At 44.3% G+C, this 51015-nt stretch carries 38 protein-coding genes and 1 pseudogene (1 of these 39 cut by a window edge); 18 read left to right on the top strand and 21 right to left on the bottom strand.

Annotated elements, in window-relative coordinates; genetic code table 11:
* Nucleotides 1-24: 24 nt before the first annotated feature.
* Genes GCHA_RS03735 through GCHA_RS03725 form a run of 3 tightly spaced genes read right to left on the bottom strand, consistent with a single transcriptional unit; the run spans nt 25 to nt 3760 of the window.
* Nucleotides 25-1029, bottom strand: a complete 1005-nt coding sequence (locus tag GCHA_RS03735) for a LacI family DNA-binding transcriptional regulator (protein WP_007985184.1) — start codon at nt 1027-1029, stop codon at nt 25-27.
* Nucleotides 1030-1071: 42 nt separating this feature from the next.
* Nucleotides 1072-2397 (bottom strand): glycoside-pentoside-hexuronide (GPH):cation symporter, encoded by a 1326-nt coding sequence (locus GCHA_RS03730; protein ID WP_007985182.1) that lies wholly within the window; start codon nt 2395-2397, stop codon nt 1072-1074.
* A 16-nt stretch (nt 2398-2413) separates the two neighbouring features.
* On the bottom strand, nt 2414-3760 hold the full coding sequence (locus GCHA_RS03725) for a GH1 family beta-glucosidase (RefSeq protein ID WP_007985180.1): 1347 nt from the start codon (nt 3758-3760) through the stop codon (nt 2414-2416).
* A 206-nt stretch (nt 3761-3966) separates the two neighbouring features.
* On the opposite strand from GCHA_RS03725, the gene GCHA_RS03720 reads away from it, so the two are divergent.
* The 7 genes from GCHA_RS03720 (at nt 3967) to GCHA_RS03690 (ending at nt 15340) form a co-directional block, all read left to right on the top strand.
* Entirely contained in the window at nt 3967-5220 is a 1254-nt protein-coding gene (locus tag GCHA_RS03720) for a sugar MFS transporter (protein ID WP_007985178.1), read from the top strand.
* A 21-nt stretch (nt 5221-5241) separates the two neighbouring features.
* Nucleotides 5242-7812, top strand: a complete 2571-nt coding sequence (locus tag GCHA_RS03715; RefSeq protein WP_007985176.1) for a glycoside hydrolase family 3 protein — start codon at nt 5242-5244, stop codon at nt 7810-7812.
* A gap of 380 nt (nt 7813-8192) precedes the next feature.
* Nucleotides 8193-11177 carry a TonB-dependent receptor gene (locus tag GCHA_RS03710; protein ID WP_007985174.1) on the top strand — a complete coding sequence of 995 codons (2985 nt, stop codon included), beginning with the start codon at nt 8193-8195 and terminating at the stop codon, nt 11175-11177.
* Nucleotides 11178-11287: 110 nt separating this feature from the next.
* Nucleotides 11288-12019 carry a SapC family protein gene (locus tag GCHA_RS03705; protein WP_007985172.1) on the top strand — a complete coding sequence of 244 codons (732 nt, stop codon included), beginning with the start codon at nt 11288-11290 and terminating at the stop codon, nt 12017-12019.
* 67 nt (nt 12020-12086) lie between these two features.
* The gene (locus tag GCHA_RS03700; protein ID WP_007985170.1) at nt 12087-13100 is read left to right on the top strand and encodes a cupin-like domain-containing protein; all 1014 of its coding nucleotides are present in this window, start codon (nt 12087-12089) and stop codon (nt 13098-13100) included.
* Between the two features lie 36 nt (nt 13101-13136).
* On the top strand, nt 13137-14630 hold the full coding sequence (locus GCHA_RS03695) for a tryptophan halogenase family protein (RefSeq protein ID WP_007985168.1): 1494 nt from the start codon (nt 13137-13139) through the stop codon (nt 14628-14630).
* Nucleotides 14630-15340, top strand: a complete 711-nt coding sequence (locus tag GCHA_RS03690; RefSeq protein ID WP_007985166.1) for a DUF6445 family protein — start codon at nt 14630-14632, stop codon at nt 15338-15340. The genes GCHA_RS03695 and GCHA_RS03690 overlap by 1 nt, the downstream gene beginning before the upstream one ends.
* Here GCHA_RS03690 and GCHA_RS03685 read toward each other — a convergent pair.
* Nucleotides 15333-16046, bottom strand: coding sequence for an endonuclease/exonuclease/phosphatase family protein (locus GCHA_RS03685; RefSeq protein WP_007985164.1), 714 nt, complete (start codon nt 16044-16046; stop codon nt 15333-15335). The two genes, GCHA_RS03690 and GCHA_RS03685, sit on opposite strands and share 8 nt — an antisense overlap.
* Before the next feature lie 6 nt (nt 16047-16052).
* Nucleotides 16053-18215 carry a VTT domain-containing protein gene (locus GCHA_RS03680; RefSeq protein WP_193362814.1) on the bottom strand — a complete coding sequence of 721 codons (2163 nt, stop codon included), beginning with the start codon at nt 18213-18215 and terminating at the stop codon, nt 16053-16055.
* 381 nt (nt 18216-18596) lie between these two features.
* Between GCHA_RS03680 and GCHA_RS03675 the strand changes: the two genes are divergently transcribed.
* Complete coding sequence (locus GCHA_RS03675) at nt 18597-18803, top strand: cold-shock protein (protein ID WP_007106870.1); 207 nt, start codon at nt 18597-18599, stop codon at nt 18801-18803.
* Between the two features lie 91 nt (nt 18804-18894).
* On the opposite strand, the gene tpx is transcribed toward GCHA_RS03675, so the two are convergent.
* A complete protein-coding gene (tpx, locus tag GCHA_RS03670; RefSeq protein WP_007985162.1) occupies nt 18895-19389 on the bottom strand; it encodes a thiol peroxidase in 495 nt (164 codons plus the stop codon).
* A 120-nt stretch (nt 19390-19509) separates the two neighbouring features.
* On the opposite strand from tpx, the gene GCHA_RS03665 reads away from it, so the two are divergent.
* Nucleotides 19510-20031 carry a hypothetical protein gene (locus tag GCHA_RS03665; protein ID WP_318248922.1) on the top strand — a complete coding sequence of 174 codons (522 nt, stop codon included), beginning with the start codon at nt 19510-19512 and terminating at the stop codon, nt 20029-20031.
* 7 nt (nt 20032-20038) lie between these two features.
* Here GCHA_RS03665 and folA read toward each other — a convergent pair whose 3' ends face one another.
* The 4 genes from folA to rplU all read right to left on the bottom strand — a co-directional run bounded on the left by folA (nt 20039) and on the right by rplU (nt 22573).
* On the bottom strand, nt 20039-20554 hold the full coding sequence (folA, locus tag GCHA_RS03660) for a type 3 dihydrofolate reductase (RefSeq protein ID WP_007985158.1): 516 nt from the start codon (nt 20552-20554) through the stop codon (nt 20039-20041).
* 90 nt (nt 20555-20644) lie between these two features.
* A complete protein-coding gene (gene cgtA, locus GCHA_RS03655) occupies nt 20645-21814 on the bottom strand; it encodes an Obg family GTPase CgtA (RefSeq protein WP_007985157.1) in 1170 nt (389 codons plus the stop codon).
* A 171-nt stretch (nt 21815-21985) separates the two neighbouring features.
* Entirely contained in the window at nt 21986-22243 is a 258-nt protein-coding gene (rpmA, locus tag GCHA_RS03650; RefSeq protein ID WP_007985155.1) for a 50S ribosomal protein L27, read from the bottom strand.
* A gap of 18 nt (nt 22244-22261) precedes the next feature.
* Nucleotides 22262-22573, bottom strand: coding sequence for a 50S ribosomal protein L21 (gene rplU, locus GCHA_RS03645; protein ID WP_007985153.1), 312 nt, complete (start codon nt 22571-22573; stop codon nt 22262-22264).
* A gap of 239 nt (nt 22574-22812) precedes the next feature.
* Between rplU and ispB the strand changes: the two genes are divergently transcribed.
* Both ispB and GCHA_RS03635 read left to right on the top strand, forming a co-directional pair.
* Nucleotides 22813-23784, top strand: a complete 972-nt coding sequence (gene ispB / locus GCHA_RS03640; protein WP_007985151.1) for an octaprenyl diphosphate synthase — start codon at nt 22813-22815, stop codon at nt 23782-23784.
* A gap of 273 nt (nt 23785-24057) precedes the next feature.
* The gene (locus tag GCHA_RS03635; RefSeq protein WP_007985149.1) at nt 24058-26976 is read left to right on the top strand and encodes a TonB-dependent receptor domain-containing protein; all 2919 of its coding nucleotides are present in this window, start codon (nt 24058-24060) and stop codon (nt 26974-26976) included.
* A gap of 61 nt (nt 26977-27037) precedes the next feature.
* Here the strand turns inward: GCHA_RS03635 and GCHA_RS03630 are convergent, their stop codons facing one another.
* The 3 genes from GCHA_RS03630 to GCHA_RS03620 are packed head-to-tail and all read right to left on the bottom strand — an operon-like array spanning nt 27038 to nt 29117.
* Complete coding sequence (locus GCHA_RS03630; RefSeq protein WP_007985146.1) at nt 27038-28003, bottom strand: DUF4097 family beta strand repeat-containing protein; 966 nt, start codon at nt 28001-28003, stop codon at nt 27038-27040.
* Nucleotides 28004-28024: 21 nt separating this feature from the next.
* The gene (locus tag GCHA_RS03625) at nt 28025-28558 is read right to left on the bottom strand and encodes a hypothetical protein (RefSeq protein ID WP_007985144.1); all 534 of its coding nucleotides are present in this window, start codon (nt 28556-28558) and stop codon (nt 28025-28027) included.
* The gene (locus GCHA_RS03620) at nt 28551-29117 is read right to left on the bottom strand and encodes an RNA polymerase sigma factor (protein WP_008302094.1); all 567 of its coding nucleotides are present in this window, start codon (nt 29115-29117) and stop codon (nt 28551-28553) included. Before GCHA_RS03620 ends, GCHA_RS03625 begins: the two co-directional genes overlap by 8 nt.
* 108 nt (nt 29118-29225) lie before the next feature.
* On the opposite strand from GCHA_RS03620, the gene GCHA_RS03615 reads away from it, so the two are divergent.
* A complete protein-coding gene (locus GCHA_RS03615; RefSeq protein WP_007985139.1) occupies nt 29226-29867 on the top strand; it encodes an MOSC domain-containing protein in 642 nt (213 codons plus the stop codon).
* A gap of 391 nt (nt 29868-30258) precedes the next feature.
* Here the strand turns inward: GCHA_RS03615 and rplI are convergent, their stop codons facing one another.
* The 4 genes from rplI to arcB form a co-directional block, all read right to left on the bottom strand.
* Entirely contained in the window at nt 30259-30711 is a 453-nt protein-coding gene (rplI, locus tag GCHA_RS03610; RefSeq protein ID WP_007985138.1) for a 50S ribosomal protein L9, read from the bottom strand.
* Nucleotides 30712-30737: 26 nt separating this feature from the next.
* Nucleotides 30738-30965 carry a 30S ribosomal protein S18 gene (gene rpsR, locus GCHA_RS03605; protein WP_006991716.1) on the bottom strand — a complete coding sequence of 76 codons (228 nt, stop codon included), beginning with the start codon at nt 30963-30965 and terminating at the stop codon, nt 30738-30740.
* Between the two features lie 11 nt (nt 30966-30976).
* A complete protein-coding gene (gene rpsF / locus GCHA_RS03600) occupies nt 30977-31381 on the bottom strand; it encodes a 30S ribosomal protein S6 (protein ID WP_013754721.1) in 405 nt (134 codons plus the stop codon).
* A 226-nt stretch (nt 31382-31607) separates the two neighbouring features.
* Entirely contained in the window at nt 31608-33953 is a 2346-nt protein-coding gene (gene arcB, locus GCHA_RS03595) for an aerobic respiration two-component sensor histidine kinase ArcB (RefSeq protein ID WP_007985133.1), read from the bottom strand.
* Between the two features lie 628 nt (nt 33954-34581).
* On the opposite strand from arcB, the gene gltB reads away from it, so the two are divergent.
* From gltB to GCHA_RS03580, 3 genes are all read left to right on the top strand, one after another.
* Entirely contained in the window at nt 34582-39048 is a 4467-nt protein-coding gene (gene gltB / locus GCHA_RS03590) for a glutamate synthase large subunit (RefSeq protein WP_007985131.1), read from the top strand.
* Nucleotides 39049-39067: 19 nt separating this feature from the next.
* A complete protein-coding gene (locus tag GCHA_RS03585) occupies nt 39068-40483 on the top strand; it encodes an FAD-dependent oxidoreductase (protein ID WP_007985130.1) in 1416 nt (471 codons plus the stop codon).
* Between the two features lie 225 nt (nt 40484-40708).
* Nucleotides 40709-41872 (top strand): iron-containing alcohol dehydrogenase, encoded by a 1164-nt coding sequence (locus tag GCHA_RS03580; RefSeq protein WP_007985129.1) that lies wholly within the window; start codon nt 40709-40711, stop codon nt 41870-41872.
* 103 nt (nt 41873-41975) lie between these two features.
* On the opposite strand, the gene GCHA_RS03575 is transcribed toward GCHA_RS03580, so the two are convergent.
* Nucleotides 41976-42659, bottom strand: a complete 684-nt coding sequence (locus tag GCHA_RS03575; protein WP_007985128.1) for a DsbA family oxidoreductase — start codon at nt 42657-42659, stop codon at nt 41976-41978.
* Nucleotides 42660-43043: 384 nt separating this feature from the next.
* Here GCHA_RS03575 and GCHA_RS03570 point away from each other — a divergent pair, with 384 nt between their 5' ends.
* The gene (locus GCHA_RS03570; RefSeq protein ID WP_006991724.1) at nt 43044-43334 is read left to right on the top strand and encodes a co-chaperone GroES; all 291 of its coding nucleotides are present in this window, start codon (nt 43044-43046) and stop codon (nt 43332-43334) included.
* A gap of 34 nt (nt 43335-43368) precedes the next feature.
* Nucleotides 43369-45015, top strand: a complete 1647-nt coding sequence (gene groL / locus GCHA_RS03565) for a chaperonin GroEL (RefSeq protein ID WP_007985123.1) — start codon at nt 43369-43371, stop codon at nt 45013-45015.
* A 263-nt stretch (nt 45016-45278) separates the two neighbouring features.
* Here groL and GCHA_RS03560 read toward each other — a convergent pair whose 3' ends face one another.
* Complete coding sequence (locus GCHA_RS03560) at nt 45279-46193, bottom strand: PEP-CTERM sorting domain-containing protein (protein ID WP_007985120.1); 915 nt, start codon at nt 46191-46193, stop codon at nt 45279-45281.
* Nucleotides 46194-46715: 522 nt separating this feature from the next.
* Here GCHA_RS03560 and GCHA_RS03555 point away from each other — a divergent pair.
* Entirely contained in the window at nt 46716-47840 is a 1125-nt protein-coding gene (locus GCHA_RS03555) for a helix-turn-helix transcriptional regulator (RefSeq protein WP_007985118.1), read from the top strand.
* 975 nt (nt 47841-48815) lie between these two features.
* Here GCHA_RS03555 and GCHA_RS03545 read toward each other — a convergent pair.
* Both GCHA_RS03545 and GCHA_RS03540 read right to left on the bottom strand, forming a co-directional pair.
* Nucleotides 48816-50483, bottom strand: coding sequence for a sensor domain-containing diguanylate cyclase (locus GCHA_RS03545; RefSeq protein WP_039992018.1), 1668 nt, complete (start codon nt 50481-50483; stop codon nt 48816-48818).
* Between the two features lie 522 nt (nt 50484-51005).
* Nucleotides 51006-51015: pseudogene (locus GCHA_RS03540) on the bottom strand (transposase); it runs 1205 nt beyond the window's last position.

The raw sequence follows: 51015 nt of genomic DNA, 5'->3' as shown, positions 1-51015 counted from the left end.
AGGCCGTTTTTTAGTTTAGATTAATTAGCGCTTAAGTGAAATAACAGAATCACGCCAAACCAGTTCAGGCTCGAACACATGGCTAACGTCAGGTTGGTTCGCTTGATAAATGTTCTTTAAAATCCAGCTCGCTGCCATTTTCCCCATGTCTTGTACGGGGTAATTTACGGTAGACAATTTGGGGTACATGTACTGCGCCAACAACACGTTATCGAAACCCATCACTGAGATATCATTCGGCACCGCCATGCCTTTATCACGAGCGGCCTGCATCGCGCCCGCGGCCATTTCATCGTTCGCACATACCACGGCACTAAAAGGTATTTTGGTCTCTAGCAGGGCCAACATACACTCATTGCCTCCCTCTTCCTGAAAGTTACCTTCTGACAACAGCGCATCATTACAAATGATCCCGTGCTCAGCCAATGCTTCTTGATGGCCAAGATAACGATCGCTAGCATCCATTTTCCATAATGGACCCGAGATGTAAGCAATGTCGCGATGACCGTTTTCTAGCAAGGCTTTGGTTGCCAAATACCCGCCTCGGCGATTATTCAAACTGATGCAGTTATCTGCGATTTGCGGAATATAACGGTTGATAAGAATAAATTTGTGCTGGGTTGTTGCAAGTTCGATAAGGTATTCATCACTCACGGCTTCAACGTGCAGAATAAGTGCATCACAGTTTCGAGCAATCAAAAACTCGATACCGTCTTTTTCACTTGCGGCGTCACTGTGCCCAGCAGCAATAATAACGTGTTTACCTGCGGTACGAAGTTGCTTTTCGATACCGCTCATCATGGCTCCGTATATTGGGCCATGCAGTTCAGACACTAAAATTCCAACGCTATTAGAGCAATTAGATGCTAACGAGCGAGCAATAGAACTGGGGCGATAGTTTAGCGTTTCCATTGCTTTATTCACTTTTTCCCGCGTTTTTTCACTGACGCGGGTGCCGCCGTTCATCACTCTAGAGACTGTGGCTAAAGACACCCCCGCTAGCTCTGACACTTGATAAATTGTCGCCATAACGTATTGATTTCACCTTAAATATATCTTGCACGGTAAAGCTCAAGCTGCCTCATTAACGATAGCACGTTGAATTTCCGTCACCTTATTGTCGTTAAGTTTATAACGACTCATGACCCAAGATACAATAATAAACGCCACGGCAGGGAAAATCGTAAACGACAACAATATACCTTGTACCGCTTCAGGGCTCTGAGGGGTATCGGCTTGATAGCCGTAATACGCTAACAACCACCCCACAATCGCGCCCCCTAAAGCGAGTCCGAGTTTAATGAAAAACACCACAGAGGAATAGGTCATGCCGGTAATACGGATACCGGTCTTGAACTGGCCATAATCCACTGTGTCAGCGATTTTCGCCCACAATAATGGGGTCCCCATTTGTAGAAATATATTACCGATGAAATAAACCACAAACGCTAGGATCCACTGGTCAGCCTGTATCCAGTAACTAGCGATACAAATGAGGGCTGCGATAAAAAGAACACTCGTGTACACCTTTATTTTACACACTCGTTTGACCACGATCGGTGCCACTGCGCAGCCAATAATATTACCAATCATGCCTAATGTGATAAAAGCAGTGATCAAATCTTCTCGCAGTAAAAAGTATTTCACGTAATAGATAGCCAACGTATTACGCATTACCATGCCAACGAGTACAAAGAAGGCCACAGTAGATAAAATTCGCCACTGGTCATTTTTCCAAAGTGATGCCATGTCTTGCTTAAAGGTAGAATCTTGTTTTGGCGCAGCAACACGTTCTTTCGTACCTGCGAAACAAACTAAAAACATGATGACGCCAACTACACTCATTGCAGCAATTGTTAACTGATAGCCTTTTGCTTTGTCACCTGCTCCAAACCATTCGACCAAAGGTAGGGTAAACGCAGTCACGATTAAGCCACCTAACATGCCAAACACAAAGCGGTAAGATTGTACTGATACACGCTCTTTAGGATCGCCGGTTATCACTCCGCCTAACGCAGAGTACGGAATATTGATCGCCGTATAAGCAATCATCAACAAGGCATAAGTGGCAAAGGCATAAATGACTTTGCCCTGCTCACTAAAGTCTGGAGTGGTGAAGGCTAAGACGCTTATCACACCGAAGGGAAAGGCTAGCCACAACAAGTAAGGGCGAAATTTACCATATTTCGTTTTTGTTCGGTCAGTCATAGCCCCCATGAGCGGGTCTGTCACAGCGTCAAAAATTCGCACCACTAAAAACAGTGTCCCTACCACAGCAGGTGAAATGCCAAAAATATCGGTATAGAAAAAAGACAAAAACAGCATCACCGATTGAAAAACAATATTGCTCGCAGTATCACCTAACCCGTAAGCTATTTTCTCTTTAACGCTGACCATACTGACTCCTTTGCGACTATGCGCTCTTAGCTAATTGGCGACTACTGATAAAATCACGATATGCCAACCCACTGGCCTTTATGGTGCGTTGTTGTGTCGCGTAATCGACATAAACAATCCCGAAACGCTTTTCATACCCTTCTGCCCACTCAAAATTGTCCATCAAGCTCCAAGCAAAATAACCCCGAATATCTACGCCTTGTTCGGCGGCATCGCTTACTGCCTGCAAGTGCCCTTGAAAGTATTCAATCCTATCCAAATCTTGTACTTCACCGTCTTGGTAGCTGTCGGCCATGGCTGCGCCGTTTTCAGTAATGTAAATAGGTGGAAGTGTGTATTGTTTGTTTAGCTGCAACAAAATATCAGTCAAACCTTGGGGATAAACCTCCCAGCCCATCTCGGTAAAGGGCAATGACTCATCGACCCATTTTTCACGTTGATTATTCCCGGCATCTTGGTACACCTCACGGGTATAGTAATTCAGTCCAAGGTAGTCCAGGGGTTGGCAGATAATCGCCATATCACCTTCTTGGATCGGCGGTAGCTCTTCTTCTGGTAATGAATTTATCGATTCGGGGTATCGCCCTTCAAGCACAGGCATGGCATACCAATGATTCAGGTTTTGATCTGCGGCCCATGCGGCCTTTTTATCTTGTTCACTATCCGTTTTCGGGTAGCAAGGGCTTACATTCAACACTATGCCATTTAATGTATTAGGGCTGTTTTTGGCTAAAACTTGCATGCCCAAACCGTGAGCAAGTAATAAGTGATGAGCCGCTTGCTTACCAAACGCCTTACTTTTCAAACCAGGTGCGTGAATACCCAATTCATATCCTAAGTAAGCGCTGCAGAAGGGTTCATTCAAAGTCGAGTATGAGTGCACTCTATCCCCAAACGCTTGGGTAATTAAATCCACATAATCACGAAAATGATAAGCGGTCTCGCGATTCAACCACCCCCCTTTATCTTCTAGGTATTGTGGCAAGTCCCAGTGATATAGGGTCACGTATGATTTGATATTTTTCTGTTTTAGGGTATCAAGCAACTGAACATAAAATGCCACACCTTGGTGATCTAACTCACCGCTTTGGGTGATCACGCGCGGCCAAGATACAGAGAAGCGATAGGCGTCCACACCAAGGGATTCAATCAGCTCTATGTCCTGCTCCCAGCGGTTAAAATGATCACATGCCTGTAGACCATCAGAACCATCCTTTATTTTTTCAGGTGTGGCACAAAATGTATCCCAAATGCATGGTCTACGAGAATCGGCTGCCCCTTCAATTTGAAAGGCAGCGGTGGCAACACCATAGGTAAAATTTGTCTGGCTAAGTGGAGAAGATTTTGCGAGGGATATTTTCATAATTAACTTATTCGTGGCCTAGGGTAAATACAAACTTAAAAGAATACAGACTACACAACTGTCGATGCCAAAAATTTCTACTTGGTTTTACTGAAAGATAAAAAACCAAATGAAAGCGCTTACATTAATGTTATTACTTTGTTACGCTTAGGTCAACAAAACAAGCTCGACTTGCTAAATTGACCTTAACCTGACAGGTAAAAACCATGATAAATCCTTCCACCGCAGTGCCTACTGAGCCGACAAATGGCACCACAGCGCCAAATTATCGTTTTGCGTTAACGTCCTTAACCTCGTTGTTTTTTATGTGGGGTTTTATCACTGCAATGAACGACGTGCTTATCCCGCACTTAAAAGGCGTGTTTGCGCTTAGCTATACCCAAGCCATGTTGATTCAATTTTGCTTCTTTGGTGCATACTTTTTAGTGTCTGTACCTGCGGGCTGGTTAGTAAAACGCATTGGTTTTCAACGCGGTATTAGTGCAGGTTTACTGGTCGCTTGTATTGGCTGTTTATTATTTGTACCCGCCGCCACCAGCCACGCCTATTGGATATTCCTCAGCGCTTTATTTGTGCTGGCATCTGGTATCACCATATTGCAAGTCGCGGCAAATCCCATTGTTACACTGCTGGGTAAACCTCAAACTGCATCGAGTCGCTTAACTTTGACGCAAGCCTTTAATTCGTTAGGCACCACTTTGGCTCCTATCATAGGCGGCATACTGATTTTTTCGGTTATTGATGAACACGACATGAGCGCTAACAGCGTGATTTTACCCTATGTCATACTTGCCGCAGTTTTGTTTTTACTGGCCATGACCTTTCTCAAAATAACCTTGCCAGATACCAGCCCTTCTGAGGTTGTCGGTTCTGTTGTGAGTAAAAAGGGCAGCCCTTTACAGCATCGCCACCTTACATTGGGGGCCATTTGTATTTTTATTTATGTCGGTGCCGAGGTTTCAATTGGTAGCTTCATTGTTAACTTTTTAGGTGAGCCGTACATTGCAGGTTTAGCCGAATCCACTGCCGCCACTTACTTGAGTTATTACTGGGGCGGTGCAATGGTTGGTCGCTTCGTTGGAGCAGCCGTGATGCAGAAAATCCCTGCAGGCAAACTGCTCGCCTTTAACAGTGTATGCGCCATGGGACTTATTGCTTTGGTTATCTCATCCAGTGGCGCGTTAGCTATGTGGGCAATACTGATGGTGGGTTTATTTAACTCCATCATGTTCCCAACGATTTTCAGCTTGGCGCTTGCAGGTCTTGGAGATTTAACAAGCCGTGGCTCCGGTGTTTTATGTTTAGCCATTGTTGGCGGCGCAATAGTCCCCGTATTGCAAGGGGCGCTAGCAGATAGCATTGGCCTGCAACTGTCTTTCGTGTTGCCTATGATTTGCTATTTATACATCGCTTTTTACGGTGTTCAAGGCTCAAAACCTACTTCATCAACATCAGTCTAACTTCTAAACGAGATTTGTATTATGAACTTTAAATTTAACCAAGCGCTGATGTTCACAGCCACGTCCTTAAGCTTACTAATAGCAGGGTGTAGCCAGTCCAATGTAACCAACACGGCTTCGTCACCATCAAAGGAAACTAAAAGCAAAACCAGCAAAAATTCGATTGAGATTTGGCCCACGTTAGACATCGCGGTAAAGCCCGACGAAAAAATTGAACAACGTATCGCTGACCTTCTGGGCAAGATGACACTGGCGCAAAAAGTTGCTCAGACAATTCAACCAGAAATCCGTGACATTACGCTAGAAGACATGCGCACCTATGGGTTTGGCTCCTATCTCAATGGCGGCGGTGCATTTCCTAATGGGGATAAACACGCATTGCCCAGTGACTGGGTTGCTCTGGCAGAAAAAATGTATCAGGCATCCATTGATGACAGCATTGATGGCTCAACGATACCGACCATGTGGGGCACAGACGCCGTACACGGTCACAATAATGTGATTGGCGCGACCTTGTTCCCTCACAACATAGGGTTAGGCGCAACCCATAACCCAGCACTTATTGAAGACATTGCCAAAGCCACCGCTGAAGAAGTACTCGCCACAGGTATTGATTGGATTTTCGCGCCCACAGTGGCCACGGTGCGCGACGATCGTTGGGGCAGAACATACGAAGGTTATTCTGAAGATCCTGAAATTGTAAGACTATATTCAGCCTCAATTGTGAAAGGCTTGCAAGGCCGGGCTAACAGCAACTTTCTTGGTGAGCGTCAGGTCATTTCAACCGTGAAACATTTTATCGGTGATGGCGGTACTATCGGCGGTGACGATCAAGGTAACAACATTGCTGATGAACAAACCCTGTTTGATATTCATGCCCAAGGCTACGTTGGCGGCTTAACCGCTGGTGCACAAACGGTAATGGCCTCTTTTAATAGCTGGAAAGGCGACAAAGTCCACGGTAATCGATACCTGCTAACCTCGGTTTTAAAAGAGCGTATGGGCTTTGACGGTTTTGTGGTCGGCGACTGGAACGGCCATGGGCAAATACCCGGCTGCAGTAACGAAAGTTGTCCACAAGCGATGAATGCAGGCCTTGATGTTTTTATGGTGCCAACTGGCGCATGGAAACCGTTACTTGAAAATACCATAGCTCAAGTAAAGTCAGGTGAAATCAGTGAAGCGCGCCTCGATGACGCAGTTACCCGCATATTACGGGTGAAATTGCGTGCAGGTTTATTTGATAAACCCGCCCCCGCGAAGCGCGTTTTATCGGGTGATAAAGACATAATAGGATCACCTGAGCACAGAGCAGTAGCTCGCCAAGCGGTGCGTGAGTCACTGGTATTATTGAAGAACCACCAGCAACTTTTACCCCTTTCTCCAAATGCGAATGTACTCGTTGCCGGTGGCGGCGCCGACAACATAGGTCAGCAATCAGGTGGTTGGAGCATCACTTGGCAAGGCACGGGTAACACCAATCAAGACTTTCCGGGTGGCACGTCAATTTATCAAGGGATTAAACAAGCCGTTACCCACGCAAAGGGGCACGTTGAGCTAGCAGCAGATGGCAAATTCACCCAACGACCTGATGTGGCCATAGTGGTATTTGGTGAGCAACCTTATGCTGAGGGCAACGGTGACTTGGATAACCTAGAGTATCAGCGCGGTAATAAAACGGACTTAGCCTTGTTAAAATCGCTTAAAGACCAAGGCATACCCGTTGTTTCAATATTTTTAACCGGGCGCCCGCTTTGGGTTAACCCCGAATTAAATGCCTCTGATGCGTTTGTTGTAGCTTGGTTACCTGGTACTGAGGGCGGTGGCGTGGCTGATGTGTTATTCAGCACAGAAAACGCTGAACTACAGCACGATTTCAAAGGAAAACTCTCTTTTTCATGGCCTAAAAACCCTACCCAGACAAACATTAATCGGTTTGATAAAAACGACACCGCGCTATTACCTTACGGTTTTGGTTTAAAGTACGGCGAAAAAAGCACTTTGGGCAATGCATTATCTGAAGAAACAAACAGCGATAGTGCTCAGGCAATATCTTCTTTAGCCATATACGATCGCAGTGTTCAAGCTCCTTGGAAAATGGCGCTTGTGACAACTCAGAAAAGCAAAACGGTAGCCAGTAGCATGCTGGAAAATGCCGAGCTTAAATTCAGAACCATCGATCGTCGAGTTCAGGAAGATGCGTTTAAAATTGACTGGTTATCAGAAAATGCCGGACAAATGCGTATTTACCATGATTTCCTGCAAGATTTGCGCAGCTACACCGAAGCAAATAGTGTGATCCAGTTTGATTACTTTGTTAATTCACCGATCAATGCGCCTTTGTGGTTACAAGTTAATTGCGCTGAAACATGTACTAGCGACATAGATTTGCGTGCACACATGCAACAGCAGCAGACCTGGCAAACACTGAGTGTTGATTTAGCATGTTTCACACAAAACGCCACCGACTTTTCTAAAGTTGGTATCCCCTTTGCGCTGCGATCACAAGGCCTGTTGAGCCTTTCACTGTCTGACATTCGTATTGTACCCCATGCTGCTAACAAGGCCGATATAGGTTGCCCGACTGAGTAAATAAACAAACGACTAAAGCGATAACTCAAAAGAGAAAAAAGCCATGGTTATCGCATCTTGGGCCTTGCAGCGCATCCTACTAAGGATGCGCTGCAAGTCGTAAAGAACGTCGCTAATATGTTAGGTGAATTCAACTCACGATAACGAACATATTAACTATTAATCAGACACTTAAAGCCAATTACTAACCAGTGATACGAACAAAAACCAGTAGTGATTTAACCTATGTTCAAATCGTTACCACCTTTATTGTTAATTATTTGTTGATCTGGTTTAACAAATAATTTAACCTAAATGAAAGCGCTTACATAAGTGCATTTTTTAACACTAACAATGAAAGCGCTTACAACCAACTCGTTCATCGACAACCGGGAACACACATGAAAGCTAAAACATTTTATAAAACACGACTCGCAACCAGTATATCAGTGCTATTGGGTGCATCTGTCCTCGCTCCTGCTGTGGCGCAAGAAGTGAGTGACAGCGACGTTGAAGTCATTAACGTCACAGGTATACGCGGCAGCATGCTTAAATCTTTAGACGTAAAACGCTCTTCAACAGGTATTGTTGACGCGATAAACGCTGAAGATATTGGTAAGTTCCCGGACACTAACCTGGCTGAATCTCTTCAGCGTATATCAGGTGTAGCAATCGATCGTAACAATGGTGAAGGTAGCCAAGTAACAGTGCGTGGCTTTGGCCCTACTCGTAACTTAGTAACCTTAAATGGCCGTCAATTGCCGACGACCACAGGTGAACGCTCATTTGATTTTGCAAATTTAGCTGCAGAAAGTGTTAGCGGCGTTGAAGTTTACAAAACCTCACAAGCACATGTGCCCACCGGTGGTATCGGTGCCACTATCAACATTACTACGTTGCGCCCTCTTAGTAACCCAGGAATGCACGCCACCATCAGTGCTCAGGCACTTGACGACACATCGACTCAAAGCGGCTCGGTGACCCCTGAACTATCGGGCTTATACTCAAATACCTCAGATGATGGAAAATTTGGTGTGGCTATTTCAGCCAGTTATTCAGAACGTGAAAGTGGTAGCCAGAAAGCCAGCGTTGGAACAGGTTGGCGTAGTTTCCCTGGTATTGCAGATAACGACTGGTCAGGCAGTAACGCGGCGTGGGGCGGTGTTGCAAAAGACGACACTCAAACTAACCGTCCTGGCGATGATGATATCTATTCAGTACCACAAACAACGATTTATCAGTTTGAAGAACAGCAACGTACAAGAACTAACGCTCAGTTAGTTTTACAATACAGCCCTGTTGAAGAATTTACTGCTACCGTTGATTACACGTACGTAAACCGTGACGTTGATACCCAGTGGAACAACGTATCTGCTTGGTATGGTTTCGGCGCATCTGAAAACGTATGGTCTGACGGCCCTATCGCGTCGCCTCTGTTATATTCAGAAACCTATGCAACCCCAACAGACTTATCCATGGGGGCATCTGATGCAGGTACCCGTGACAGAACAGATTCAATCGGTGTGAATTTAGATTGGCAAGTTAACGATAGCCTAAACCTTGAGTTGGATTATCACAATTCAGAAGCGAAAAATACGCCCAATAACCCGCTTGGCTCTAGCAACCAATTGGCGATGGCAGGCTTTGTACGCACTTCTGCAGCAACAGATTTTACCGGTGATTATCCAGTATTGGCAGTAGGTGGCGGAAACGCAATTCAACCGTCTGATATGATCGTGACCGGCAGCGTATTTACCAATGTACGTAACCAAGCTGAAATCGAACAAACTCAACTTCGCGGCGAGTACGTGTTTGATAATGGCGGTAGTATCGATTTCGGTGTGTCATTAACTGACGCCAGTAATCATAGTCAAGAAGTCAACGTGCAACGTAATAACTGGGGCGGTGAAGGCACTGCTGGACAATTTGACGACGCACTGTTTCCGCGTGAAACCATTCATGACAAGTTTGATGACGTAGACGGCGGCAACTTTAATGACTTCGGCCCTGAGAACTATGACATTTTAAATACCTACTTTGCCTTTGACTTTGAAGGGATTCGTTCAGCCGCTGAAGCACTGTTCACACCTGCATCATTCGCGGATGGCACCTTGGTCGGTGATTGTGGCTCACTATTTTGTCCGTCGAGTGATTACGCCGCAGCAACAGATCAGTTAACTGAAGAAGAAATGACTGCTGTTTATCTTCAATACAATTACCAAGGTGAAATCGGTGATATGCCATACGATGTTCACGTTGGCCTGCGTTATGAAGAAACAGATATTACCGCCACTTCTGCGGTGCCAGAATACAACGGCGCACGCTGGGAAGGTACGACAGAAGTCACGCTTCTGGCCAGTGGAATTCAAGAGTTTCAAACTCGTACAGGCAGTTACACCCACACTCTACCTAGTATCAATTTCAACATTGAAGTAGTTGAAGATGTGATGCTGCGCGCGGCATACAGCGAAACAATCGGTCGCCCAAGCTACGGTGACATGATAGGTGGCCAAACTTTAAACCAAGGCGCACGTATTACAGGCGGTACAGGTAATACTGGTGACCCAGGCTTGAAACCGCTTGAGTCTACCAACATCGATTTATCGGCTGAGTGGTATTACGCTGAGGGCAGCTATGCTTCAGTGGGTTACTTCACGAAAGACGTGACTAACTTTATTTCAACCGCCCCTATCAGCACGACCTTTGATATCGTCAACCCAGCGGATGGCCCATATCAAAGTGAAGCCTTAGCGGCGGTAGGTAACGATGGCTTAGCTCAGCGCGAATACATCTTTGAAACATACGGCGCTACCGACCCGAACGTGTTTAAAGACGACAGTGGCAACATTATCATTATCGGTAATCCAGCGACTGATGCAGCGATGACCTTTGATATCTTTACCCCGGTAAATGATTCAGAAGAGCGCACGTTCGACGGCTGGGAATTTACGCTTCAACACCTGTTTGGTGACACCGGATTTGGTTTGTTCACTAACTACACGTTAGTGAATACCGAGAATGAATATGATAATTTCGTTATCGGAGATCAAATAGCCGAACAAGGCATAAGTGACACTGCTAACTTTGTGGCTTTCTATGAAGCAAATGGTTTCTCGGCTCGTATCGCCTATAACTGGCGCGACAAATTCTATGTATCAGGCTTCCAAGGGGATGTAGGCCCAGCACCTGTTTACACCGAAGAATACAGCCAAGTTGATTTCAATATCGGTTACGACATACCGCAAATAAAAGGACTGAACGTGTTTATTCAAGGGATCAATATTACCAATGAATATACCCGTAACTCAGGCCGTACCGAAATTGACGTGTTAGATGTCACCCAAACAGGGGCACGTTATAGCATAGGAGCGCGTTATACCTTCTAAGCGTTATATTCATCTAACGTAAAAGGTAATAAACGCACTTTAATAATAAAGGCCGCTTAGACGCATATTGCTAAAAGCGGCCTCTGCGTTTCCAAAAACTGAGGTTAAACATGGCCAATAACGTACTGCTCAACAGTATTGAGCATCAGAATATCAAGATCATCACTGAGCGATCATCTGAGTATGGTGACAACGTCTGGTACGCCCTTACCTTCCCTAGTGAGTTCAAAAGCTTACAAGCTTATTATCCAGTCTTTTTTAATAAAGATGCCAATACTGGCGAGTTTTTTCCTGTGGTGCTCTTCGGCTTTGAACAGCAAGAGAATCTATTCCTTGAAAACGGCAAGTGGGACGCTGCGTATATCCCATTGACCGTCGCCCGACAGCCTTTTTTGATTGGCAATCAAACCTTTGTAGAACAAGGCCAGGAAAAAACCCAGCGGGTATTGCACATTGATTTAGATAACCCAAGAGTCAACAATGAGCAAGGTGAGGCGTTGTTCCTCGAGTATGGTGGAAACACACCGTACTTAGATAACGTAGCCAACATGCTTGAAGTCATTCACCACGGGGTAAATGATGGCAAAGAGTTTATGAAAGCCTTACTAGAAAATGACTTACTGGAATCATTTACACTCGAAGTGGCGTTAGATGATGGCTCAAGTCACCAAATAGTTGGCTTTTACACTATTAATGAAGAAACGCTTCAGGCTCTGAATGCTGATACGCTCGGCAAGTTGCACGACAAAGGTTACTTACAAGCGATTTATATGCAGATCGCCTCTCATGGCAATATACGCGATTTATTAAAACGCAAAAACGCTAAGCAAAACTGCCGCTAGTGACGACGCAAAAAAGTAGCATTGTGAAACGTCAGGTAACTAGCAAGGTAATAGTGAGCCTATCAATATGACTCAACAAGGTCACATCAAGGAGATAGCCAACTGCCGGCCTGGTGATATTCCAGAGTTTATTTTCAGCTCAAGCCAGCCCATCGTATTGCGTGACTTTGCAGCAGCGTGGCCGGTGGTAAAAGAAGCAAAGATATCCAGTGAAAAAGCCGCTGAATATTTGCGAGGCTTATATCAAGGTAACCCCATATTTGCTTGTTACGGCCCGCCAGAGAATAACGGGCGGGTGTTTTACAACGAACAGATGAACGGCTTTAACTTTCAGGGTGCGAAAGTGGATTTAAACTTGGTGCTAGACAAGCTACTAGCGCAATCAAAGCAACAAAACCCACCTACTTTGTATGTCAGCTCCACCGAAATTAATAGCGTGTTACCGCAGTTCAATCATCTTAATAATGCAGGGCTGGCGCACCTTAATCCACTGACCAGCATTTGGTTAGGCAACCAAACTCGAATTGCTGCTCACTATGATTTCCCGCACAACCTAGCTTGCTGCATTGCTGGGCGGCGTCGCTTTACCTTATTTCCCCCAGAACAGGTAGCGAATTTATATGTTGGTCCAATGGAGTTATCACCAGGTGGGCAAGACATCAGCTTGGTGGACTTAGACAACCCTGATTTTGATACTTACCCAAAATTTAAACAGGCGCTCGCCGCCTCGCTAACCACTGAGCTTGCCCCAGGAGATGCGTTATTTATTCCCAGTATGTGGTGGCATCATGTCGCAGGGCTTGAGTCGTTTAACGCCTTAATTACGCATTGGTGGCGAGATACACCAGCCTACTTAGGACGCCCAGAGGCTGCCCTTGAATTAGCCATATTAAGCTTGCGTAGCCTACCGGATGCTCAGCGAAAAGCGTGGCAAAATTTGTTCGAGCATTACGTGTTCGAACCAGATACCCAAAAAGACGCACATATTCCCGCAGACGCTAAGGGTATGTTGACCCTGCCGCTTGATTTGCAAAACGCAAAAAAAATACGCGCTGGCCTGCTAAACAAATTAAAAGTATGACCCTGAAATAAGTGTGGTAATAACAGGAAGACAAATATGAACAAGAAACCCATTAAACGAGTAGTTATCGCTGGCGGCGGCACGGCAGGCTGGATGGCAGCTGCGGCGCTGGCAAAGTTACTCGGTAAGAATCTGTCTGTTTCCCTGATTGAATCTGACGACATACCCACAGTTGGCGTCGGTGAAGCGACCATTCCCACCCTGCATATTTTTCACCGATTACTTGGCATAAACGAACAAGAGTTTATGGCGGCCACCAATGCGACCTTCAAACTCGGTATAAAGTTTGAAAATTGGAAAGCCCAAAATGACGATTACATTCATTCGTTTGGATTTTTAGGTCAAGGCTGTTGGGCTGCAGGCTTTCAACACTTTTGGCTCAAAGGCAAAGAAAAAGGCATGGTAACGCAAATCGGCGATTACGTACCAGAGCACCTCGCGTGCCGTGAAGGCCGATTTGCCGTATTGGCGAATCAAGAACAAAACCATGCTTACCATTTAGATGCAGGCTTGTACGCTCAGTTTCTACGAAAAATTGCAGAACAACATGGCTGCAAGCGCGTAGAAGGTAAAATTCAAACCGTTACGCTAAATGAAGATTCCGGTGACATAAGCTCATTAACGCTCGCCTCTGGTGAAACCGTTGAAGGTGACTTATTTATTGATTGCACCGGCTTTCGCGCACTACTAATTGAACAAGCTTTGCATACAGGTTTCGAGGATTGGAGCCATTGGTTACCCTGTGACAGCGCAGTGGCCGTGCAAACGACAGCTAAGCCTAACCCTGTACCTTACACTCGCTCAATAGCCCGTGATGCCGGTTGGCAATGGCGTATTCCGTTGCAAAATCGTACTGGGAATGGCTTAGTATTTTGCAGTAAATACGTGAGCGATGAGCAAGCCAAAGCCGCCTTGTTAGCCAATATTGAAGGTGAAACCCTGAATGAACCTCGGGTGATAAAATACAAAACAGGTACACGACGTAAACACTGGAACAAAAACTGTATCGCGGTCGGTTTATCATCTGGCTTCATTGAACCACTCGAATCCACTGGAATTCACCTTTTTCAACGGGCCATAGTGCGCTTAATGTTGATGTTTCCATCAAACGGTATCGAGCAGGCTGATGTGGATGAATTTAACGCGCAAAGCCGCGCTGATGTCGAAGATATTAAAGACTTCATTATTTTGCATTATCATCAAACAGAGCGCACGGATACGCCCTTTTGGCGATACTGTAAAAACATGCCTATTCCCGACACACTAGCCCATCGCATGGATTTATTTGCAGGGACAGGAAAAGTCTTCAAAAAGGCCGAAGAGCTATTCGGTGAAACCTCGTGGATCCAAGTTATGCTAGGTCAAGGCATTATGCCTAAACAGTATCATCCCATTGTAGACATGATGAGCGACGACGAGTTACAACGTTTTCTTAATAACATTAAAGCGAATGTTAAGCGCAAAGTGGCGAATTGGCCTGACGTTAATGACTTTATTCGCCACTATTGCCAATCACAAGCAGCTCAGTAATGTCCGAACTTTTGACTTTAAACCCTGAGCGCACGTTGCAGATAAAATGTGTGGGTAACGAAAAAACACCCGTCATCATAATTGACGACTTACTGCTCGTACCAAAGGTGTTTGAAGCGCACGCTAGCGCCGAATCGGGCTTTGATGATGTCCAAGGCGCGTTTTACCCGGGAAAAAGAAAAGCTCTACCTAGGCACTATATAATTGATATATTGCGCTCAATTTACCAAAAAATCGTTCAGGTTTATAACATCCCCACGGCCTTACAACTCAAGCCTCAAGCTGGGTATTACTCACTGGTTACGCAACAACCGAGTACCTTAACTACGTTACAGCGTATCCCTCACTTTGATGCGGTGCAGCCATATTACTTTGCGCTACTTCACTATATCAATCCCTCGCAACATGGTGGAACGGGCTTTTTCAGAGACAATACAACGCAATATGAGCGTATTACACCCGCGCGCGAGACTGCGTATTTACACTCAGCTAAACATTACATCGAGCATATCGCTCAACCTAAAATGCGCTATATTACTGAGTCTACTGAGCAATTTACTTTGTATAATCAAGTCGATTACCGCCCTAACCGTCTTGTTATTTACCCAGGAAACTTACTGCACTCTGGCTTGATTATCCCAGATCGCGATATTAGCGCCGATCCTACTGAGGGGCGATTAACCGCCAATATATTTATCGAATTTAAATAACCTCAAATGTTTTGTCGTCAAAATTCAGCAAGATAGGGTAATGATCCGAGTAATAACGTGTTTCTGGGGTTTTAAGTACCTGAGCCTCTATCTCGTTGTCATTGAATGACGTCCACATGCGATCTAATCGAAACAAAGGCCATACAGTGGGGAAAGTAGCCGTCACTTTTTGCTCTGTTAACACCTGATTGATGGTACGAAAAGCCCGGGTAAAGAACTGCCACTCATTAAAGTCCCCACCGACTATCAATGGAATAGACGACACTGCCATGCTTTGCTCTAAATATTCAGCCAATAGTGCAAATTGCTTCCGCCGCTCCTGTTTCTTTAGCCCCTTGTGCGTATTAATCACTCGCACAGGACCAACGTGCGTATCAAGTACAACCTCTTGAATGTTGCGCGGTTGAAAACCATCTTGGCTGACATCAACGGTCTTTGTTGACAGTACCGGATATCGACTCAAGACAGCATTCCCATACCAACCATGTGTTTCTTCAAGTGCAGGTGAGCGACTAAGCGCAATGAAGTGATTAGCACACAAGTCTTTAATATCCTGTTCAGTATCACGTTCACAGGGGCGGGTGTCCATTTCCTGAATCAAAGCAATATCAACATTCTGACTCGCTAGAAACTGACCGATACGCGAATAACTTTGTACTTCGTCGACCCCTACGCCACTATGAATGTTGTACGTAACTATGCGCATACCCAGTTAACTCGCCTGCGCTTTTTTCAATTGATACATGCGCGCCAACTTTTGACATACAAAGATCATGAGTGCCCAGAAACCAATGCCAAGCGCTAGATAACCAATGGTTTCAGGAGAAGGATTAGTAAATATCTTGCTAAGCGAATCACCCACTAGTCCTTTGGCAATCATCGGAGGAAACATCCCGAGGAATGTCCCGGCTAGAAATTGTATAAGGCCAATAGAAGAAATACCTGCCACCAAGTTGACCAAGCTAAAGGGTGCAATAGGAATAAGACGAATGACAGCTACCCCTACAATGCCACTGTCTTTAAACTTATCATCGACTGCTTGTATCTTCGCACCTCCCATTTTGCGTAGTCCTCGCTCTCCCATAATATGACCTAAGCCAAATAAGGTAGCAGAGCTAATAAGCGCGCCAAGCATGCCATAAATGGGGCCCCATATCGGGCCGTACACGGCCGCCACCGCTAACGACAAAACAGTAACCGGGAAAAACACTAAGCCTGCAATGACATAGATTATGCATATTGTGGGAATGACCCACATAGTCCCCTTAGTGTCTTCTAGAAACTGCTCAAGGTTTTCTGCGGTTAACCAAGGAATAGAGTGACTCGCCCAATAAACCAACCCTCCGAGAACAAGTACCAGTAATGCAACGAGCATAAAAACAATGGTTTTTTGTTTAGGGTTACCCACCCCTACCACTTTTCCGCTAGACATTTGAATAGGCGCAATCAATGGTTTCTCGGGATCTGACAATGAGCTAAACACTGGTTGCCATGCTTTATTCGTAAACTGCTCATCACTGACTTCGGCTAACTGATACCCATATTCAGCCTGATCACTTAGCAACTTATTGAGAGGATCGTCACTAGCAAATATTTCTTCCACTTGCTCTATACTGCGCCCGGTGTGTTCAGCAAGTAAATCGTGGCGTACTCTCGTGATATCCTTTTTATTTTGTTCACAATCCCCAGCAAAAACTAAGTCGACTTCAGTGTCTAGGCTCATGGAACGATTGCTAATATTAGAAGAACCAATAACCAAATAGCGGTCATCTACACTCATCACTTTTGAATGTACCCGTTTTTGGGTGCTTTTGCCCTGCTCATTTGTCACGGTTGAATAGGTTATTTTAACGCGTTCGCTTTCAATACCATTTTCTAAAATTCTCTTAAAATCAATGCGGCTCGCCCAATAGGCCTCGCTCTCAAACTTGCCCTTAGGTTCATAAGAGCTGACCACAATAACCTGTAAATCTGGGCAGACTTTTAAGCGCTTGTTTAAGGCTTCGGCAATTTCTTGGCGAGTAGTAAACTGATTCTCGATAAAAATGAAATGCTGCGCTTGCGCGATAAGGTCAAGCAACATGCGTCTCACCTCTTGAACCGGTTCTACGCCATCCATAAATGGAATAGTACGCGCCACAGCGCAGGGTAAGTTGTTCATAGTAGGAGGGAAGTCATCCGGCCAAGACGCTGGCAGGGCATTGCTTTGATCTTGGATAGGAGAATAATCAATCGCTTTTTTCTCGCTTATTCTGTTCCAACGCCAACGAACCAAATGCGCAAAGCTCATAACAATAGGCCCACTGGTTAATATTTGCACATCATGTAATGGTCCATGTGGGCCATCTGGCCCTACGCGTTCAGGCTGCTCAACAAGATGCTCACGGGTATCCCAACGATTTGTAGATACGTCCATGCCTCCTGAAAACGCGATTTCATCGTCAATGACCACTATTTTTTGGTGCTGACTGCCGCCCATGGGGATTGTGCTGTCTAACGCCGTCTCTACATTGTCTGGCGTTTTATTGTCCCACACCTCTTTAGCCCACATTTCCCTTTGGCTAAAAAATGCTAAAGATGAATCCCAGCGCAATAAGTAGATTTTAATGTCTTGGTGTTGTTCTGCTTTCCATTTTAACAATTCGCTTATTACAGAAGGTGCACTGGCGTTCTTTTCCTCTTCTCCGCGTAATAAACGGATACGGCTATCAATATCCCACCCGACAATAAATATGCTGTGTTTAGCTTTGCAGATCGCGCTATGTAACGCCCGATAGTAATTTTCACCATCAATTAAGGGCGTGGCATGCGTTGCTTGACTGGTTTTCCAGCAATTTTCATTTTCTTTAAATAAAGCAGAGGCGTTATTCGTCATGCTGATCCCTTTTTGTTCATTTAACATTTACGACAAGCAGTATCAAAAATGCATAAATGAGTCAGGTTTATAAAATTTACATAACGGGTGGGTACAAATTTTCACAAGATAAAAACACACAAAACCAACCTATAGACCAGGTGATATATAGCTTTGCCTGTTTATCTAAATCAATTTTTGCCCAATTTCCCCGAAATATAATCAGTTATATAAACTAGGGAGCAAAATGCACGCCAGCTGACGAAATTGAATCGACCATAGGGTTTGTTAAGTAAAAATATGAAGTAAACGTGGAATAGAACGGATTTACGCAAAAATAACCTATACAATGGTTAACGCAGGTTTTCTGCAAACAATATATTAATTAAAGTAGAGTAGATTATGAGTAAAGGTACAGTTAAGTGGTTTAATGCGGACAAAGGTTTCGGTTTCATTACTCCAGAAGACGGCGGAAAAGATTTATTTGTTCATCACTCAGAAATTAAAAGCGGTGGTGGATATGCAACTTTGAACGACGGCCAAGCGGTTGAGTTTGAAGTTGGTCAAAGCCCTAAGGGCCCATGTGCGAACAACGTAGTTCCTGTTTAATTACAGACTGACGTTAGTCATCGCCTAAGACGAGCCGCATTGCGGCTCGTTTCTTTTTAGACGCTTAAAAAGCGTGACACACTTTAAATTACTACAGCGCTGCAACCGCTGCGTCATAGTCAGGCTCGTCAGCCGTTTCAGAAACTTGCTCGGTATAAATAACCTTACCGCTTTCATCAAGCACAACAACACTGCGTGACAACAAGCCCTTCAATGGACCGTCAACAAACTCAACGCCATAATCGGTGCCAAATGTTCCTCTAAAGCTCGAACCGGTCGCCACATTATCAATTCCTTCAGCGCCACAGAAACGCGCAGCCGCAAAAGGCAGATCAGCAGATACACATAACACTTTAGTATTTTCTAATTGACTTACTTGCTCGTTAAATTTGCGCACAGACATTGCGCAAGTCGGCGTATCTACAGACGGGAAAATATTCAGTACTAAACGTGAGCCTTTATAGTCAGCAAGTGTTGTTTCAGAAAGATCTGTTTTCACTAAGCGGAAATCCGCTGCACTTTCACCGACGCTTGGCAACACGCCTACGGTGTTGAATGGGTTACCCTTTAAAGTCACTGTGCTCATATGTTCTCCAACTTTGGTTAATAATCGTTTTTCGTAGCATACTAAAATGGGGGATGAAAGATAGAAAACAATAGCGAGGTCTTATACCAATTCCAATTACTTTACTAAAGGGTAGACAAGATGTCGTCGAGAATGAGATTAGCCATGTCAGCGGTGGTGGCATTTGTGTTTTATTTTAGATGGACTTACTGGGCGAATAGCTTAGCAACAGACGACCTAGGGTTAATCTTACGCTCGGCACTAGTGCAAGGCACGCTCAGTGGCAGTATTACCATCGTTTTTACCTTCACATTAGAAAAGGTCGTTCAACGTTTCAATAGTCATTACGTGTCATTGTTATTTGTAGTACCTATTTTGTGTTCGGTATATGCAAACACGAAGCAGAATATCGCTATTTTCAAGACATTCAATCATGCTTTGGATAACGCGGCATCCCGCATAGCTTCTATCAAAATATCAGGTGTAATACTCGCCCCGCTGCTTCTTATCGGTATGCAAGGAAGCATAGCGCTGGTGGTGAATCTGATAAATCACACCCCTAATATCCTACTGACGGTGGCCCCCAGTATACTATTCAGTGCAATATATGGTTATGTGTATACGTTTACCTTACTGAAAAACAACGCCAAGGCGATTGCATAAACAGTAATCACCTTGCGAGGGTAACAAAGCGATAGGGGTAAGAATTTTGCTCGTCAGGCTCGTTCGATTCAGATTCAATTTCTTGCCATGCATCATCTGCATAGTCAGGGAAATACGTGTCTCCTGGGGTATCTAAATCTATGAAGGTCAAATACAAGCGATTAGCATGAGGTAAAAAGTGTTGATAAACAGTGCCGCCGCCTATCACCATAATTTCTTGGTCCGGCTCAGCTACACCTTCTTTTTGCGTGTGTGACATGGCCACGTTTATGGCCTGATCGCAGCTGTGTACGACACTCGCATCACCCAGTTGATAAGCTTGGTCACCCGTGATCACAATATTAAGACGACCGGGTAACGCTCTGCCAATAGATTCGTAGGTTTTTCGCCCCATAATAATTGGCTTGCCCAGCGTCACACGTTTAAAGTGTTTTAAGTCGGCTGGCATGTGCCAAGGCATTTGATTGTTAAGACCAATTACTCGTTCGTTTGCCATTGCAGCAATCATCGCAATCTTTGCCATACTAAAACACCCTACTTTCCAACTACATTACGCGTTAATTATTCGGTCAAACTCGGTTAACTGAGTACATTCAGCTAACCGGCAATCGGCTTATTTCTGGTAAATCACTTCGAAGTCGTCGTCGCCGTCAAAGTCATCGTCATCATCGTCGTCGAAATCATCGTCATCTTCGTAATTTTCAACGGTTTCTTTATGATAAGTATCCCATTTGAAGCCGACTTCTTCATCATCCGACTCATCAACCTCTTCTTCTGGTAAGCTTTCAATAAAGTCCATGACTTTAATACAAAGTTCTTTGGTGTTCTTACCCTGTACAGCAGAAATACTGTGGTATTCACCTTCCCAGTTCATGGCTTTAGCGATTTTATCACACAGCTCTTGTGCTTCGTCTTCGAACATCAAATCCACTTTATTGAACACTAACCAACGTGGTTTAGCAGCCAATTTGGGGCTGTATTTTTCTAATTCGCTAACGATAGCTTTGGCATTTTCAACTGGGTCAGAGCCGTCAGCCGGCATCAAATCAATAAGGTGCAGTAACACTCGGCAGCGCTCAAGATGCTTAAGGAATTGAATCCCTAAGCCAGCTCCATCAGATGCGCCTTCAATCAAACCGGGGATATCTGCAATAACGAAACTGCTCATAGCATCCAAACGCACGACACCCAAGTTAGGAACGAGTGTGGTAAACGGGTAATCCGCTACCTTAGGCTTGGCGGCAGAAACACTGCGTATAAAGGTTGATTTGCCTGCGTTTGGCATGCCCAATAACCCCACATCTGCCAATAGCATTAGCTCTAATTTGAGCATGCGCACATCCCCTGGGGTACCCAAGGTTTTCTGACGTGGGGCGCGGTTGGTACTGGTTTTAAAACGGGCGTTGCCTAAACCGTGATAACCGCCTTGTGCCGCTTTAAGTCGCTGGCCGTGCTTGGTTAAATCACCTAGCAATTCGCCCGTTTCAGTATCTGTTGCTCGGGTACCTACTGGTACTTTGACTTCTAAATCAGCACCTTTTCGACCTGTACAATCTGAGCTTTGGCCATTTTTACCACGTTCAGCACGATGAAATTTCTCAAAGCGATAATCGATAAGCGTATTTAGGTTTTCATCGGCGACTAGGTAAACGCTACCACCATCACCACCATCGCCGCCATCCGGGCCGCCATCAGGAACATATTTCTCGCGGCGAAAACTAACCGTACCGGCTCCGCCATCACCCGCTTCAACGCGGATCTCAGCTTCATCTACAAATTTCATCGTTAACTCAACTTTCTGGTAAAGAGTATAAAGAGTTTATACTAGTTCGCTGGCGCTTGGGGTATTCCCGAGCTCAGCGTGTTTGTCTTATATATGCAAAACGATAAATAAGACGTCTTAAACAAAAAACCCCGCACAAGCGGGGTCTTTTAAACTGTGTAAGATTGCTAATTATTCAGCAACGATACTTACAAATTTACGGTTTTTAGGACCTTTCACTTCAAATTGAACTTTACCGTCTGATAAAGCAAACAAAGTGTGATCTTTGCCGATACCCATGTTGTCACCAGCGTGGAAACGAGTACCACGTTGACGAACAATAATGTTACCCGCTAAAACTGACTCACCGCCGTAACGTTTAACACCTAAACGTTTACTTTCTGAGTCACGACCGTTATTGGTACTACCACCAGCCTTTTTATGTGCCATTAGTTCGAACTCCTACTATTAAGCGCTTATACCAGTGATTTTCACTTCCGTGAACCACTGACGGTGACCCATTTGGGTACGTGAATGCTTGCGTCGACGAAACTTAACAATCTTAACTTTCTCGCCACGACCATGCGTTACAACTTCCGCTGTAACTTTTCCGCCACTAACAAAAGGCGTACCGATCTTAACGTCTTCACCATTGCTCACCATCAAGATATCAGCGAATTCTACTGACTCACCTGGAGCCACTTCGATCTTCTCAAGACGAACGGTTTGGCCTTCAGCCACACGGTGTTGTTTGCCACCACTTTGGAAAACCGCGTACATAATTAACTCCGCTCTGCGCTTAATCATAGCGCTATATATTCAAAAACAGGGCGCGAATTGTACGTGAACCGTCCAGTCGTCGCAAGTACCAAATTCAATTTATTTGCTCAAATATGCAGCAACACATATTCTACGCGTCTTTGCAGGCAATTGTTACATAATGTCTGCTGGATACCCTGTGTAATTTCTGTAAAATCGCACGCTAATTAACACCTTATCTTCAGAGCTGAAAATTAAGTATGGATTTAGACCACATCCTTTCACTCGCTGAGCCAGATATGCTCGCGGTCAATCAACTGATCCAAAAGCAGGTGAATTCAGATGTCTCGCTGATCAATCAACTTGGCTTCTACATCGTTAATAGTGGTGGCAAACGACTAAGGCCCTTATTAACGGTTTTAGCCGCTCGGGCGTTGAATATTCAGACAGAGCAACATCATACGTTAGCGGCTATTATTGAGTTTATTCACACCGCGACCTTATTGCATGATGATGTCGTCGATGAATCGACTATGCGCCGAGGCCGTGAAACAGCAAATGAAGTGTTCGGTAATCAAGCAAGTGTGTTAGTGGGTGACTTTCTATATACCCGTTCGTTTCAAATGATGGTGACGCTGGACAGCATGCGCGTCATGCAAATCTTGTCTGATGCAACCAATGTGATTGCAGAGGGTGAAGTGCTGCAATTGATGAACTGTAACGATCCGAACACCACAGAAGAAAGTTACATGGAAGTGATTTACAGCAAAACCGCACGCTTATTTGAAGCCGCAACGCTATTAGCAGCAGTGCTGACTGAACAAAGTGAAGCTATTGAAAATGCCATGCAAGACTACGGGAAATACTTGGGCACAGCCTTTCAACTCGTTGATGACATTATGGATTATGCATCTGACAGTGAAGATATGGGTAAAAACATGGGCGACGACCTAGCAGAGGGCAAGCCAACTTTGCCGCTTTTATATGCAATGTGGCATGGCAACGAGCAGCAGGCGGCAATGATACGTGAAGCCATTGAGTCAGGTAATGGCATGGATAATCTAACGCTCATTTTAGAAGCGATGGAGCAAACCAACGCCTTGGGTTACACCAAACAACAAGCTTTAAAAGCATCCCAACAAGCGGTCGATGCATTGGCTCCTATTCCTGAATCACACTACAAGCAAGCCCTGATTGGCTTAGCTCACGTTGCAGTAGAGCGGGTGGCTTAGCCTCCCCTTTTGCACAAATTTTAGGCAACCCTCCCCGCCTGTTCTTACCTTTCATACTGTAAATTAGTCTAATGAAGCTTTCAGCGACGCTGCCCTAAACCCAGTTGGGGCAAGGAGTTTGCCTAAAACGTGAAGTTTTCGATACAAGCGTTATTCCGTAATAGATTGTAAGCCTATATGTATTGTTTTATATTCCGATACAGTTCAACTCACTATTGAACAATAAAAATCGTATAAAACGATTGGTATTAATAAAAATCACGGGGATTTTACATGTTCACTAAAACCGAATTGGCGAAGTCGATTAGACTCGCTGTATCTCTCGGTGCGCTCTCTGCCGCATCATTTTCTACATTAACTACAGCACAGGAAACGCCAGCCGCTGAAGGCGAAGCTCTTGAGAAAATCTCAGTTACCGGTTCTCGTATTGCACGTGCCGAGCTTTCATCACCAGCTCCAGTTATCTCTTTAAGTTCAGAAGAAATTGCTCGTTTTGGTACACCAGACTTAGGGAGTATTTTGGCGGAAATCCCAGCGATTGCTGCGGGTTCAAGCTTGATTGGTAACAACAATAGCAACGAAGATGCCGGCTTAAGTGCCCCAGATCTACGCTCGCTAGGTAGAGACCGTACCCTAACTTTGGTTAACGGAATCCGTCACGTTGCCGGTGCTCCTGGTTCATCAGCTATCGATACAGGTGCTATTCCAGCTGCGTTGATAGACAAGGTAGAAATCATCACAGGTGGCGCGTCAGCGATTTATGGTTCTGATGCTGTTTCAGGTGTTATCAATATTATCCTTAAAGATGATTTTGAAGGCTTTGAATTTAATGCAGGCGTTGCCGATAGCACTGAAGGCGTTGGCACAAAAAGCCATAACTTTAACGTGCTAGTCGGTTCAACCTCTGAAGACGGTAAAGGCAACATTACTTTCTACGCAGGTAAATCTGACATTCGCGAAGTATTACTAACCGACCTTCAGCAACATGATTATGCGGGTACTGTTATCAATCCTGATGATGGTGGTGAAGACGACGGTATTGCTGATAGGTTCCGCGTACCATTCGTAGGTTCAGAGATGATCAACGACTTCGGCGTGATTAACCCTTTCGGCGGTGGTCCTCGTATTACGTTTTCACCTGACGGTATAGGTATGGATCAGGTTGAACGTATCAATACTAACAGTTTTGCTTTTGGTAACTTTGATCAAGCGTATGACACGGTTTTCTTCCCTGATAACTATGAAAACTACACGCCATCACAAGAGACCGTTACATTAGCGTCTACATTCCGTTATGACTTTAACGATAACGTGCGTATGTACGGTGACGTGAAATACGTTGATAAAGATATTCGTCAACAGTTCCAGCCGGCTTTCAATTTCGGTGGCTTAAGTATTAATGTTGCGGATAACCCGTTCTTAGATTCTGCTACCAGACAGCGTCTTATTGACGGTGGTCAAGACACAACGGTTTCATTCTCTCGCTTCTTTGGTGATTTAGGTAACCGCTCAGCTGCAAATGACCGTGAATTGTTCCGCGTCGTTCTTGGTTTTGAAGGTGGATTCGAACTTGGTGAAACTGTTTTCGATTATGACGTGTTTTACACCCATGGTGAAACCAAAAATACCCGTCGTACGTTAAACGACGTCATTGTAGATAATTTAGATGCCGCAATCGATGCGGTTATCGACCCTGAAACTGGACTGGCTGCATGTCGTAGCCAAGTACCTAGTGCGCAAGGCGACGATTATGAAGACCCAGCGTCAGTAAATGGCGGAAACTGTGTCGCGTTTAACCCATTCGGAACAGGAAACTTCAGCGCAGAAGCTGCGGACTTTATTTCTGGTGATGTTTTACGTGAAGATGAAATTACTCAAGACGTTTACGGTGCTTCTTTATCATTTGATACAGGCGCATTTTTAGAGCTTCCAGGTGGCGCAATCGGTGTTGCTATGGGTTATGAATACCGCGAAGAAACATCAAGCACTATTACTGATGAATTCACTAAAGCGGGCTTTTATACCAGTGCAGCGACGCCTGATTCATTCGGCGGCTTCGATGTAGAAGAGTATTTCATCGAAGTGAGTGCACCACTGATTAGCGATATGTTCTTGGTTCAAGAGCTTACATTAGATGCAGCATATCGTACTGCTGATTACTCACATGCCGGTAATGCTGATGCATGGCAGGTTGGCTTAGGCTGGGCTCCTATCGAAGACTTGCGTATCCGTGCAACAGTCAGCGAAGCGGTTCGGGCACCAAACGTGACAGAAGCGTTTAGCCCTGTTTCACCTGGCTTCGCACGTGTATCTGATCCATGTGATGCAGATAACATTAATGAAGATCCAGATAGAGCAGCAAACTGTCTAGCATTGGGCATCCCTGCTGGTTTTGAAGCGAACGATAACGTCAGTGTTAACACGCTTTCTGGTGGTAATACTGAACTGTTCTCTGAAACAGCTGAGTCACAAACCATTGGTTTTGTATGGACACCTGCGTTTATTGAAAACTTCTCATTGACCGTGGATTACTACAACATCGAGATTTCCGATGCGATTAACTTAGTTGCAGCACAAGATGTTGCCGATAACTGTGTTGATGCGACAGGCGGCCCAGATGTTAACTTCTGTGGACAAATTGACCGTGACCCTACCACGAATGATATTGCATTGGTGCGCTCTGGTTATATTAACGCGGCAGGTTTCGACACAGACGGTATCGAAGCAAACGTACGTTACAGAACAGACCTAAGCCAGTTTGATTTACCTGGTGAAGTTAGAATCAATATCTCAGCGACTAAAGTCCTTAGTTTAGATGAATTTGAATTCCAAACTCGCCCAGATGAAATCAACGTAGAAGATGGTGAAGTAGGTGATCCAAGCTTACAATGGAGCACGTCTATTGATTACCGTATTGACGACCTGAACGTTAACTGGAGCTCTCGCTTTATTGATAAGAGTGCGTTATTTGACGTATCACCAGGCGGCGGTTCACCAGAAGATGCGTCACCTAACTTTATCGATTCAGTGTGGACTCATGACTTGTCAGCGGTTTACTACTTGAATGACAACGTTAGCTTTTCTGCTGGTATTCGTAACGTATTTAACGAAGTACCTTCAGGAAATACCTTTGATGCACTTTATGACCTAATCGGTCGTCGTGCTAATGCTGGCGTTAAAGTTACTTTCTAAATATTAGTTAACTCATGCACCACCTTCGTCCCTGCGTCGGTGGTGCATTTTTTTATTTGCTCTACCCTTTCGAAATACTCACTCGACCGTTCACGGTTGAAACAGACACCTTACCTTGACCTTGTCCGATACTGGTTGCTAACCAACTGCTTGGGCCATACTTGTCTTTTTGTACCTTGTCATGGGTCAGACGATTAACGATCTTGCCGCCCGCATGAGCACGAATATCAAACAATGCTGATACGTCAGGAGCAAAGTTCAAGTTAATTTCTCCTCCGACGGTTGTCGCCTGTAGTTCCCCTCCTTTGGCCAGAGCTAATGCCATTTTCAACTCGCCGTTGACGGTTTCCAAATTAGCGTACGTTATTTTCTGCATGGCTAGCGTTACGTCACCATTCACCGTCGTCACGCGAAGCTCTCTCGAACTAGAGGTTACGTTGATATCACCATTTACCGACTTGTATGCATCTTCGCGCCCTTTTGTACTTTGCGAACGTATATCGCCGTTGACCGTTTCTATTGCCACATCGCCTTTCAGAGCATCGGCGTTGATATCGCCGTTTACTGATTCCAAGCGCACACGGCCTGACAACTGTTGAGCATCAATTTCGCCATTAACTGTTTGGGCATTCGTACCACCTTTGATGTCGCCTAACCTGACATCTGCATTCACAGCGGTATAGTTTATGCGGCTCTGGTGGGGGACAAAAATAATCAATTCGTCCTCATTATCGTTGCCCCAACGGCTGCTGTGTTTTCGGCTATTCTTGACCTTCACCTTTATCAGAACTTCATTGCCTCTGCGCTCAAAAACGAAACGCTCGGTATTTTCGCCTAACTCGCCTTTAACTTGTACTTGGGATTTGTCCCAGCCTTTGATTTCAGCCTTACCGTTGACGTGTTCGATTTCCACATAGCCATTAGGGTTCGCTTCAATGCTGCGATCAATTTGTTCGCCGGCAGAAACGCTCAGCGCTGCCATTAAACCGATTGCGCTGCATACCCCTTTAAGCATCATTAACTTCATTTTTGACTCCTAGCATTCATATTAGATTTGCGACCACTTAGGTGAATGCACACGCTCTATTAAATTGATCTGTTGCTGATGCACGCTTTGTAGCATTTTCAACAACGCCATATTGTCTGGTTCATTCAGCAACGCTTTCTTAATCGCCTCAGCAGCACTATCAAGTTCAGCTAATTGTTGCTGCCAATTGTTGGTCAGTGCGTTTTTTCCTTCAAACTGCACTAATAAGGCATTTTTCTGCTCTTCGTGCTGTGCGCTAAGGGCGGCAACTAACTCTTCACCGCTTATCATGTCGTCATTTGGTAGCACGCCCTTCCAGCTCACAAGGGCGATAATAGCCACTGCTGCTGCAAGCGCTACCGCTCGCCCCCAATAACGACTGTTGTCATTAACTCGCACCTTTTTATCGCTCAAGTCATGTACGTTGCGGGCTTGGTCTTCTTGCTTAACCAGCGCTAACTCGATACCCGGCCATAAATCGCGTTCAGGCTGCTTTTGCTTATCCAGCTGCGCAAGCTTGTCTTGCAAGGCATGTTCAAAATCTGGCTTATGCATAACCCATCCACTCCTCTAATAACTGTTTCGCTCGATGGAATTGTGCTTTACTCGTTCCAATTGCCATATTGGTCATTTGGGCGATTTCTTCGTGGCGATAGCCTTCTATTGCATGCAAAACAAAAACGATTCGCGCACGTTCTGGCAGACGCAACACATACTTTTCAATATCCACTTCTCCCGCAGAAGGCTCAGCAATATTATTTACCGCGCTTGAGTTCTCTATATTAAACATGCGTTGTACCCAACCCCGCTGTTTCCGGATATAGGAAATCGTAATGTGAGATGTCACTGTATGCAGCCAAGTAGAAAACTTACTTTGTTCTGAATAATCGCCAATTTTGCGCCACAATTGGATAAACACCTCTTGTGATGCATCCTCGGCTAACGACTTATCTCCCGTTAGGCGATAACACAGCGCATACACCTGACCGATATATTGATGATATAGCTGATGATAAGCCTGTCGGTTGCCATTTTTCACCGCTAACAGTAGCTGCCGCTCGTCATCGGTGGCAAACTTGTGCTCAGCGGCAACAATGTTTGAATACTCAGTCAATCTTTTGTCTTCGTTAGCTAGGTTATAAAATAAGTCGCAGGTTAACCTACAAAGGTTTAAAGCCGCAAAAAAGAAACCACTATTTGTCATTAATAAAACGGAATCAGTATGAAAGTATTAGGCTTATTCGCAGGAAAAGCGCGTCCTATTGGTCCTAAAAATGCGCTCTCTGGCATCGATAAACGCCCTGTCACATCGGTGAAAGTAGATCACCTCGGTATCACTGATGACATTCAGGTGGATAAACGCTTTCACGGAGGCCCCGAGCGAGCCCTGCATCAATATGCACTGCATGGCTACGAAACCATCATCAAACGTCACCCTCTGCTGCACAAGAGAGCGATTGCTGGCAGTATTGGCGAAAATATCAGTAGCGCAACAATGTGCGATAGCAACGTCAATATTGGTGATATTTACCGGATTGGCGAAATCGAGGTGCAAGTAAGTTCACCGCGTATCCCATGCTGGAAAATAGAGGAAAAGTTAAATCAAAAAGGCTTGGTCCAGTTAATCAATGAGCAACAGATAACGGGCTGGTACTATCGGGTATTAAAAGCTGGTGCAATTCGATTAGGCGATGACATCACACTAATTGAACGGCCTAATACCAATGTGTCTGTGGCATCTTTTGTGAAGCAACATTTCGACAAAAGCTCATCTGTCGCCTCGCTACGTTATTTAAGTGATGCAAAAGGTTTAGACCCACAGTGGCAGGAAAAACTGCTTCGGCGCATCGAGCGCCTTGATTAAATCCCTTTAAATTTTCGCTGAGTGGCCAATTATACCAATCCGCATTAATAAGTGCCCCCTCAGAATGCGTCCAGCGGTTTTTGGTTAAGGCGTCGCTATGAAGTAATGGTTGTTCCCTTTCGAATAGTGAGAACGCAGAGCAAAAGCTGCTGGGGCATTCCTTTCAGGCGAGTTTTAAAAGGGCTTACACTGCTTTGCATGACTTCGAAAGAGAACAACTATTCATTCAGTCATGCGCCTTGTTTAAGCCCTTTTAAACTCTCGCTGAGTGATCACTTATTAAAGTGGAATGGTATTATTCGATGGTATTGGTATAAATTCAGCACATAAAAAAACACCGCCTAGTACATCTTGTACTAGGCGGTGTTTTTAGTATCCAAAAAGGCTTAAATTAAGCTTCTTGAATAACAATCAATTTGATTGTAGTAGTAACTTCTGAATGCAACTGTAGGTCGATTTCGAACTCGCCAGTTTCACGCAAAGTACCAGTAGGCAATTTAACTTCAGATTTAGCAATCTCAACACCAGCGGCAGTAATTGCTACTGCGATGTCACGAGTACCGATAGATCCGAACAATTTACCTTCGTCGCCAGCAGGTGCTGCGATAGTGACTTCAGCCAACTCAGCAACTTTTGCTGCGCGTGCTTCAGCCGCTGCAAGCTGGTCAGCAATTTTTGCTTCAAGCTCTGCACGACGTGCTTCAAATTTTTCTACGTTTGCTTTAGTAGCAGGAACCGCTTGTCCTTGAGGGAACAAGTAGTTACGTGCATAACCTGATTTTACAGTGACATTGTCACCCAAGCCGCCCAGGTTAGCGACCTTGTTTAGTAGTATGATTTCCATCTTGCTACCTCTTAATTTCGCTAGGGTTACTTGTGAGAATCAGTATATGGAAGCAATGCTAGGAAGCGCGCGCGCTTGATAGCAGTTGACAACTGACGCTGATATTTAGCGCTAGTTCCAGTGATACGGCTAGGTACGATTTTACCACTTTCAGTGACATAGTTTTTCAACATAGCGATGTCTTTATAATCGATCTGAACAACACCATCAGCTGAGAAACGGCAGAATTTACGACGTCTAAAAAAACGAGCCATTTTTTGTCTCCTTATTCTTTTTCGTCAGAAGCAGTAGCTGCTTCAGGTTCTACAGACTTGTCTTCAGAAGACGGTCTTTCGTCACGCTTTTCACGACGCTCTTCTTTAGCCATAGGCGATTGCTCTGTTTCAGCATCTTTAGTACGCATAACTAGGTTACGCAATACAACGTCATTGAAACGGAAAGCAGTCTCTAGCTCTTCAACGGCTTCAGCAGAAGCTTCAGCATTGATAAGTACGTAGTGTGCTTTGTGTAGTTTGTCGATTGGGTAAGCCAATTGACGACGGCCCCAATCTTCCATACGGTGGATTGTGCCACCATTTTGGGTAAGAATTCCGGTATAACGCTCGATCATACCTGGAACTTGTTCACTCTGGTCAGGGTGAACCATGAATACGATTTCGTAATGACGCATCATATTGCTCCTCACGGTTGTAGCCTCGACAGCACAGTCAGACTGTATGGAGACAAGGAACTAAAATTAAAGTGACTGTTTTAAGCGGCGCGAATTGTATATAAACTGGTCGGTAGGCACAAGCAATATTTATGCTTATTCCCTATAAAGATGCGTGGTATAGATGCGCCCCACTCACGTGAGGCAAATTTAGCGCCAAGATAGTCTATCCTTGGCGCCCATAATGCTAATCATCAATATCTTGCTTGGTTAGCCATTCACCCAGTTTTTGCATGTCTTGTTCAGCAGCAAACGTCAGTTCTTCTACCCAATCGTGCACATTTTCCCACCAAGCTGGATGGTCGCCTTGTTGAATTTGATTAGCAATTTTTTGCACTCTGGCCAAACCAACCGAGCCTGCAGCCCCTTTTATTTTATGGGCCTGAGAGCACACTTCGTCTTTCTCATCAGCGCTTAAGCTAAGTTGCAGTATTTCTAGATAAACCGGCATGTTTTCTTCAAACACTTTAACACTGGTGCTGACCATTTCGTGGCCGATGGTATCCACCAACATCTGCAGCAAATCTAAATCTAAAATGGCATCAAGCTCTTTATCTGGCTCTTCTTCATTAGGTTTGTGCGACTCGTAAGAATGCTCACTGAACAGCGAGTTAAATACTTCAATGATACGGCTCTTCTTAACCGGTTTTGCCACAACATCGTCCATGCCGCTGTCCAAGTATTCTTGGCGACGCTTAATCACATTGGCCGTTAAGGCAACAATACTGGTTTGTTCAACCAAACTTTCTTCGTGCAGGGTTGCGGCAACATCAAAACCTGTCATATCCGGTAATTGGATATCAAGCAAGATTAAGTCGTACTGTTTATCGCGTACCATTTTTATCGCTTCGCTGCCTGTCATGGCCACATCAACATGCTGGTCAAGCTTCTCTAATAGCGCTTTGGCAACCATCACGTTGAGTTCTATATCTTCCACCAACAGAATATTCAGGCCACGTACTTGCAGCTCTTCCACTTGCATGGGGCGTTTGCTTATGGGTAATGGCAACTCCACCGTGAAACAGGTGCCTTTACCGATTTCACTACTGACTTTTATGTCACCGTTCATCAGTGACACCATTTGTTGACATATCGCCAAGCCGATACCGGTTCCCGTGGCACTTTGATGCTCAGGCAAGTTAACTTGGTAATACATAGCAAATATTTTATCGAGCTCGGTTTGAGGTATACCAACGCCGGTGTCCCCAACGCAAAATTTCACGTGACTAATACCATCACCCGCTGTGTGCGCTTCAACACTTAAGCTCACTTTCCCTTTTTGCGTGAACTTGACCGCATTGAATAGCAAGTTCCACAAAATTTGGCGCAATCTGGTGCCGTCCACTTCGACAAAATCTGGCAGCGGCTCTTTAATGTCGGTATCAAACGCAAGGCCTTTATCGGCAGCGAGCAATTTGATAATACTGCTTAGCTCTTCGGTGAAATCTTTTATCGATACCGTTTTCAATGAAAGTTCGAGTTTGTCACGACCCATGCGATCGATATCAATAATATCGTTAAAGATATTCCCCAAAGTAATACCGCTGGCGTAAATGGTACTCACCCAAGCAAATTGCTCTTTGTCTAGTTTAGTATCTCGCAGCATACGGCTTAAGCCGACAATACCGTTTAACGGCGTACGCAACTCATGGCTAATGGTAGCGATAAATTTGGTTTTATCTTTACTGGCTTTTGCGACGATATTTTCAGCCTGCTTACGCTCTGTAATATCACGGCCAAACGCTAATAACCCTAAGCGTTTATTGTCTTTGTCATAGAAAGGTACTTTGCGCATTTCAAAGTAACCACGGCGACCATCGGCAAAGCGCAGCCAAACCTCTTCAGTAATGCTTACATCATTTTCTAGTACTTCATGATCACTGGCTGCCACTTGGCTCGCTAGCTCTTCTTCCCAAACTTCATGCGGGGTTAAGCCAATTAATTCCGCTTCGGTTCGGCCGGTCATTTGTTCTGCTAAGCGGTTACAACCAGCAAACTGTCCTTCTTCGTTACGGTAGTAAATAAGATCTGGCGAGGCATCAATGATTGAACGCAACAAGGTAGACAAACGCAGCGCTTGGGCTTCTTTTTCAGCTCTGTCTTTAATTTCATTTTCTAATTCTACGAATACGCTTTCACGCTCTTCTTGGGCATTTTTACGCTGCTCTATCTCGTAGTTAAGCTGTTTAATATTGTTTTGCAGCTCACGGCTAAGCAGAATATCTTCTTCACGTAAGCGCTCTAATTGGGTTACCGCTTCGGCTAAATGCCCTCTGGAGCGCTCAAGTTGTTTGACCAACTCACTGAAGAAAAACAATACCCAAGGCGCACTGACGATGGTCAGGATAATTGCACTCATAAAATCTTCTAGCTTCACATCCCCTATGATGTAAATACGCAAGAAGTAGGTGCCTGTCATGGTGAAGATGAGGGTCAGAATGACGAATAACACGCTAACACGCAGAGTGCCAAAACGATTAATAAACTGGGCAAATCGAAGGGCCCAAGGTTCTACTGATTCTTGTCGCTGCATGCTATGTTCTCGTGCTTAAAAGTGAGGCTATGAGCGCGCCATGCTAGCAAGTTCGAACACAGGGTCAACTGATAATCGCTACTTGAGCTGGGCTTTATGACATTGTTTATTTTTCAAACAATTTAGCTAAATATCCTCAACACACCCGTTTTGGCAGTGTTTCCAAATAGTAACTTATACTTTTTATGCGTTTTTTTCTCATAAATATTCACTAGCAAACCAAAAAGTCACTGTTTGCAACGGTGTAAATTAACTATTTATTAACACTTGGCGAGAAAAATGGCTGTTATTCCATAGGATATAACCAACTAAATGGACGATTGGTAACTTACTGAATTAAAATAAGTTTATACAAAAAACCCAACATAAAGTAAGGATTTTTCAAGTAAGTTCAAACTTCTGAATTGATTTATATATTTTAACTCGGTATTTTGTACGGCCTGCTTAGTATAAATATTCGATACTCGACTGGTATCCCCAATAATAAAAACGACAAGAATACATAGCGTGACATGGCGCAATTAGGCCACTTTTTTGTGTGCCAAAGTTTACCCGTGAGCGTTATAGAAAATAAAGCAGTAACCTAAAACACAACCCTGACCAGTCGTCGGTTGAAGGAGTTACGTCAATGAGTTTATATAATCCTAATGATTCCAAAGATAACTGTGGATTTGGTCTAATCGCCCATACACAAGGCGAAGCCAGCCACAAGCTTGTTATCACTGCCATTGAAGGATTGGATCGCATGCAACACCGTGGTGGTATCGCCGCCGACGGTAAAACCGGGGATGGGTGTGGCTTGCTACTTCAAAAACCGGATGCGTTTTTTAAAGAGATAGCCGCCGAAAACGGTTGGAAATTAAGTAAGAAATACGGTGTAGGGGTTATTTTCCTCAATCAGGACGACACCTTAGCGGCCCGTGGCCGTGAAATTTTGAACGAAGAATTAGAGCGTGAAACGCTAAGCGTAGCAGGTTGGCGAGTCGTGCCTACTGACCATTCAGTATTGGGTGATCTCGCTGCCTCTGGCGTACCGCAAATTGAACAGGTTTTTGTTAATGCGCCTTCTGGATGGCGTAAACGTGACCTAGAGCGTCGTTTATTTATGGCCCGTCGCCGTGCTGAAAAACGCATGAGCGAAGACAGTGAATTTTACATTGCGTGTTTATCAACGCTAGTTACTGTCTATAAAGGCTTAGTCATGCCAAAAGATTTGCCTAAGTTTTATTTAGACTTAGCCGATGAGCGCATGCAATCTGCCATTTGTGTATTCCACCAGCGCTTCTCTACCAATACTTTGCCTAAGTGGCCATTGGCACAGCCATTCCGCTTCTTAGCGCACAATGGTGAAATTAACACCATTCGTGGTAACCGCGATTGGGCTCAAGCACGAAGCAGCAAGTTTGTTACTCCACTATTGCCTGATTTAGGAGATGCAGCGCCATTTGTTAACACAGAAGGCTCTGACTCTTCATCACTAGATAACATGCTTGAGCTGTTCCTTGCTGGCGGCATGGATTTGTTCCGCGCTATGCGTTTACTTGTGCCACCCGCATATCAAAACAACAGCACCATGGACGACGATCTTCGTGCATTTTATGAGTTTAACTCAATGCACATGGAGCCGTGGGACGGCCCAGCGGGTATCGTTTTAACCAACGGACGCCATGTGGCTTGTAACCTAGACCGAAACGGTTTGCGCCCAGCGCGTTACGTAATCACTAAAGATGGCTTGATTACCCTTGCCTCTGAAATCGGCATCTGGGATTACAAACCTGAAGACGTAGTAGAAAAAGGCCGCGTTGGCCCAGGTGAAATGCTAGCCGTCGATACTTACAACGGCAAAATCTGGCGTTCGAACGAAATTGATGAAGAGCTTAAAGGCCGTCATCCTTATCGCGAATGGATTGACGAAAACATTCGCCGCTTAAAGCCTGTTGAAGAGTGCGACGCCTCATTGATTGGTCAGCGTGTGTTTGACGACAACATGATGGCTACGTACCACAAGTTGTTTGCTTATAGTTATGAAGAGCTTCAGCAAATCGTAAAAGTGCTCGCTAAAGATGGCCAAGAAGCCGTTGGCTCAATGGGTGACGATACCCCAATGGCCGTGCTCTCCTCAAAGCAGCGTACTATTTATGATTATTTCCGTCAGCAATTTGCTCAGGTAACCAACCCACCTATCGATCCATTACGTGAAAATCACGTTATGTCGTTGGCAACCTGTATTGGCCGTGAGCAAAACGTATTTAGCGAAACCTCTGGTTATGCTCATCGCGTATTGTTTGAATCTCCGGTATTAATTTACACCGATTTGAAACAATTACGTGAATATGACGCAGAGCATTATTATTCAGAAGTGGTCGACTTAAATTACAAGCCAGAAGAAGGCCTGAAAAAAGCCATCTCGCGCATTTGTAACGAAGTGGAATACTTGGTGAAAACCAAACGTGCCGCCTTTGTTATTTTGTCTGACCGCAACGTGAAATCAAACCGCCTGACTATTCCGGCTGCTATGGCAGTTGGCGCAGTACAACGTCGCTTGATAGACAAATCACTTCGTTGTGATGCCAATATTGTCGTTGAAACCGCTTCAGCCCGTGACCCACACCATTTTGCTGTGTTACTCGGTCTTGGTGCGACGGCTGTTTATCCGTTCTTAGCTTATGAGTCTATCGAGCAAATGGCCGATAAAGGCGAACTAGGCGTGAGCGCGATGCAAGGTGTACTGAACTACCGCAAAGGCATCAACAAAGGTCTGTACAAGATCATGTCGAAAATGGGTATCAGCACCATTGCTAGCTACCGTAGTTCGAAGCTTTTTGAAGCCATTGGTATTAACGCCGATGTCACCAAATTGTGCTTCCAAGGCGTGCCAAGTCGTATACAAGGTGCTGGTTTTGAAGATTTTGAACAAGACCAAATTAATTTAAGCCGCGTCGCTTGGTTAAAACGCAAACCGATTAATCATGGCGGTTTATTAAAGTACGTACACGGGGGCGAGTATCATGCTTATAACCCGGACGTTGTCACCAGCTTGCAAAAAGCCGTTGTTAGCGGAAAGTACGACGATTATCGCGTGTTCAGCACCTTAGTAAATGAACGTTCACCGAGTCATTTCCGTGATTTATTGGCACTAAAAGCAGAAAGCCCAGCGATTGATATCAGTGAAGTTGAACCCGCTGAAAATTTATTCAAACGTTTTGATACCGCTGCAATGTCAATTGGTGCACTTAGCCCAGAGGCTCACGAAGCACTTGCTATCGCCATGAACCGCTTAGGTGGTAAGTCGAACTCAGGTGAAGGTGGTGAAGATCCAGCGCGTTTCGATACTGAGAAGAACTCAAAGATAAAGCAAGTCGCGTCGGGCCGTTTTGGTGTGACACCCCATTACCTTGTTAATGCAGAAGTGATTCAAATTAAAGTAGCCCAAGGCGCCAAGCCAGGCGAAGGTGGCCAGTTACCTGGTGACAAGGTAAACAGTTACATTGCTGAACTTCGCTTTGCGGTGCCAGGTGTAACGCTAATTTCACCGCCGCCTCATCACGATATCTATTCGATTGAAGATTTGGCCCAGTTAATTTTTGACTTGAAACAAGTTAACCCTACTGCGCAAATTTCGGTGAAGTTAGTATCAGAACCAGGCGTGGGCACCATTGCCACAGGTGTAGCGAAAGCTTATGCAGATTTGATCACCATCTCTGGTTATGACGGTGGCACCGGTGCAAGCCCGCTAACCTCGGTCAAATACGCTGGTAGCCCGTTCGAACTTGGTCTTGCTGAAACCCAGCAAGCGCTAGTTGAAAATGGTTTGCGCCACAAAGTGCGAGTACAAACTGATGGCGGTCTAAAAACCGGCCTTGATGTGGTCAAAGGCGCAATATTAGGCGCTGAAAGCTTTGGTTTTGGTACCGGGCCTATGGTTGCATTAGGGTGTAAGTACCTACGTATTTGTCACCTGAACAACTGTGCAACAGGTGTAGCAACCCAAGACGAAAAACTACGGGAAAACTACTTCATTGGTTTACCCGAAATGGTGATGAACTACTTTAAGTTTATCGCTGAAGAAGTGCGCGAAATCATGGCATCCATTGGTGTGACCAAGCTTGATGACTTAATCGGTCGTACTGAACTGCTGGAAGTGTTACCTGGTATCACCGCCAAGCAGAGTCGACTAGATTTAAGCCCCATTTTGGCCAAGCCTAAAGCAGGTGATCATACTAAGTTGTTCTGTTCTGAAATTGCCAATACGCCATTAGATAAAGGCGATTTGAACGTACAAATTTTGAATGATGCTAAAGAGGCAATCAGCTCCTTAACCGGCATATCGCTGAAATACAATGTGCGCAACACTGACCGTTCGGTGGGCGCCATGGTGTCAGGTGCGATTGCTAAAGTGCATGGTAACCAAGGTATGCAAGACGCGCCTATCCAATTACAGCTTACCGGCACAGTCGGCCAAAGCTTTGGTGTATGGAACGCAGGCGGCCTTGAAATGCACCTTATTGGAGATGCTAACGATTACGTTGGTAAAGGCATGACCGGCGGTAAGCTAGTGATTAGCAACCCGACCAACATCAGCTTTGACCCACACGCAAGTGCCATCATGGGTAACACCTGTTTATACGGTGCAACGGGCGGTAAATTGTTCGCAGCCGGTCGTGCAGGTGAGCGTTTTGGTGTGCGTAACTCAGGTGCTGTTGCAGTTGTTGAAGGTACAGGTGACAACGGCTGTGAGTACATGACAGGTGGTATTGTTGCTGTGCTTGGCGCAGTCGGCGTTAACTTTGGTGCCGGTATGACCGGTGGCTTTGCTTACATCCTTGACGAATTAGACGATATTGAACATCGCATTAACCCTGAACTAGTAGAGATTATGGGCATTGAAGACAAAGTCATTTTGTCTGAACACTTACGTGGCCTTATCAATCAACACTACGAAGAAACAGGCAGCGAGTACGCTATGGGCTTACTCAACAACTTCAATGAAGTATTGCCTAAATTCCGCTTAATTAAGCCTAAGACCAGTAATGTCAAGAATCTGTTGGGGCACATCAGTCGCTCATCATCAGAACTTAGCATTCAGGCCCAATAAGTAGCAGGACGAGAATCATATGTCTAAAAACGTATATCAATTTGTTGACGTAGAACGTATCGACCCGCCGAAAAAGCCGATCGTTGTACGTAAAGCAGAATTTGCTGAAATTTATCAGCCCTTGACCCAATCACAAACAGAAGGTCAAGCTGACCGCTGTTTGGATTGTGGTAACCCCTATTGTGAATGGAAATGCCCAGTACATAACTTTATCCCTCAGTGGCTTGAACTTGCCAACCAAGGGAAAATTTTAGAAGCTGCAGAGCTTTCTCACAAAACCAACAGTTTGCCAGAAGTGTGTGGCCGTGTTTGCCCCCAAGACCGTTTGTGTGAAGGTGCTTGTACCTTAAACGACGACTTTGGTGCTGTCACCATTGGTAGTATCGAAAAATACATAACCGACACTGCCTTTCAAATGGGCTGGCGTCCTGACATGTCAGGCGTTGTGGCAACAAACAAGAAAGTCGCTATTGTGGGCGCTGGGCCTGCCGGCCTAGCCTGTGCCGATATACTTGTGCGCAACGGCGTTAAACCCGTTGTCTATGACAAATACCCTGAAATTGGCGGCTTGTTAACCTTCGGTATTCCGGCATTTAAGCTTGAAAAAGAAGTGATCACACGTCGCCGCGAAATCTTCACCGAAATGGGTGTTGAGTTTGTCCTCAACACAGAGATCGGCAAAGACATCGATTTTCAAACCTTGCTTGATGAATACGATTCGGTCTTCTTGGGCATGGGTACTTACAAGCCAATGCAAGGCGGTTTTGCTAACGAAGGCGCACCGGGTGTATACGAAGCCCTACCCTTCTTGATCGCCAACATTAACCGTCACCTTAAGTTTGAAAAATCAGCAGATGAATTTGTTGATATGAAAGGCAAAAAAGTGGTGGTACTAGGCGGTGGTGATACCACCATGGACTGCGTACGTACTTCCATTCGCCAAGGTGCAACAGATGTTATCTGTGCTTATCGCCGTGACGAAGACAGCATGCCGGGCTCACGTCGTGAAGTGGTAAACGCCAAAGAAGAAGGCGTTGAATTTACGTTTAACGTACAACCTCTAGACATCGAGTTAGACGCCGACGGCAACGCTTGCGGTGTGCGCTGCGTGAAAACCGAAATGGGTGAACCTGATGCCGAAGGACGTCGTCGTCCGGTGGTGATTGAAGGCTCTGAACACGTTATCGAAGCAGACGCAGTGATTATTGCGTTTGGTTTCCAGCCTAGTCCTGCGGGTTGGTTCGGTGACTACGGTATTATTCTGGACGAAAAAGGCCGTGTACGCGCGCCTGCTAAAGGAAAATACCCGTTCCAAACGTCTAACCCTAAGATTTTCTCGGGAGGCGACATGGTACGCGGTTCAGATTTAGTGGTTACGGCTATTTTCGAAGGCCGAGAAGCCGCCGAAGGTATGCTCGACTACATGGGCGTGTAAGCGGCCCCAAGTCTACTGACTTATCAAACTGCATAAAAAAGGAGCTTAGGCTCCTTTTTTTGTGCCTGTAATCCAGTGCTTCAGTAAAAAATCACCGAACGCGTTCTGAGGGGGCAATTATTAATGCGGATAGGTATTATAAAAATACTCAGGTTGTGGTTTGCTTCTAGCGTTACGCTTAATGATGAGTTAGCGTAAACACATGACTTATTGAGGTATTACCCTATGACTACCACGATTAATCTACCTAAAATAATGCAAATTGGCGCCGGTGCCATCAACGCACTCCCCGCCACTCTTGAGCAGCTCGGCTGCCATTATCCTTGTATCATTACCGACAGCACTATGGTCAGGCTTGGCTACACAGAGTCCATAACTGATTTACTCAATGCGCACGGTCTGGGCTATGGCCTCTTTAGCGAAACGATGGCTGAGCCAAGTGAAGACTCAATTTTACCAGCAGTGGCATTGGTGCAACGGGAAAAATACGATTGCTTACTGGCATTAGGTGGTGGTAGTGCCATCGACACCGCCAAAGCAATAGCTTTATTAGCCACCCATGGCGGAAGCATGAGAGATTACAAAATGCCGCGCCCCGTTAACTTAAGCAGCATGCCGGTGATTGCCATACCCACCACAGCAGGTACAGGTTCAGAAGCAACCCAAGCGACGATTATTACCGATGCCTCAACCGATGAAAAAATGTTATGCATGGGCCCTGGGTTGATGCCAATGGCTGCAATAGTTGATTACGAGTTAACCTTAAGCTTGCCATCGCGTATTGCCGCTGATACCGGTATCGATGCCCTCACTCACGCAATAGAAGCCTATGTCAGTCGCAAGGCTAATCTTTTTAGTGACCAGCAAGCGATTGCCGCAATGAAGCTAATCGGGCAAAACTTATTAAAAACCTGTCAAGATGCTAAAGATCTCGCGGCCCGAGAAGCGGTAATGCTTGGGGCAACATTGGCAGGTATTGCCTTTTCAAACGCCTCTGTTGCCCTAGTGCATGGTATGAGCCGCCCGTTAGGCGTGCATTTTCATGTTCCACATGGATTAAGTAACGCCATGTTATTGCCTACTGTCACTGAATATTCGATTAGCAGTGCCCCCACACGTTATGCACAATGCGCCATGTATATGGGACTAATCGATAATATAGAGGATGAAGATCAGGCACACCAAGCGCTGCTGAACCAATTAAAGCGAATCAATCAAACGCTCTCAGTACCGTCGTTAGCCGAGTTTGGAGTGGATAAAGATGCATTCTTTAGCACCTTGCCCTTAATGGCAGAACAAGCGCTGGCCTCAGGCTCCCCCAACAATAACCCGCGTCAGGTCGACAAACACGAAATAGTGAAACTCTATGAAATTGCCTGGGAAAGTTAACAGGCAAATCGTTAACCTGTGACGGCATGCAATACGATGTCACAACCCCAGCAATAAAAAAGGAGCCAAAGCTCCTTTCGTTAATTATCGCTGGCCACAAGGTTTATGCTTCAGCGCTTTCACCTTCAACCTTCTGCGCTTCTACTTCTTGGGCTATTTGGCTCAAGGCTTGTTCGAATACGGATGCAGGCTGCCCACCACTGATTAAATGCTTGTTGTTTACTATCACCGCTGGCACAGAGCTAATACCGTTTGATTGGTACAAGTGCTGGGCCTCGCGTACCTCTTGAGTATACTTACCGGTGGTTAATATCTCTTGTGCAGCGGCTTTATCTAGCCCGACTTGCTCAACCACAGCAAGCAGTTGTTCATGGTTACTTGGGTCGCCGCTTTCTTTAAAGTACAAATCAAAAAATGCCAGCTTAAGCTCAGTTTGTTTGCCCGCCTCTTCAGCCCAGTGCAATAACCTGTGTGCGTCGAATGTATTATAAATACGGCCACCGCCACGGTTGCCAAATTCATAACCCACGTCTAACCCACGCTGCTTAATCATCTCACGATTTTGCTCACTTTGTTCAACGCTGATACCGTACTTTTCAGTAATATGCTCAACGATTTCTTGGCCCTCTGGTGGCATATTTGGGTTTAGCTCGAAAGGCTGCCAACTGATATCGGCTGTAACTTTACCCTCAAGTTTACCCAAGGCTTCATCTAATGCTTTATAACCGATAATGCACCAAGGGCATGACACGTCAGAAACGATATCGATTTTAAGTGGGGTCGCCATAATTTAACTCCTAATTGCTCAGGCAAGTCACAGTAGCGTGATGCCGATTGATACGTTATACATTGGCCTAACCGTGCCAATATTCAAGCGTGAGACACAAAAACACACACTTTGCTTTAGCCAACACAAAGCGCTATCGCTTTGAAAAATCCCCCTAAATAAACCTTGCTTGGGCACAAAGACGGCACTGAATGAAAATTAAATGCACTTTTAGTAAAAAAATACGAAATTTTTTACAAAATTACTTGAGATAATCTCCCCTAACCCCATTTATGACCGCAGAACAAATTTCTGAGCGAAGGCAAAAACCTTGCTCAATTTAAACGTCCGAGTAATCGGCAACTTAAACCTTTATTAACATTGGAATTTTCAGGAGATTTGAAAATGGCAATTCGTCCTTTAAACGATCGTGTGATCGTTAAGCGTCACGAACAAGAAAGCAAATCTGCAGGCGGCATCGTATTAACGGGCTCAGCAGCAGAAAAATCAACTCGCGGTGAAGTTATCGCTGTCGGCAATGGCCGCACACTTGATAACGGCGAAGTGAAAGCTGTAGACGTTAAAATCGGCGATATCGTTATTTTTAACGACGGTTACGGCGTAAAAACAGAGAAGCTAGACGGCGAAGAAGTATTGATTCTTAGCGAAAACGATATCCTAGCAGTAGTCGAATAATTAACCGTTAACCAAATTTAGAGGAATTAATATCATGGCAGCAAAAGAAGTACGTTTTTCTGATGACGCTCGCGTAAAAATGCTAGCTGGCGTTAACATTCTAGCCAACGCAGTAAAAGTTACCCTAGGCCCTAAAGGCCGTAACGTAGTGTTAGACAAGTCATTCGGCGCACCTACCATCACTAAAGATGGCGTATCAGTAGCCAAAGAAATCGAATTAGAAGATAAATTCGAAAACATGGGCGCTCAAATGGTGAAAGAAGTTGCTTCTAAAGCCAACGACGAAGCCGGTGACGGAACTACAACTGCAACCGTACTTGCACAGTCTATCGTGACTGAAGGCCTAAAAGCCGTTGCAGCAGGTATGAACCCAATGGATCTTAAGCGCGGTATCGACAAAGCAGTTATCGCTGCGGTTGAACAGCTTAAAGCGCTTTCTGTTCCTTGTGCTGACAGTAAAGCGATTGCCCAAGTAGGTACTATCTCTGCTAACTCTGACACTGAAGTAGGCGACCTTATCGCTGAAGCAATGGACAAAGTAGGTAAAGAAGGCGTTATCACCGTTGAAGAAGGCCAATCTCTACAAAACGAACTAGAAGTTGTAGAAGGTATGCAGTTCGACCGTGGTTACCTATCTCCTTACTTCATGAACAACCAAGAAAACGGTACTGTTGAACTAGACAACCCGTTCATCCTTTTGGTTGACAAAAAAATATCTAACATCCGTGAATTACTACCAACTCTTGAAGCAGTAGCAAAAGCCTCTAAGCCTTTGCTAATCATTGCTGAAGACGTTGAAGGTGAAGCACTAGCAACACTTGTTGTGAACAACATGCGCGGAATCGTTAAAGTAGCAGCGGTTAAAGCGCCTGGTTTCGGTGACCGTCGTAAAGCGATGCTTCAAGATCTTGCCACACTAACTGGTGGTACTGTGATTTCTGAAGAAATCGGTCTAGAACTTGAAAAAGTGACTCTAGAAGACCTAGGTACAGCGAAGCGCGTTGTTATCAACAAAGACAACACTACCGTAGTTGACGGTGCTGGTGAAGAAGACGCGATCCAAGGCCGTGTTGCTCAAATACGCGCTCAAATCGAAGAATCAAGCTCAGACTACGACAAAGAGAAACTTCAAGAGCGCCTAGCTAAGCTAGCTGGCGGTGTTGCGGTTATCAAAGTTGGCGCAGCAACTGAAGTTGAAATGAAAGAGAAGAAAGACCGCGTTGAAGATGCACTACACGCAACTCGCGCAGCGGTTGAAGAAGGCGTAGTAGCCGGTGGCGGTGTTGCACTAGTGCGTGCAGCGTCTAAGATTGTTGACCTACAAGGCGACAACGAAGACCAAACACACGGCATTAAATTGCTACTTCGCGCAATGGAATCTCCAATGCGTCAAATCGCTGCTAACGCCGGTGCAGAAGCATCAGTAGTGACTAACGCTGTTAAAAACGGCGCTGACAACTACGGCTACAACGCAGGTAACGACACTTACGGCGATATGCTAGAGATGGGTATTCTTGACCCAACTAAAGTAACGCGCTCAGCACTACAGTTCGCTGCATCAATCGCAAGCTTGATGATCACAACTGAAGCGATGATCGCTGAAGCACCTAAAGAAGATGCACCTGCAATGCCTGATATGGGCGGCATGGGTGGTATGGGTGGAATGGGCGGCATGATGTAATCATGCTTCTCAAAGCTCCGCTTTGATATCTTGAAAAACCCGCTTCGTGCGGGTTTTTTATTGTTTGTTTTTTATGGCCTGCGGCCACCTTTACACGCTGCGCGTGCGGGGCATTCGCTTCGCGAACTTTATGCGCTTCGCTTATGGCATCCATGCCTATTTTCATACCTCATCCATGAGGCATGACTGACTTTTACCAAAAGCCGCAAGAAAAGCGAGAGCTGCTCGCTTCTCTAATAAAATAAATGATTCAGCGTCAGAGATTATTCCTTGAATTTCCTGTATGAAGCTCCAATAATTCCTAAAGCAAGAAGAATTAGTGTTGAAGGTTCAGGGACCTCATTCATGTTTATATTAGGCCTAGGCGTAGTCAGAAGCTCAGGCAAGTCTAATGTGTACTCGACTTCAGACGTGAAACCAAAATTAAACCAGCTCGTATTTGTAAAGTTAGCCGTCGCTGATGATGACTTTCCTGCACCATTTCCACCAACTGCACTCGCGGATAAATAATCTCTTAAAATAAAGGTTAAATTAGTCACTCCAGCCTTGATATCTACAAAAAGACGTTCATAGTAATTTACATGTTCACCTTCAGTGCTATACCAGCTCTCCGCGTATCTAGTAAAATTACCATCAGATATAATATCGGCTTGTTTATGGTATGAAGAGCTGCCCAAGCCTGAGTAATTAAAGTCACCTTCGACATTAAGATCTAAAAAAAACTGAGTGTCTTCTGTTAAATTATTTAATACCAAGCTTACACTCATATACGTTTCACTATATGAATCTATACCGGTACTCACGTTAACTAAATCATTAAATTCTGCAGTGGCAAATAACTTTGACTCTCCTGTATATGCGTTAAACGAAGTATCAGCATAAGAACTTCCATTAAAGTTGTTACTATCGACTATGCAATTAGTTCCTCTAGATTTGGCAACCCAACTTCCGTCAAAGGTTGGTGTTTCAATAACTTGTTCTGACGCATTGTAAAGATATTCACTTTTTATTACGCCAGTAGCTGTATTTGTGTCATGATATATTTGAGTTTTAGAGGTAAATCCATTGCAATAAGTTGAGTTTACACCATCAGAAGCACTGATAATTGCTGCAGAGACATAATTCAAGTTACAATACTGAAAACTCATTATTACGAAGAGTATATTTTTAATTTTCATTCCAATTCCCTTATTAGTTACTTGCCATAATATTACGTATGCAATCAATAAATTAAATGTTAACGGATCACTTAAACAGGCTAATTTATGGCAACTTACAATTTTTACCTATAAACAGAAAGATAGATTTACCAAGTAAACACGCTATATTTTTCCATACCTATAAACCGAAATTAAAGCAAACCAACTAAATACATGAAGAGAGTATAAAAATAAAGAATTGGCTCGACATAACTTTATAATTCCCATATTACGTACCTCTTTAACATACTGGTTATTGGTATTTAAATTTCGTAAAAAACAATGCTAATTGCATGCCAGTAAAAACAAAATAATTAGTTTCAATAACTTATGTTCGCATGGTGAAATTCGGCATTTATAATTGCAAAAAATCTCGTCTGATACATTTGTACTAACTGAGATGAAAAATTAGGCTTAAAGAAAGCTGAGAGGCTATATTACCTTGAGAACTAGACGCATTTTATGAAATCAAACGTCTTATGCAGGGAGGAGCAACCCCTTATGACTATTAATATTTCAACGATAGAGTTTTCAGAATTAGTCGAGGATATATATAGCGCCGCTCTCACGACTGACTGGTCTTCAGCGCTCAACAGAATTATGGAGGTTACACATTCCAATAAGGCATTTTTCTTTCTAGAAAATGTCACTGATAATGAACTCGTTTTTATGGAGTTTTACACCACTTTTGATTATTCCTCACAGGTGCTGTTGGACTATAAGAGCAGAACTCTCGAGGACCCATTTTATCAAGTAACTAAAATAGTCCCCGAAGGGGGGTTTGTGTACTGTAATGAACATATTGATATAAATGAAATTTCTAATACTGAATATTACAAAAATATATTTGTACCTTTAAAATCTCATTTTGCGCTCGCAGGAGTAATGTGCAGAGATAGTAAATATGAATCAGCGTTAGCCATTACACGCGGGTCAGAACAGTTAGCTTACAACAAAGAGGATTGTAATTTTTTCGGCTTACTGGTCCCCCATTTAAGTAAAGCCATCCATATACAAAAAGAACTTAGCATACATCGAAATTATGGAAAGTTGACTAAAAGCATTATGGATCAGGATAGCAAAGCAATTCTAGTATGTGATAGCAATGGTAATATCCTCCTAAAAAATAAAACTGCAGATGATCAGCTTACTACAACACACTCATTGAAGTTAACCAATAAAAAGTTAATTCTTAAGGAAGAGATTCTCCAGTTACAGCTAAATTATTATATTAATGAATGCGCAAATTTATCCTATAACAATATCAGCATGCAAGAATCAATTATTATTGAAGACAAACTTGGAATCGGTCCAAATATATTAATAGTCATATCGCCTATTGTTAGAAATAATGATTTCGTTGATATTAGCTTACCCTGCTGCCTAATAACAATTACCTTTCAAAAACTGCTCAATTGGAAAAATATTTGTGAGTCATATAATTTAACCCCGAAAGAATTAGAGCTTTTGCAGGCCTTATATTCTAAAAAGAAATTAGTCGCACTTACATGTGAACTGAATGTTAGTTACAACACTTTGAAAAACCACCTTCAGTCTATTTTCAGAAAGCTTGAAGTGAACTCACAAGCAGAACTGCTTATCAAGATAAGTATCTACAACAACTAAAAGTAATCACACCGATCTATAGAGACATATATGGATGCTCCCCTATCGTCAAGACAACATGTACCTTCCCTCTCTATTAGAACGCGTTTGCCATTCACCTTCGCAAATAAATTTAGCGTCACAGTGAATGAATAAGGGTCGTACTGACATTTACCCGCTAACCGCGTTGCGGCCTATTCGGAGAAAAGCTCTATCGGCGTACTCTCTGGTCCTAATGAGATCCGCACTTAACTGTCTCAAAGACCCACTCGGTTTTAGAAAACCTTGCCTAGTACAGACTATCGCTAAGTACGGGAAACCCGCTTTAACATCATTTATCGTCGACTTTGATTGTGTTCGTAGCAGCGTATTACCGGTATTTAATGCTTGATAGTTAGCTACCGAATGATAATTTTCGTTTCGGTGTAATAATATCCACACTAACCTCTCGAGTCGATGGGCCAGTGCCACCGCTGCTTTATTTTTGCCTCGACGCTCAACCAATTGTTTGACCCAAGCGGACAGTTTGTCATCTTTTGTTCTTATGCGTTGCATCAATTTACGTAGACACCCATGTTAATGCGAGTAATACCGCGAAATCAGGGTTGAGTGTTTAATGTGAGTGTGGGTGTTTAGATTTTGCTTTGTGCTGATACATTCGTTTGTCAGCTAATGATATGCACTCTGAGGGCTCTTTCGCTTCTAGGCTGGTTGCTATTCCATCGAGCTATAGAGACACCCATGTTAACGAGCTATAGAGACACCCATGTTAATGCGAGTAATGCCGCGAATCAGGGGTGAGTGTATAATGTGGGTGTGGGTGTTTAGATTTTGCTTTGTGCTGATACATTCGTTTGTCAGCTAATGATATGCATTCTGAGGGCCCTTTCGCTTCTAGGCTGGTTACTATTCCCTAGCTAACGCCCGCATCGCGCCATCGAGCTATAGAGACACCCATGTTAATGCGGGTAATACCGCGAAATCAGGGGTGAGTGTTTAATGTGAGTGTGGGTGTTTAGATTTTGCTTTGTGCTGATACATTCGTTTGTCAGCTAATGATATGCATTCTGAGGGCCCTTTCGCTTCTAGGCTGGTTGCTATTCCATAGCTAACACCCGCATCGCGCCATTGCTTGCCTAGCTCATTTGAAAGCTCTGACATTTGTGCGAATGCATTCTCAGCAACATTTTTAATACTGTTAGCTGAAGTAGCCTTTAAGACCACTACAAATTCATCGCCCCCTGAGCGAAACACGTCGCCCAATGAATAAAACGTCTGTTGTAGCAGACTCGCCGTTTTAACAATAAGTTTGTCACCTTCGTCGTGCCCGCTTCTATCGTTGATACTTTTTAACCCATCCAAGTCTATATAAACAATGACGTAGCAATCAGGTATTTGCTGGATGCACTCCGATAGGGAGAACCTATTTCCTAGCTGCGTCATCGAATCAATGCGTGACAAGTATTGATTTCGAGTAAATTCCTTTTGTTTTAATTTAAACCATTCAGTTAAACACAACAAAATACATAAGCAGTCTAGAGACAAGGCGAATATTACGGCAGATTCAGAATATGCTAGCTCTCCAAAATATTGGCTGTGAGCGGCTATGTAGTAACCTAACGTCATACTATAAAGTAGATTGCCGCCTAAAAAATACTTGGCTCTGAAGTCACGCTTTTTAAGCATCCCGACTCCAATAATGATCGTGAGTACTATCCAAAACATGGCCAATAAATGAGATAACAAGTACGCTAAGGTAAATGGCATAAACCACATAGCAGTACCTAATATAAAGCTCGTCACACTCAACCATTTCAAAAACGTAAACAGCTTTTTGTGGTCGGTTCTACATTCAAATAAATCAGAAACAAACTGCGCGGCACATGCAATAGCGAATGGGAAAAGCAGTATTCCTCCGTAACTTGAATTAAAGGGAAAATCAAAAATATCATTGAGCATACCAGATGCTGCAGCCCAGCCAACGCCGTGAAACCCTAAATAGCCTGCACAGGTTAACGCTACCCGTTTTCTCGTTCCCGTATATATAAGTACGGCCAGCAACGACAAAATAAGCATTGCGGTAATGCCTGCTATAGAAATGCCATTATTGAATTTTTGGTACTGATAAAATTCTTTACTATCCAAGATAGAAAGGGAAGCAGGCGTAGGAAACTGTTTGGCTTTAACAAGTAACCACAAATCTACTTGCTCATTTTCAGTGGCGGTTTGCACTGTAATGGCTTGGAAGTGGAGCAGAGGTGGAGTGCTATCATCCTCCAATTGAGAAAACACCTGAAAAGTCGGGATTGGTTGATAACTCGAAGAATATGAGGCTAACCCTATATCGATAAAATTAGCATTCACGATTACAAAATACTGCCCCTTTTGGGGAATATTCAAAGTCACTTTGGTAAAATAAGCCCCCGTCTGCCCCCCCAGCGACGGCATTACTCGTGCGTTTTGAAGAGTGCTTTTGATACGTTCTAGCTTACCCATAGCGTCAAGGTTTGCTACATCAACCGAGTCATCTAGCGCATGCCATAAGTTTGTATCTACTAGCGTATTATTCCCATCTGATAGCTGCAAAGCCCCTTCTCCGAAGGCCGGGAACGCTACCAGCAACAATAGAAAGTATGTAGCACGAAAATGAAAGTAAGAACGCAAAATCAAACCTTGTTTTACAGATTAAGGACTAATATCACCGTTGGCTATCTAGTATTAAACAATCACTTGCTAGCTCAGTAGAGAATACATGCAAACTGTCTATATAACACACAGTGGAATTTACTAGGAAATAGCAATTTTTTTAATTTTAAAGCAACTGTGAGCCCGCTTCACTTAGCTATTTGGCTAAGTTTCGATACCTTCATCGGTCATAAATGATGTATCACCCTATTTAAGCATCATCTTTGATTAAGCAGATTTAGTGCGGCTTTTAACTAACGATGCCAGCATCGCTAAAAGGAAGTGATAAAGAGAAAGGAAGTTATAAAGACAGCCATTCTAAAATTTGAATCTGAGTTACCACCTATCAAAATGTGCTGATATGCGTTTCTGCCCTCGAGAAAGAACTTTTACTTGGATTTCAGGTGTTGAGAAGGGTAAACAGCGACGATTGCGCAGCTTTTGACAAGCGCCCGCCTCACAAGCAGTGCAATAAGTGTATTTGTTGAGATTGATTTAAGTTTAAGCGCGC

It is taken from the genome of Paraglaciecola chathamensis S18K6 (genome assembly GCA_000314955.1).
Classification (GTDB): domain Bacteria; phylum Pseudomonadota; class Gammaproteobacteria; order Enterobacterales; family Alteromonadaceae; genus Paraglaciecola; species Paraglaciecola chathamensis.
The sequence above is the reverse complement of the archived record's forward strand: the minus strand, read 5'-3'. Positions and strand labels throughout refer to the sequence as shown.

Excerpts from the sequence above, each read along its gene's own strand:
- GCHA_RS03625 (WP_007985144.1), bottom strand. The coding sequence starts at position 28,558 with ATGCATAAGCCAGATTTTGAACATGCCTTGCAAGACAAGCTTGCGCAG.
- tpx (WP_007985162.1), bottom strand. The coding sequence starts at position 19,389 with ATGAGCACAGTGACTTTAAAGGGTAACCCATTCAACACCGTAGGCGTG.
- GCHA_RS03665 (WP_318248922.1), top strand. The coding sequence starts at position 19,510 with ATGTCGTCGAGAATGAGATTAGCCATGTCAGCGGTGGTGGCATTTGTG.
- GCHA_RS03705 (WP_007985172.1), top strand. The coding sequence starts at position 11,288 with ATGGCCAATAACGTACTGCTCAACAGTATTGAGCATCAGAATATCAAG.
- rpsR (WP_006991716.1), bottom strand. The coding sequence starts at position 30,965 with ATGGCTCGTTTTTTTAGACGTCGTAAATTCTGCCGTTTCTCAGCTGAT.
- ispB (WP_007985151.1), top strand. The coding sequence starts at position 22,813 with ATGGATTTAGACCACATCCTTTCACTCGCTGAGCCAGATATGCTCGCG.
- GCHA_RS03710 (WP_007985174.1), top strand. The coding sequence starts at position 8,193 with ATGAAAGCTAAAACATTTTATAAAACACGACTCGCAACCAGTATATCA.
- folA (WP_007985158.1), bottom strand. The coding sequence starts at position 20,554 with ATGGCAAAGATTGCGATGATTGCTGCAATGGCAAACGAACGAGTAATT.
- GCHA_RS03580 (WP_007985129.1), top strand. The coding sequence starts at position 40,709 with ATGACTACCACGATTAATCTACCTAAAATAATGCAAATTGGCGCCGGT.
- GCHA_RS03680 (WP_193362814.1), bottom strand. The coding sequence starts at position 18,215 with ATGACGAATAACGCCTCTGCTTTATTTAAAGAAAATGAAAATTGCTGG.
- GCHA_RS03735 (WP_007985184.1), bottom strand. The coding sequence starts at position 1,029 with ATGGCGACAATTTATCAAGTGTCAGAGCTAGCGGGGGTGTCTTTAGCC.
- GCHA_RS03555 (WP_007985118.1), top strand. The coding sequence starts at position 46,716 with ATGACTATTAATATTTCAACGATAGAGTTTTCAGAATTAGTCGAGGAT.
- cgtA (WP_007985157.1), bottom strand. The coding sequence starts at position 21,814 with ATGAAATTTGTAGATGAAGCTGAGATCCGCGTTGAAGCGGGTGATGGC.
- GCHA_RS03630 (WP_007985146.1), bottom strand. The coding sequence starts at position 28,003 with ATGAAGTTAATGATGCTTAAAGGGGTATGCAGCGCAATCGGTTTAATG.
- rpmA (WP_007985155.1), bottom strand. The coding sequence starts at position 22,243 with ATGGCACATAAAAAGGCTGGTGGTAGTACCAATAACGGTCGTGACTCA.
- rplU (WP_007985153.1), bottom strand. The coding sequence starts at position 22,573 with ATGTACGCGGTTTTCCAAAGTGGTGGCAAACAACACCGTGTGGCTGAA.
- GCHA_RS03700 (WP_007985170.1), top strand. The coding sequence starts at position 12,087 with ATGACTCAACAAGGTCACATCAAGGAGATAGCCAACTGCCGGCCTGGT.
- GCHA_RS03560 (WP_007985120.1), bottom strand. The coding sequence starts at position 46,193 with ATGAAAATTAAAAATATACTCTTCGTAATAATGAGTTTTCAGTATTGT.
- rplI (WP_007985138.1), bottom strand. The coding sequence starts at position 30,711 with ATGGAAATCATACTACTAAACAAGGTCGCTAACCTGGGCGGCTTGGGT.
- arcB (WP_007985133.1), bottom strand. The coding sequence starts at position 33,953 with ATGCAGCGACAAGAATCAGTAGAACCTTGGGCCCTTCGATTTGCCCAG.
- GCHA_RS03715 (WP_007985176.1), top strand. The coding sequence starts at position 5,242 with ATGAACTTTAAATTTAACCAAGCGCTGATGTTCACAGCCACGTCCTTA.
- groL (WP_007985123.1), top strand. The coding sequence starts at position 43,369 with ATGGCAGCAAAAGAAGTACGTTTTTCTGATGACGCTCGCGTAAAAATG.
- rpsF (WP_013754721.1), bottom strand. The coding sequence starts at position 31,381 with ATGCGTCATTACGAAATCGTATTCATGGTTCACCCTGACCAGAGTGAA.
- GCHA_RS03690 (WP_007985166.1), top strand. The coding sequence starts at position 14,630 with ATGTCCGAACTTTTGACTTTAAACCCTGAGCGCACGTTGCAGATAAAA.
- GCHA_RS03615 (WP_007985139.1), top strand. The coding sequence starts at position 29,226 with ATGAAAGTATTAGGCTTATTCGCAGGAAAAGCGCGTCCTATTGGTCCT.
- GCHA_RS03585 (WP_007985130.1), top strand. The coding sequence starts at position 39,068 with ATGTCTAAAAACGTATATCAATTTGTTGACGTAGAACGTATCGACCCG.
- GCHA_RS03675 (WP_007106870.1), top strand. The coding sequence starts at position 18,597 with ATGAGTAAAGGTACAGTTAAGTGGTTTAATGCGGACAAAGGTTTCGGT.
- GCHA_RS03720 (WP_007985178.1), top strand. The coding sequence starts at position 3,967 with ATGATAAATCCTTCCACCGCAGTGCCTACTGAGCCGACAAATGGCACC.
- GCHA_RS03730 (WP_007985182.1), bottom strand. The coding sequence starts at position 2,397 with ATGGTCAGCGTTAAAGAGAAAATAGCTTACGGGTTAGGTGATACTGCG.
- GCHA_RS03695 (WP_007985168.1), top strand. The coding sequence starts at position 13,137 with ATGAACAAGAAACCCATTAAACGAGTAGTTATCGCTGGCGGCGGCACG.
- GCHA_RS03635 (WP_007985149.1), top strand. The coding sequence starts at position 24,058 with ATGTTCACTAAAACCGAATTGGCGAAGTCGATTAGACTCGCTGTATCT.
- GCHA_RS03725 (WP_007985180.1), bottom strand. The coding sequence starts at position 3,760 with ATGAAAATATCCCTCGCAAAATCTTCTCCACTTAGCCAGACAAATTTT.
- GCHA_RS03575 (WP_007985128.1), bottom strand. The coding sequence starts at position 42,659 with ATGGCGACCCCACTTAAAATCGATATCGTTTCTGACGTGTCATGCCCT.
- GCHA_RS03570 (WP_006991724.1), top strand. The coding sequence starts at position 43,044 with ATGGCAATTCGTCCTTTAAACGATCGTGTGATCGTTAAGCGTCACGAA.
- gltB (WP_007985131.1), top strand. The coding sequence starts at position 34,582 with ATGAGTTTATATAATCCTAATGATTCCAAAGATAACTGTGGATTTGGT.
- GCHA_RS03685 (WP_007985164.1), bottom strand. The coding sequence starts at position 16,046 with ATGCGCATAGTTACGTACAACATTCATAGTGGCGTAGGGGTCGACGAA.